The organism is Desertivirga xinjiangensis, from assembly GCF_024436435.1.
Lineage (GTDB): Bacteria > Bacteroidota > Bacteroidia > Sphingobacteriales > Sphingobacteriaceae > Desertivirga > Desertivirga xinjiangensis.
Genome location: NZ_JAFMZP010000007.1, coordinates 57,326 through 114,996 on the forward strand (window position 1 = coordinate 57,326; position 57,671 = coordinate 114,996).

General features: G+C 43.1%; 35 protein-coding genes and 1 pseudogene (1 of these 36 cut by a window edge). 25 read left to right on the forward strand and 11 right to left on the reverse strand.

Annotation, left to right across the window (positions count from 1 at the left end):
• Positions 1–317, reverse strand: the 5' portion of a protein-coding gene (locus tag J3P37_RS16770; RefSeq protein WP_256012508.1) for an acyl-CoA thioesterase. 112 nt of this gene lie to the left of the window's left edge; only the first 317 of its 429 coding nucleotides appear in the window; it begins with the start codon at positions 315–317; the stop codon falls past the left edge of the window.
• A 149-nt stretch (positions 318–466) separates the two neighbouring features.
• On the opposite strand from J3P37_RS16770, the gene J3P37_RS16775 reads away from it, so the two are divergent.
• The 3 genes from J3P37_RS16775 to J3P37_RS16785 all read left to right on the forward strand — a co-directional run bounded on the left by J3P37_RS16775 (position 467) and on the right by J3P37_RS16785 (position 3,077).
• A complete protein-coding gene (locus tag J3P37_RS16775; protein ID WP_256012509.1) occupies positions 467–907 on the forward strand; it encodes an Hsp20/alpha crystallin family protein in 441 nt (146 codons plus the stop codon).
• Positions 908–1,005: 98 nt separating this feature from the next.
• Positions 1,006–2,322: a nicotinamide mononucleotide adenylyltransferase gene (locus tag J3P37_RS16780; protein ID WP_256012510.1), complete on the forward strand. Its 1,317-nt coding sequence runs from the start codon at positions 1,006–1,008 to the stop codon at positions 2,320–2,322.
• Positions 2,323–2,429: 107 nt separating this feature from the next.
• Positions 2,430–3,077 (forward strand): DsbA family protein, encoded by a 648-nt coding sequence (locus tag J3P37_RS16785; protein ID WP_256012511.1) that lies wholly within the window; start codon positions 2,430–2,432, stop codon positions 3,075–3,077.
• A 21-nt stretch (positions 3,078–3,098) separates the two neighbouring features.
• On the opposite strand, the gene J3P37_RS16790 is transcribed toward J3P37_RS16785, so the two are convergent.
• Complete coding sequence (locus J3P37_RS16790; protein WP_256012512.1) at positions 3,099–5,282, reverse strand: FUSC family protein; 2,184 nt, start codon at positions 5,280–5,282, stop codon at positions 3,099–3,101.
• A gap of 925 nt (positions 5,283–6,207) precedes the next feature.
• On the opposite strand from J3P37_RS16790, the gene J3P37_RS16795 reads away from it, so the two are divergent.
• A complete protein-coding gene (locus J3P37_RS16795; RefSeq protein WP_256012513.1) occupies positions 6,208–6,597 on the forward strand; it encodes a VOC family protein in 390 nt (129 codons plus the stop codon).
• Positions 6,598–6,651: 54 nt separating this feature from the next.
• Here J3P37_RS16795 and J3P37_RS16800 read toward each other — a convergent pair whose 3' ends face one another.
• The gene (locus tag J3P37_RS16800) at positions 6,652–7,614 is read right to left on the reverse strand and encodes a hypothetical protein (RefSeq protein WP_256012514.1); all 963 of its coding nucleotides are present in this window, start codon (positions 7,612–7,614) and stop codon (positions 6,652–6,654) included.
• Between the two features lie 610 nt (positions 7,615–8,224).
• Between J3P37_RS16800 and J3P37_RS16805 the strand changes: the two genes are divergently transcribed.
• The 5 genes from J3P37_RS16805 to J3P37_RS16825 all read left to right on the forward strand — a co-directional run bounded on the left by J3P37_RS16805 (position 8,225) and on the right by J3P37_RS16825 (position 11,837).
• On the forward strand, positions 8,225–8,989 hold the full coding sequence (locus J3P37_RS16805) for an RHS repeat-associated core domain-containing protein (protein ID WP_256012515.1): 765 nt from the start codon (positions 8,225–8,227) through the stop codon (positions 8,987–8,989).
• Positions 8,990–8,994: 5 nt separating this feature from the next.
• Complete coding sequence (locus J3P37_RS16810; RefSeq protein WP_256012516.1) at positions 8,995–9,438, forward strand: hypothetical protein; 444 nt, start codon at positions 8,995–8,997, stop codon at positions 9,436–9,438.
• Positions 9,439–9,446: 8 nt separating this feature from the next.
• The gene (locus J3P37_RS16815; RefSeq protein ID WP_256012517.1) at positions 9,447–9,782 is read left to right on the forward strand and encodes a hypothetical protein; all 336 of its coding nucleotides are present in this window, start codon (positions 9,447–9,449) and stop codon (positions 9,780–9,782) included.
• Positions 9,783–10,906: 1,124 nt separating this feature from the next.
• Positions 10,907–11,311, forward strand: coding sequence for a prepilin-type N-terminal cleavage/methylation domain-containing protein (locus tag J3P37_RS16820; protein ID WP_256012518.1), 405 nt, complete (start codon positions 10,907–10,909; stop codon positions 11,309–11,311).
• Positions 11,312–11,480: 169 nt separating this feature from the next.
• Positions 11,481–11,837 carry a hypothetical protein gene (locus tag J3P37_RS16825; RefSeq protein ID WP_256012519.1) on the forward strand — a complete coding sequence of 119 codons (357 nt, stop codon included), beginning with the start codon at positions 11,481–11,483 and terminating at the stop codon, positions 11,835–11,837.
• Between the two features lie 71 nt (positions 11,838–11,908).
• On the opposite strand, the gene J3P37_RS16830 is transcribed toward J3P37_RS16825, so the two are convergent.
• Positions 11,909–12,274, reverse strand: a complete 366-nt coding sequence (locus J3P37_RS16830) for a helix-turn-helix domain-containing protein (protein WP_256012520.1) — start codon at positions 12,272–12,274, stop codon at positions 11,909–11,911.
• Between the two features lie 150 nt (positions 12,275–12,424).
• On the opposite strand from J3P37_RS16830, the gene J3P37_RS16835 reads away from it, so the two are divergent.
• The 11 genes from J3P37_RS16835 to J3P37_RS16880 all read left to right on the forward strand — a co-directional run bounded on the left by J3P37_RS16835 (position 12,425) and on the right by J3P37_RS16880 (position 21,367).
• The gene (locus J3P37_RS16835; protein ID WP_256012521.1) at positions 12,425–14,917 is read left to right on the forward strand and encodes a CHC2 zinc finger domain-containing protein; all 2,493 of its coding nucleotides are present in this window, start codon (positions 12,425–12,427) and stop codon (positions 14,915–14,917) included.
• 93 nt (positions 14,918–15,010) lie between these two features.
• A complete protein-coding gene (locus J3P37_RS16840) occupies positions 15,011–15,151 on the forward strand; it encodes a hypothetical protein (protein ID WP_256012522.1) in 141 nt (46 codons plus the stop codon).
• A gap of 79 nt (positions 15,152–15,230) precedes the next feature.
• The gene (locus J3P37_RS16845; RefSeq protein ID WP_256012523.1) at positions 15,231–16,091 is read left to right on the forward strand and encodes a tyrosine-type recombinase/integrase; all 861 of its coding nucleotides are present in this window, start codon (positions 15,231–15,233) and stop codon (positions 16,089–16,091) included.
• A gap of 3 nt (positions 16,092–16,094) precedes the next feature.
• The gene (locus J3P37_RS16850) at positions 16,095–16,961 is read left to right on the forward strand and encodes a tyrosine-type recombinase/integrase (protein WP_256012524.1); all 867 of its coding nucleotides are present in this window, start codon (positions 16,095–16,097) and stop codon (positions 16,959–16,961) included.
• A 599-nt stretch (positions 16,962–17,560) separates the two neighbouring features.
• Positions 17,561–17,698 carry a hypothetical protein gene (locus J3P37_RS16855; RefSeq protein ID WP_256012525.1) on the forward strand — a complete coding sequence of 46 codons (138 nt, stop codon included), beginning with the start codon at positions 17,561–17,563 and terminating at the stop codon, positions 17,696–17,698.
• Positions 17,695–18,171 carry an RHS repeat-associated core domain-containing protein gene (locus J3P37_RS23210; protein WP_439648970.1) on the forward strand — a complete coding sequence of 159 codons (477 nt, stop codon included), beginning with the start codon at positions 17,695–17,697 and terminating at the stop codon, positions 18,169–18,171. Before J3P37_RS16855 ends, J3P37_RS23210 begins: the two co-directional genes overlap by 4 nt.
• A gap of 3 nt (positions 18,172–18,174) precedes the next feature.
• Positions 18,175–19,242, forward strand: coding sequence for a hypothetical protein (locus J3P37_RS16865; protein WP_256012526.1), 1,068 nt, complete (start codon positions 18,175–18,177; stop codon positions 19,240–19,242).
• Positions 19,243–19,590, forward strand: a complete 348-nt coding sequence (locus tag J3P37_RS16870; RefSeq protein WP_256012527.1) for an RHS repeat-associated core domain-containing protein — start codon at positions 19,243–19,245, stop codon at positions 19,588–19,590.
• A gap of 282 nt (positions 19,591–19,872) precedes the next feature.
• Positions 19,873–20,013: a hypothetical protein gene (locus J3P37_RS23215; protein WP_439648971.1), complete on the forward strand. Its 141-nt coding sequence runs from the start codon at positions 19,873–19,875 to the stop codon at positions 20,011–20,013.
• Positions 20,014–20,022: 9 nt separating this feature from the next.
• Complete coding sequence (locus J3P37_RS16875; protein WP_256012528.1) at positions 20,023–20,253, forward strand: hypothetical protein; 231 nt, start codon at positions 20,023–20,025, stop codon at positions 20,251–20,253.
• Positions 20,254–20,992: 739 nt separating this feature from the next.
• Entirely contained in the window at positions 20,993–21,367 is a 375-nt protein-coding gene (locus J3P37_RS16880; protein WP_256012529.1) for a hypothetical protein, read from the forward strand.
• Here J3P37_RS16880 and tnpC read toward each other — a convergent pair.
• The 3 genes and pseudogenes from tnpC to tnpA form a co-directional block, all read right to left on the reverse strand.
• A pseudogene (tnpC, locus tag J3P37_RS16885) lies at positions 21,344–22,874 on the reverse strand (IS66 family transposase). The gene J3P37_RS16880 and the pseudogene tnpC sit on opposite strands and share 24 nt — an antisense overlap.
• A gap of 52 nt (positions 22,875–22,926) precedes the next feature.
• Positions 22,927–23,256: an IS66 family insertion sequence element accessory protein TnpB gene (gene tnpB / locus J3P37_RS16890; RefSeq protein WP_256012530.1), complete on the reverse strand. Its 330-nt coding sequence runs from the start codon at positions 23,254–23,256 to the stop codon at positions 22,927–22,929.
• A complete protein-coding gene (gene tnpA, locus J3P37_RS16895; RefSeq protein WP_256012531.1) occupies positions 23,256–23,534 on the reverse strand; it encodes an IS66 family insertion sequence element accessory protein TnpA in 279 nt (92 codons plus the stop codon). The genes tnpB and tnpA overlap by 1 nt, the downstream gene beginning before the upstream one ends.
• Before the next feature lie 110 nt (positions 23,535–23,644).
• Here tnpA and J3P37_RS16900 point away from each other — a divergent pair, with 110 nt between their 5' ends.
• Complete coding sequence (locus J3P37_RS16900) at positions 23,645–27,070, forward strand: hypothetical protein (RefSeq protein WP_256012532.1); 3,426 nt, start codon at positions 23,645–23,647, stop codon at positions 27,068–27,070.
• A 1,440-nt stretch (positions 27,071–28,510) separates the two neighbouring features.
• Positions 28,511–29,872, forward strand: a complete 1,362-nt coding sequence (locus J3P37_RS16905; protein WP_256012533.1) for a PhoH family protein — start codon at positions 28,511–28,513, stop codon at positions 29,870–29,872.
• Between the two features lie 158 nt (positions 29,873–30,030).
• On the opposite strand, the gene J3P37_RS16910 is transcribed toward J3P37_RS16905, so the two are convergent.
• Positions 30,031–30,741: a 3-ketoacyl-ACP reductase gene (locus tag J3P37_RS16910; RefSeq protein ID WP_369414092.1), complete on the reverse strand. Its 711-nt coding sequence runs from the start codon at positions 30,739–30,741 to the stop codon at positions 30,031–30,033.
• 287 nt (positions 30,742–31,028) lie between these two features.
• On the opposite strand from J3P37_RS16910, the gene J3P37_RS16915 reads away from it, so the two are divergent.
• On the forward strand, positions 31,029–52,550 hold the full coding sequence (locus J3P37_RS16915; RefSeq protein ID WP_256012535.1) for a Calx-beta domain-containing protein: 21,522 nt from the start codon (positions 31,029–31,031) through the stop codon (positions 52,548–52,550).
• Between the two features lie 66 nt (positions 52,551–52,616).
• Here the strand turns inward: J3P37_RS16915 and J3P37_RS16920 are convergent, their stop codons facing one another.
• Positions 52,617–53,699: a sugar transferase gene (locus J3P37_RS16920; RefSeq protein WP_439648972.1), complete on the reverse strand. Its 1,083-nt coding sequence runs from the start codon at positions 53,697–53,699 to the stop codon at positions 52,617–52,619.
• Positions 53,683–54,075 (reverse strand): response regulator, encoded by a 393-nt coding sequence (locus J3P37_RS16925; RefSeq protein WP_256012537.1) that lies wholly within the window; start codon positions 54,073–54,075, stop codon positions 53,683–53,685. Before J3P37_RS16925 ends, J3P37_RS16920 begins: the two co-directional genes overlap by 17 nt.
• 450 nt (positions 54,076–54,525) lie before the next feature.
• Here J3P37_RS16925 and J3P37_RS16930 point away from each other — a divergent pair, with 450 nt between their 5' ends.
• Positions 54,526–55,053, forward strand: coding sequence for an outer membrane beta-barrel protein (locus tag J3P37_RS16930; protein ID WP_256012538.1), 528 nt, complete (start codon positions 54,526–54,528; stop codon positions 55,051–55,053).
• Between the two features lie 241 nt (positions 55,054–55,294).
• On the forward strand, positions 55,295–56,581 hold the full coding sequence (locus J3P37_RS16935; RefSeq protein WP_256012539.1) for a citrate synthase: 1,287 nt from the start codon (positions 55,295–55,297) through the stop codon (positions 56,579–56,581).
• A gap of 53 nt (positions 56,582–56,634) precedes the next feature.
• Here J3P37_RS16935 and J3P37_RS16940 read toward each other — a convergent pair whose 3' ends face one another.
• Positions 56,635–57,450 carry a glycosyltransferase family 2 protein gene (locus J3P37_RS16940; protein WP_256012540.1) on the reverse strand — a complete coding sequence of 272 codons (816 nt, stop codon included), beginning with the start codon at positions 57,448–57,450 and terminating at the stop codon, positions 56,635–56,637.
• Between the last annotated feature and the right edge of the window lie 221 nt (positions 57,451–57,671).

Here is a 57,671-nt window from a genome sequence, read left to right on the forward strand (position 1 = left end):
GTGCAAATAATTTCGCCTTCCGGCTTCTTCAGCGTTAAAATATATTCTACGTCGAAACTGCAATTTCCAACCCTGGCTGTCCGTACATAAGCATATACTTCGTCATTCAGATAAATAGGCTTCACATATTTTATCTCAGCCTTCCCAATCATAATTCCTTTAGTCTTACTGCTCCAGCTTGTTAACTGTTTCCAATACCCTGTATGTGCAATCTCAAAATAGGTGAGGTAAACATTGTTGTTCACTATTCCGAAAGCATTCAGGTCGGCGAATCTAACTGTAATATATGTCTTGTAGTTATAAGCTGATAAATTCATTTTAGGACAATTTGTCGTGTTGTGTTGGGTTTATAATGTCAAAGTGGCTGTTATTTGTAACGTTTAAGCCATGGGTAATGTTTGGTACAACAGTTGAAAATGTATGATCAAAAAGATAAATAAAAATTAAATTATAGGAGGAAATCAAAATGACACTTGTAAAATTTGGAAATGGAAACAGCGCAAAAACACTAAACCCTTGGTTAACTGATGTTTTTGATTCTTTTATCAATGATTCTTTTGTTTCTGACCGGATGACTACCCGCGTACCTGCGGTTAACATCGCTGAAACTGAAAATGCTTACCACATTGAACTTGCTGCTCCAGGGCTGAATAAAGAAGATTTTAAGATTAACCTGGAGAAAAATGCGTTAAGCATTTCGGTAGAGAAGAAACAAGAAACATCAGATGAGAATAAGCGCTTTAGCCGTAAGGAGTACAGCTATTCTTCATTCGTTCGCACCTTCACTCTTCCAGATACTGCCGACCAGGCAAATATCGAAGCTGAATACATTGACGGTATATTAAAGATTAATGTTGCTAAGAAAGAAGAAGCGAAACTTTTAACCAGAGAAATAGCTATAAAATAATCCTGCTGACCTTTCAGGATAAAAGCGCTGCTTAAAAAGCAGCGCTTTTTTTGTGCATTTGAACTATCCACTTTAAAAAAAAATCTAAATTTGGCAGTATGCACAGAGAGATACCTGAAACCAAACGAAAAGCATTAAGAATTAACCTTGATCCTGCAATTTATGGCACTTTCGCCGAAATAGGTGCAGGGCAGGAGGTGGCCCGGAACTTCTTCACTGCAGGGGCAGCTTCTGGTACCATTGCAAAAACGATGTCGGCCTATGATATGGTTTTCAGTAATTCAATTTATGGCGTTGAGAAGTCGGGAAGATATGTCAGCAAATCCAGGCTGCAAAAAATGCTTGAACATGAGTTCGGTCTTCTTTCAGAGCGGCTTATCGGCGAAAAATATGCAGGGCATAAATTTTTTGCATTTGCCGATACAGTGAGTATGCTCAATTTCAGTAAAACCAACGATCCTCATGGCTGGCTGGGTATACGGTTCCAGTCAACCCCGGGCGGCGAAGCCAGTGAGATCATTTTGCATGTTCGCCTGCTCGATAGCGATAGTAGTCTGCAGCAAAATGTATTAGGAGTTATTGGTGTTAACCTGGTTTATGCCGCCTATTATCATAGTGACGACATACAGGTAATGATAGAGTCCCTGGTTGACAACTTATCAGTAGGTTCTGTTGAGATAGACCTGATCAACCTTCGTGGACCAGTTTTCAAAGGTGCGAACGATCGTCTGGTGAACCTCTATCTGATTGCAAAAGGCTTTTCAGGCGCGGCTATCTTCGATAAAAATGCCAATGCCTGCCAGTCCAAAGACTTGTTGTACAAAAAAGATATCATGATCCTTCGTACCAAGTTCAAACAAAAGTCGACCCCGAATTTTGACCTATTTAACCGGGCTGTAGAGCAGTTCAAGCGATCGCAATCGATCAATGACGATAATCTCATAGTAATGATAGAGGTGCTGATGTCGAATGATATCGGGTTGGAAAAAGATCAGGAGCTAGGGGTAAATGAACTGGAAGACTTTGCCAAGAGAGCAGAAGAGCTCTGTGCTACCGGGAACAACGTCATTGTATCCAATTTTACACGTAATCATAAAGTAGCTCAATATCTTTCCAGGGTTAACCCCCACAGTGTTGGAATATCCACCAATATTGCCAACCTTAAGCGGATCTTTGACTCCTCTGGTTTTGGTGAGAACTATACCGATGAGCTTCTTGCATATGTAAGCGACCTGTTCAGCCGGAATGTAAAGCTTTATGCCTATCCTTATCTCGACAAGAAAAACAACGAAATCATCACTACTCACAATATGCCGGTATCCGCAGAAGCCAGGCCTTTATTTGAATTCCTTGTTCAGAATAAATACATCAGCAATATTGAGAGCTACGACGAGAAAGATGTAAAAACAGTTTAGCATGTTCAGGGTTAGCTAGTATTGATTAACTGAATTAATTTATTAATGAATCATCGCTTAAGAGGATGATCGATCATTTCTTGAACAAACTCTGAATAGATCAAGCTATGCGGCCAAAAATAATTTACGTTTACGATGCACTTTGTGGCTGGTGTTATGGCTTTAGTCCCGCGATGCTGGCTTTAAAGGACCTTTATTGCGATCAGTTCGATTTCGAAGTGATCAGCGGGGGAATGATGACAGGGCTGCAAACAGGTCCGGTTTCGGTGGTGGCACCCTATATCCAGACTGCTTACAAAACTGTAGAGGAAACTACAGGTATCAACTTTGGAGAAGGTTTTTTGAAACAAGTGGAAAAGGGCAGCATGATCCTCGACTCTGAGAAACCCGCTATCGCTCTTTCCGTATATAAATCTTACCATCCCGAAAATACCCTGCAATTCGCATACGACATACAGCAATGCATTAATTTCGATGGGAAAGAGCCAAATGACGATGATATGTACAGGTATCTGGCAGTCAATTTTGGTATCGATCCTGATGAGTTTGTACATAAGATGCGTGAAGAAGAATTCAAACAGGCTGCTTATTACGATTTCGCATTGACCAAGCAACTTCGGATAGACTCATTTCCTGCAGTTTTGATCCAGTCGGCCGACAACTATTTTTTCCTTATCGCCAGGGGATATGCCAGCCAGGAGACCATGGAGCTGCGCATAGAAAATGTTTTAAAAGATATGAGCAAAAGTGGTTGATCAATGAAGTAATCAGCAACATTAAACGTTTTCTATGACCGGAGCCGGGCCGGAAGGAACCTGTGCTTTCTCCTCATTCTTCATTTTCTGCACAATTTTCAGGAGATCCCCGGAAACGGTATGAATGAATTCCAGTTGCTCAGAAATGAGCTTCGTATCAACAGATTCTTCATTGCTCACAGTCAATTCAAGAAAGCGCAAATCAGCTTCCTTAAACTTTTCAGCTTCATCGGCTGACAGTCCAGATATACCTTCACAAAGCAGGTAGAGAGATTTTCGCAGGTTCTTAATATGCTGCAGGGTGATCAAGGTTTCCTGGTTCGTTTCCCCATGTTTAACAGAAGAGATCAGGGTTGCTATATAAGAAGAAAGCGTGTGATTTAATACAATAAATTTATTCACCTCTTTAACATCTTTTTGTTTGCTTTTTGGTTCAGAAAGCATCCTTTGAAGGGCAGAGGCCATGTTCGCTGAATGTACATAAACCTCCTTCCGGGCCAGTTTGTACTCAGTAAGATCAGGGCCTTTCCCGGCCAGCATTTTCGCCGCTTCCGCCAGGTAATTATAATTAGCTATGAGCAATTTTTTCATATGACTTTTAAGATTCCTGTATTCCCAGGCAGGAAAAATAAAATTACTGGCTAAGAGGGCGATAAAGGAACCGATGAAGGTGTCTATTATTCTTTCACGGACGATACTCAAACTGCCAAAACCAATAAAACTCAGCATAATTAAGATGAAAGGGGTCAGGAAAAGAACACTTACCACGTAGTTTAAACGCTGAAAGCTATAAGCCAGGATCATGAAGACAAGAAGAAATGCGAACCGCAGGTTATGATCATCCACAAAATGTATGATGAGCGCGCCTGCAAGCCCGCCAATAAATGTGCCGATCAAACGCTGGTAATTTCGCTCTTTCGTGAGGCTAAAAGCGGGCTTTAGAATCACAAGGATGGTTAGTAGGATCCAGTAACTGTGACTGCCCGTGGTAAATTGACCTACGAGATATCCTATTACACAAACAATAGCCACCCTAACCGAATGCCGGAAGACCGAAGAGTCGAAACCTAAGTTATCACGAAACAGCTTAAGGTCTATGGTTTGATGAGAAACGAACCTGCCGAGATCTTTTTCTGTACCTATAGTGCGGGGTTCAAGCTTCGTCTGGTTAAAATAGCTGTAAATATTATGAATACGATTAATAATATTCCTGACGTTTATCAGGATCTTTTTCAGCACCAGGTTATTATCTACCATGTCTATATGGTATTTTAACTGTTCAAGCTGCGGCTGAAAGTTATGCAAGGGCCTGGGGCGCTCATTAGCAGTCACATCCTGCCCGATATTTTCAAGTTCGTCGGCAATGTTCTGAATAATGACCTGAAATTCCCGTAAAACAGACAGGCCTTTAAATGAGCTATGTATCTCTTTGTAATCGTAATGGGTGGCCATACTCTGCTCGAACAGATCAACAATATCTGAAAACAGGAGAATTAGCAGGCGGGCAGTATTTGTAGGCTCCTTAGTGATCATGCGGGTTTTAAACAAAATTTCCCTAACCACATCCTGTTGCTGATGCACAATGATCTGCTGGTCGATCAACTTTTTATAGTTGGAATCAATGTTCACCTGGGGATCATAAAAGTTCGCCTTGAGTTTAAGATAAGAAGACACTTTCCCTATACATTCACCTAGCGACTGCTGTGCCATGCGATAGGGTTGAAACTGAGAAATAGCCACACTGAGCCCTACATACCATACTCCGCCTATAAGCAAGAGGCCGGCATATTGCAGCAGCTCCAGGATGCTGAAGTGGCGGTCAATGGTCAGGACCATGATGATGAGCACGCCCGTTCCGATGGATGAAGCCCTGTTCCCATAGATGCTGAACATCGAGAAAAAGAAACAAAGAAGAAATATTTCAAGTACCAGCAAGGTTGGGTGCTGGTTGATCAAACCGGTCAGCAACGCCGTGAAGATCATGAAAGCAATGCTGGCAAGCATGCCATTCCGCTTATGCGACACCGGCCCGGGATTATCCGGGATACTGGTAGTGATGGCACCCAAAGAAACAACGATCCCCGTTTCCAGGTGTCCGGCCTGAGCAAAGAGCAACGGAGGCAGTAGTACACCAAAGGTGATCCGGAGTCCATCAGTAAAATACTGGCTGAAAATGAAGTTCTTAATCTCTTTTGTTTGCTTCATGCTGTTGCCTTAACTACAGGCCAATTTATGAAATATGCATCAATTCCCCCTTTTTAAGGAAACAAATACTGGTATGAAAAGTTCGTGACGGCAGAGCGCTGGAAAAAAGGAAGCTCATCAAGGTGTTTTCAGGCAGGTTTTGAACCTCAAAGATCCCTCTCAGATCGCTTGAGATTTAAAAACCTCATTTCTAAACGAATAAGCCACTTTTTTAACAAGAAAAAAATACGATTTTTCTTGGTTCGTATTATTTTAGTTTGTAAATTAGATACTATCAAACAACGTTCATTGACAGCCTGGATTAACCTCTGATAGATGTTCGAGTTAAATGCTCAGAAGGATGTTTATTACGTTCATAAATGGTGCAGATAAATTGGATATGTCCATAAAGCTGTCCGCAGGTGAAATTTGTAGAAGTGATTATATTCTACGGAATTAATAATGCTAATCAAGATTGGGATCCTTCTTAAAGGAAAACCAAAAACGTCAATTTAGTAACGGGTTTGAAGGACTTTAATAGTTAAGGCTGTTAAAGTTTAAAACGGGAGTTTTGATTTGAAAGGATCGACTCCCGTTTTTTTATGTTCAATAATTCCTGACGCTCGCGGATCCTATACTGGCGCTCGCATGCCATATGCTCGCACTCTCTGTTCGCTAGAGTTCGCGTCAGCGGCTCTACGGATTCAGAAATGAAAAAGAGTCACCGACTCGCTAAGTCGATATTTTTAACTTCTAACAAATCTCTGCTCTATCTATTTTTCTTGCCATAGGAAAAGTCCTCCAACACAAACTTTGCATAACTTTGAGATCCAAATTAGAACATTTGCCCAATGGACAGTGTTTTTATCTAAACAGTCTGAAGATATCATCGATGCCTTGCCGCTGAAAGGTAACAGTCTGGCAATAAAACTTAAAGACTATCAAAATGAATACGTATAAACCCTTAGGCTATAATTCACTCTCTCCTTATCTCATTATTGATGATGCACAAAAGTTTGTAGACCTAATGAAAGCAATTTTCCAGGCAAAAGAATTGAGACGATATGACCATGATAACGGGAAGATCCTCCATTGCGAACTGCAGATCGATGACAGCGTGATTATGATCAGCAACAGTACCGATCAGTATCCGGCCAACAAAACAATGCTGCACCTCTACGTTCCGGATGTTTTCACGACCTTCGGCAAAGCGATAGAAAACGGTTGCGAGATCATCGAAGAACCTGTCAATAAAGGGGGCGATCCGGACACGAGAGGCTCCTTCTACGATTTCGCCGGAAACTATTGGTCTGTAAGCACACAGCTAACGCAATAGCGGCAATACCGCCAGTAAACACAAGTAAAACATCCAGGAAATTTTAGTATCCTGTCAATCCTTAGGAAACCCGATATCTCCTTTAGGCAGCTCAAATATTGAAACCGGCCAGGGCTCTGATCTAGGTTTCGGGTTTTCCGCTCTTGCCTTTTGCGGCACTTTCTTGGGTGCACCGGCTTTTTGACGAAGCCTCTTAATCTCATCCAGTATCCTATTGCCCCAATAAACGAGTTCAATTACCCTGTAGGCCGGAGCTTCCTCATCATTGGTTTCCGCTACTTCGCTTTCACCCGCTATCTGCCAGGCTCCTATCAGTTCCGAAGGACTCCAGGCCTTAGAATTGATCGTTTCTAAACCTCCGAAGCCATCATCTTTATAGCCATGGATGGACATGCTCAACATCACTAGCCTGCCTTTAATCGCTGCATCTTCCAGCCGGATCACTCCGCCCTCAAAATCCTGCATGTAAGCTATTTTTATTTCCTTCACGCTGTTATAGCAATAAACTTCCTTTTTAAAGTCGAAGGCAATTGCTACAAAGCGAAGGGCATATTGGGTATTACTATCGCCCGGGCCTTTGATGTCATAAATGCTGATGGGGGGAAGGTTAATACAGATCTTGTTTTCCGCATCCAGGTAAGTCTGGGGCCTGGCGCGCAACACCTTATCCATCGGTGAATTATTATTGAACTGGAAGCCTTGCAGGAAGCTGAGATCAGCATCGTGCACATCTCTTTCGCCGCAGGCTTTCCGGCTGGCCGATACGCCGTTTCGTACCGCAGAATTCATGCGGTTGATCATTTGCCCGTCATACCCGCTGTAGGTATGGATAAAAGCATGCCTGATGGCTTTGGCTGTAGTGCTGCACAAGCCAAATTCAAGGCCGCTTGCCTTACTGGCAAGAGTTTGCTTAAACTCTTTTGGTTTACCTTGTATCACTTGCCGATTACGGTACCCTTTGTAAACGTTATTTGCCATCGATCCGTGAAGGATCCCATTTCTATCTATGATTGCCATTGTTTATTTCCTCCTTTTTGGTGTAAATATTTTATACATTTGAGTGTAAAAATAAACGTTCTTTCATTGATGGTCAATGGCTTAAGCCGATTTTCAGGTGAATTAAAATGCAAAAATCAAATCCTCCCGGGGTGTAAAATGTGACCCTTTTCGGAAATAGCTGACAGAATTTGCCCTTGACCTGGGAAGAATTATTACTGAAGATGAAATACGGCAGCATGAATCCATCCGAAAATGCTCAAAAAGTCCGCGTATTTTTGGTAAAAGGCGGGCTAATTGCGGGACTAACGAAGACTACAGGCAGCAATTTACGAGCACTCGTCGGAAGACGATTCATTCGTTGAGGTTGAATGAAATGGTTGGATCATCCGTTTGTTCCTGAAACCCAAGCGAAATAACCGGCCAGTTGATAATCTTTCAAGCTAATACATCAGCAGTGAGAGATACTCTAGTTGTTCCTACTGAAAAAATCAGCTTTAAATTATAGTTTAAAATCCATTTTGTTGAGTTAAAAAGCGAGCGGGATAGATGAGAAATGCAATAAATAAAAAGTTAATATTGAAAATATTGCGTTTTAAGTTAAGTTTACTTAATTGGTGTGTTAAATAATATGGCTTCCAGGATCAACTTAGTTCACTCCGAAAATAATCTTACTGACATTCAGTATAATATACTTAATCTTCCTCGATCACTGAAAGCCGGAGGAACGACGTTGAATTACATTTATGATGCGACTGGGACCAAACTGAGGAAAGTGGCGGGTTCGGTAACAACAGACTATGTTAGAGGAATTCAATACACTGGCAATACTCTCGACTTTATACAGACAGAAGTTGGCAGGGCAGTCCCTAATGCAACCGGCTACAAATATGAATACAACCTGACGGATCATTTGGGAAACGTGCGCTTCAGTTTCGATATTTACGATGGATCTGTTCGAAAGCTCCAGGAAGATGATTACTATCCGTTTGGACTACAGGTAGCAAGACATTTAGGAACAACTCCGAATAAGTATCTTTATAATGGGAAGGAGATCCAAAAAAATGAGTTAAGGCAATATGATTACGGGGCAAGGTTCTATGATCCGGTGATAGGCAGGTGGAGTGTTATTGATCCGATGGCGGAAAAATATTTGGAGTTTTCTCCTTATAATTATGCATTAAACGATCCGGTCAATAAACTTGATCCCAATGGGATGTATGTGCAATCGTCTCTTGATAGAAAAATTACGGATCGAGATGAAATAGCTCGTTTCGTGGAAGAGGCGAAAAGAGCTAAAGAAAAAGAACAGGAAAAAAATAAGGAAAATAAAAAGAACGACACTGACAAAAAATCAACCGGCGGGCAAATAGTAGATGGTTCGTTTCTGGATTAAAAGATTTGGCGGAAGCGCTCACACCCATCAGACCAGCAAATGACAATGATCCACAATCTCTGAGTGAATGGTGGGAGGGCATTAAAAATGCACCAGGTGGTGTGGCGGATATTTATTCAAGCGGTTCTCTGGAGGATAAAGTACGGTTGACAACTTCTTTTCTTGCATTATTAAGAGGAAAAACGTCTTCCGTTGCTGGAGTTGCAATGGCTGGAATGAAAGGAGAAAGTAGACTTTTGTATTTTGGGAAAATTGCTGTTGATAGAGAAGTTTTTCACCGAAAGATTAAGCCAAAGATATTAAACGACGCAGGAGCATTCTCAAGTATAGTAGGAAAGAATCCCGACGTGAAAGTTGTAGGGACATATATTCATCTAACAGGCACTGGTCCCTTTAAAGGAAAAACTTTTCCAACAGAACTTAAAGCTTCGGAATATTTAACTCAATAAGATAAAATATGAGCAGTTTTTATAAACTATTTATCGAATGTGACGAACAAAGAAAGAAAATGATTGATCGATTGCTAGGAGTATCAAATGGAGATCCAGATATAGGATGGAGCCTAATAGTGGAGGAAGACTCTCCCGATTTTCCACATGCACTTGATGCTTTTATTAGTTTAATATCCAAGAATCTTGCTGAATTGAGAGAAATTAATGTATCTGTAGATGAGATAAGTTTTTGGTACATGTATGAGTACGAGCAACAATGTAATATGGAGTTCGCTCCTCATATTACTAAGGGGATAGGAGACTTAGGTATTGTGTTTTGTGTTTCGTGCTGGGAGAAATAACAGCAAAAAGTGCACAATACTTAACTTTAATCCTAAGAAATGGGAGTGTTTGGGAAAATTGTGTCACCATTGAAATTAATACTTCTCACGTTCTGTAAAAATCAAAACGCTTGGTTCTCTTATTGAGCCAAGCGTTTCTTTACCTGGAAAGGGTTTGAATGAGTCGTTTTTTAAAAAGATGATCAACAAAAGTTTTTCAATGAATATATCCGCATTCCTTTTTAGCATAAGGTAAATTGTTATGATAATGAAGGCTAGTTATTAAGACTTACAACCAACATTATGGAGGAGGGACTGTTCATTCAGAGAATTATGATGAAACTGAAAATACCTGGAGTTTTTCAAGAGAACTCAAAAGTACAAATCATTTACCAAACCGCCTAAAAGATAGTTTTTCGAACGCTGCCTCATAATAAGGAGGCAGCGTTTTCGATAGAAGAAGAGAAGACTTTTGTATGTAAGTAGCAGAAATTTTTTGCCGAAATTCTTGCCCGATCCCGAGATTTGGGATGAAAAGGTCTCAACTTTAACTTGTATATCAGTTCATAGACTCAAACTGCGAGTAGTCCTAGGTGTTTTACCGAACTTTCTTCTAAACTCCCCGGCCGAAATATTTCCTGTTTTCATAGCCCCCATTTAGGATATTTCAGAAATCGTGTGTCTTTTTCTTTAAGTAAGTCAGCGGCTTTCTTTAGCCGAATGGATTTTACAAAGTCATTAGCCGTTAAACGGGATCGATAACCTGTTGGTAACAACACAGGGTTTCAAAAAAGACAAAAACTTCTCCGTTGCCGAAAAATTTAGGACCAGCTTTGGTCGCGGTTTTTCCTCGGATCTTCCTGTTGAAGATATTCTGTTAGCGTTCGATGCAAGTGATGGTAACGATCTTAAATCTGTTCCGCTGCACTCATAGCAAAGAATTGTTACTGACAATGAAACAGAATTGGTTATAAGTTTACAACTAAGAATTACGGATGATTTTATGATGGTAACTCTTTCACTCAGTAAATCGTTGAAGGTCCTGTATAAGTCTGAAGTGTTTGATTGATTTTGTAAATTAATGTGTAAACTATTTGCACATTAATTTCACTTTATTAACTTTATACCTCAAACCTATCACAGTAATGAGTTCTGTTTTAAAACACAAGCTAAAGGCCTATACTCTCACCGAAATCCTCATCGTGCTGGTAATTATCGGCATTTTGGTATTACTAGCCTTACCAAACTTACTTCCCTTAATCACTAAAGCCAAAAGCACTGAAGCGAAAGTTCAGCTGGAACATTTGCACACTCTTGAGAAAAATTACTTCTTCGAAAAATCTAAATATTCCACCGATCTTAATGAATTGGGTTTCATCCAGGAGAAACTAAGTACGGACAGCAAAGATGGCAGAGCCAATTACCGGATCGAGGTAAGTCAGTCGAGTCCCACTACGTCACTCAGCATATGTTCTTTGTTGTTGATAGTCATAATGGACACAATCCAAGTGGTAAACCCAAAATACACTCGGTTGAAAAGCCAAATTTAAAATCTGCCAAAGACGCGGCAAGAAATAACCCTAAGTCAAACACAGCACCAGCAAAACATTCAAGTGATAAAGGTCAAAAGACACATTATCATTCAACCAAGGATGGTAAAAAACTTGAAGGAAAGGATAATATTCATTATGTTGATAGATCATCAAAGAAAAACAAGGAATGAGAAAAGAGAAGTATTCAACGATATGGCTTAGCTTTGTTCATATCAAGGCCAAAGATGGAATTGAATTTAACAGCCTTATTGATATAGAAGAGTCTCCAGACCAATATATTGGTGCCTGGGCTAATATATTGGTGAAAAGCGAGACAATACGTGAGGCTATAGATATAATAGCGGAAGGGTTGAACGAGTTGGGGTTTGAACTCGCATTTATCGATAAAATTGAAAACTTTATGTCTCTTGTTGAAGCTGAAGAGGTAAATAAAAGCGTAGTAAAAGAAGCTGACTGGCTGCTTAAATCAGACTTCGTTTTCAAGATAAGTGATAGAATATTTCCTTATTTAGCGCAAGAATGAAGCGTAGATAGAGAGTAAGTAAGTTAAAAAAGTTATAGCCTGGTTCTTAAAATGAGCCAGGCTTTTTTGTTTTATTGCGCTAGCGTCAGCGCATTAGAAAGCGAATCTTTCAACTTCTTTTTAGAAACCAGCGCATCCAGTATCGAGAAGAAAGCTGTTTTCTCCTTTTCTTCCAGCTGTTCTACCAGGGCCAGCTTTTCAATCACAGACTTATCGTAAGAGTTTACCTCTTTAAAAACATCATCAGCGTTAACCAGCTCAGAAAGCTGTACGCCTAAAGCCTGGGCAATCTTTTCGATAGTAGAGAATGCAGGATCAGTTTTTCCGCTTTCAATCCGGGAGAATTGCGCCTGATCCATTTCAAGGGCCAGTGCTACTTCCTTTTGAGACAGGTTCTTAGCCGTTCTTATCTTCTTTATTTGTTCTCCAATATTCATAATGATGTTTAATAGTACAACAAATAACGATAATGATGATGTATTATTCAAATGAAGAAAGTTAATCTAAATCTATATTTGTTTTATAAATCAAATATACTAGTTTTTGTACTTGATAAATAAGTCAAATCTTTTTTCAAGTCCGCAAGTATGGAGATCTCCGAAATCAAACAGCAGCTCACCGTGGCCCAGGTACTCAGTTATTACAACCTGAAACCCGATAAGAACCTACGCCTGCATTGTCCATTCCATGAAGATAAAACCCCGAGTATGCAGGTGTACTACAAAACGCAGACCTGCTACTGCTTTTCATCGGGCTGCAAAACCCACGGCAAAAGCTTAGATGTGATCGACTTTATTATGCACAAAGAAAACCTGAGCAAACACGAAGCCATCAAACAGGCCGAAGGGATGATCAAAGGCGGCAGCCAGCCAGCAAATACCACGGCCATGACCAAGGAAGCTTTCCTTCAGAAGATGTTCAGCTACTTTAGAAATGCGGTGCACAACTCCAAGCCAGCCCAGGAATATATATCGAGCCGGAAACTGGACTTTACAAAACTGGAGATTGGCTATAATGCCGCCCAGTTCCACCACGGCACACGCAAAGATGAAACCTTAATTGAGCAGTGCCTGAAATATGGCTTGTTGATCGATGCCGGCCAGACCGCCAGAACCGGGGAAAAAGCTTATAGAGTATTTGGAAAAAGCTGCATTGTGTTTGCCCTCAAAAATAAAGCTGGCCAGATCTCCGGCTTGTACTTTCGTTCCACCCTGAATACAGAAAATGCCAAACACTTTTACTTAAAAGACCGTAGCGGACTTTATCCTGGTTATCCCAAAGCGGAAACCAGAAAGCTGATTATTACAGAAAGTATAATTGATGCCGCAACCCTTTTACAAATCAAAACTATAACAGAAAATTACAGCGTACTAGCTGCTTACGGTACCAACGGCCTGAACGAAGAAATGGTAAACGCCATTAAAGAACTCAAGGAACTGGAAGAAATAACCTTTGCCTTTGATACCGATGAAGCCGGAAAAGCGGCGCTGATCAAATATGCCGGAGAGCTGCACCAGCTCTTGCCTCACCTTAGCTTATCCGCTTTAAATCTTCCATTGAAAGACGTAAACGAAACGGCCCTGGCTCATGATGATCTCGCCATCTTCGGCCAACTGCTGGAAGAGCGAAACCCCCTGCCCCCTGAAGGGGGATTCGCTCTTTTTCTTTCTCCGGAAAATATCAGTTCAATTGAAAAGAAAAACCCAGCACCAGACAAGGCCGGACAAAAAGAACTACCAGCACTAAACACTAAAAATCCCTGGAAGATCACTTACGCCAGTCCGACCGCCCGTTACGCTATCCTGGGCGGGATCAGCAAGCAGGCCGACAGCATGAAAGTCACTTTGGTGATTGAATCCGGCACGACCAAGAGCCGCACAAAACTGGACCTCTACGAAGATAAACAGGTGGAGAAAGTAAGCCGGGAGGTCGCAGAAAAGATAGACCTGAGAGCAGACCAACTGGAAGCAGACCTGTATAAACTGACCGACTTACTCGAAACCTACCGGGAAGAAGAATTGCTGAAAATTGAAGAAGCAAACCCCAGCGAAGAAATAATAGTTCCCTTAACCGCCCAGGAACGGGAGCAGGCAGAAGCCCTTGCCAGAGACAAAAACCTGATCACTTCTTTAAATGAAACTTTAGGCAAAGCCGGAATCGTTGGCGAAGAAAAGAACCGTTTGTTCCTTTTTATTATCGCCCTGAGCTATAAAATGCCCGACACGCTGCACGCTTTAATCCAGGGCAGCAGCGGAAGCGGAAAGACCAGGCTGCTCAAACAGATCGCTGATTGCATGCCGCCCGAAAAAGTAACCAAACTGACCAGGGTAAGCGATAAAGCCTTATACAACTACCCTGAACGCTTCTTTATAAACCGCCTGCTTTGCCTGGAAGATATTGACGGATTGCCCGAAGAAGCCGGCTTTGCCTTTAGAGAACTGCAATCAAACGGAGAACTGACGAGCGCCACCAGCATCAAACTGGAAAACGGACAAATCACCAGCGGACAGAAAACGGTAAAAGGGCCGATTGCCTCAATGGCCTGCACCACCCGTGGCGAGATCTACGAGGATAATATGGGCAGGGTGTTCTTAATTGCAGTCGATGAAAGCTCTGAGCAAACCAAAAGAATCATCCATTACCAGAACGAAAAAGCAGCCGGCCAACTGGACGGAAGAAAGGAACAGGAAACCCGGCGCAGTCTGCAAAACTTTGTGCGCATCCTTAAATCTTATGAAGTGCTGAACCCTTTTGCTAACCAGATCCATTTACCCCAGGAAGCCCACAAGATCAGAAGGCTGAACGACCTGTTTCAAAGCTTTGTTAAAATGGTAACGATCCTCAGCCAGTACCAGCGCAAGAAAGACGGACAAGGCAGACTGATTGCCGAGCTGGCCGATATTGAAACCGCAGTAAATATCCTGTTTGAAAGTATTGTGCTGAAAGTAGATGAACTAGATGGCTCTTTACGGCAGTTCTTTGAGCAGCTGAAAAACTATCTGGAAAAGAAGGATAACGGTTCCCATCAGAAAGCCGAGTTCAGTTTGCTGGAAGTAAGGCAGGCGCTGGCCGTAAGCTAAACACAGCTGTTCAGGTTTGTAAATGAGTTAACAAACTTAGAATATATCCATCAGTCAGGCGGCCATGCCAATCGTGGCTTTAAATACAAGATCATGTACTGGGATAACTACCAGGCCATCCGGGAAAAGATCAGGCAGCACCTTGAAAAACAACTGGAAGCCCTGAAAGCTGGAACACCCCGGAACGCCAGCGGAACACCAGAACTAAACAAAAACATTGAACAGAAGCTCTAAAGCCTCTTTTTAGCGCTGGCGTTCCAAGTTCCAGGATTGTGTGCAAGCACCTTTTTTTACCCCTACGAACCCTACAGCTATGATGCCCTTAATCACCGACTTTAAAGCTTATTTATCCCAGGCAGGTTACGGCCAGAGCAGCCAGAGCATGCTTCCGGCCATGCTAGCAGACTTTTTAAGCTATCACAACTTATCAGAAATAAATCAAACCACCCCACACCATATCAGTCAGTATCACCAGCATCTACAAGAGCGGCCCAACAAACACCAGGAAGGCGGCTTAAGTGAAAGTTATATCCATCATCACGTGTTTGCCTTGAAAGTGTTCTTTAACTGGCTGGAAGAAAGTGGACAGCTGGCGCATAACCCGATCAGTGCGCTGAAGTTTACCCAGCCCGGAAAGAAGAGCCGGGAGCCGCTCAGCCCGGAGGCCGTGCAGCAGCTGTTCGCAGCAGCAAAAAATCTGAAGGAACGGGCCGTTCTGCACCTGTTTTATAGTTGTGGTTTGAGAAGAAGCGAAGGTCATGCCCTGAATACAAAAGACATTCACTTTAAACAACAACTGCTTTATGTTCGCTCAGGGAAAGGCGCAAAACGAAGAGCTGTACCGATGCCGGCACAGGTAGCAGCAGACCTTGAAAACTATTACCGTCAGCAGCGAATCTATCAGGTAGCCCGAAATGATGAAAGTGCCTTTATGCTCAATAAGTTGGGAAATCGAATGCATGGACAGGGTTATCAGAAGATCCTGAAAGAACTTATTGTAAGAGCAGGCTTGCCGGAAGCGATTACGTTGCACCATTTGCGCCACAGCATTACCACTCATTTATTGGAAAACGGAATGACGGTAGAGCTGCTCCGGCAGTTCTTAGGACACAGCTTTTTGGAGACTACGCAGATCTATGCAAAAGTGAGCAAGCAGCAGATCCTTAAACTGTAGAGCATGGAAGAACTGAAAGAATACCTGGAGAAACGCTACGCAAAAGAGACAGCCAAAGCCTACCAGCGTGAAATAGGAATCTACCTGAGCAATTGCCCCGGAGCAGAGAAGGCGAGTTATAAAGAAGTGTTTGGTTATATTGGCCAGTTAAGAAACCGCTACCGGAACCCTAAAACTATCCGCAGAATCTTATCTGTCTTAAAAGCTTATTACGATTATCTGAACGTTACCGGCCAGCGAACAGACAACCCGACAGCAGCCATCCGGCTAAGAGACCAGATCAATAATGACATACAATTACAGGACTTTTTCACGCCTGGAGAACTGGAACAGCTGCTGCATAAAGAAGAGCGTTACGCCTTGTTAGCAGAACGAAATAAGGTATTAATGAGTTTGCTAATCCACCAGGGATTGCAGCCAAGAGAACTTGCCGAACTGAAAATAAACGACATCAACTTAGCAGACGGAACCATCTATATCAAATCCCAGGCGAACACCAACAGCCGAACCTTATCTTTAAAGTCAAACCAGATCCTGCTCTTTCATCACTACCAGGATGAAGTCCGGAAACAACTGTTAAACGGCAGAGGAAATGACCGGCTCTTAATCGGCCTGAGAGGAGGAACATTGTTAAGCCATGACATTATAAAGCATGTAATCAGCCATTACAAAGGACTTTTTCATCCCAGGAAAGTAAGTTGTAAAAGCATCCGTGGAAGTGTGATTACTAATCTTCTAAAAGCAGGAAATGAGTTAAGAATTGTTCAGATGTTTGCCGGCCATAAGAAAATCAGCAGCACCGAAAAGTATAAACAAAGTGAGGTCGAGATCCTGCACAGTATGATCCATGCGCAACACCCGATGAAGTAAAAGCGCACAAACCCACCACACCCAACCGCACGAACCTAAGCTAAATAACATAACCGCATCTTATAGTACAACCACTCTATCCAAAGCACAAACCAAAGCCGTCCTATAAGGCAATTATGTTAAATAGCCGCTTCTCCTGACCAGCCCAGCGCTCCTAAAAGCGGCCAGCGAAGCTGAAGTAAGTGTGCCACTCACTCCGTTTAAACAAAAGCACAAAGCCACAGGCGTATGGCGCTTCGCATTTGTTTGATTGAGGGCGCCTTCCGCCCCTCAAACTCCCAGGGAACCTCACCGGGATAGAAAGAGCCGCACAAGGCTCCCCGCAAACCAAAGCCCTTTCCATCCCTGCGAGGTCGCCTTTCTTTCGCCCGGATGTTGTCAGAGGTTTGGGGTGATCATCTGTTAAGCCCCCAAAAAGCGGGAGAAGGGTAAGCTGTCAGGGGGACCGTGGAATAAAGCGGAATGCAGCGCAGCGGAATGAGCATTTATGCCGCGAAAGCCCCTTTACTGCTTATCCTTCGGAGGCTAACTTTGCTGTAACAGATGATCATCCTTACCGGTACTGCCCCTGATCGGAGCACCCACTAACCCGCTTGCAAATGAAAAACAAACTGCTAACTTTACTGCTACAATCGTTCTTTTTACAGGCTGAAAATGAGTGGCCGGAAAGTCTGGGAAACAGTGAAAAAGTTGTGGTAAGCAATACGATTATGGGGCAAGGTTCTATGATCCGGTGATTGGAAGGTGGAATAGTGTCGATCCGCTTGCAGAAATGGGTAGAAGGTGGACGCCTTATAATTATGCTTTAAACAACCCTATTCGGTATATTGATCCTGATGGAATGTGGAGTTATGACGCTAATGGTAATGCATCTACAAGTGATCCGGATGAAATTGCAAGTTTTCTAAGTCAAATACGCCATGGTGCTAATTATTATAAAGACCGAGAAGAAGATTTCGAAAAACGACATCCAGGCAAAGAGGCCCCTAGTTATTATTCAAATTATGGTCACAAGTACTTAAATAGGTTTAGGAATCAAACTCGTAAAACATTAACAAAAGAAGGACAACGCTGGCTTGATAATGCTCTTCTCAACTTACAAGAAGAGATGGATAAGGGTATTAAAGCAAATCCAAATATTGAGTTAAACGACGAAGCCTTTACAAAAGTAAGTCAAGCAATTTATTCAACACTGCCTCAGAAAAATTAAGCCATGAAAGTCTTTAGATCATCATATATAGTAATTATTATCTTTTTATGTTTGTTTATGGGATGTACGAACGAAAGTGAGGATTTAAATATCATTGAAGGTCGCGGTTTACCTCTAGAAGGTGAAAGTTATTTCAAAATGATTTTCGTGAATGAAAAAGAAGGGTATTTATTCCGTGAAAGACATGGAGAAGCGGTTTGGAAGGAAAATGGAGAAGCTTTTAGGGTAGATACCTCTATGGTCTACCGTACGGCTGATGGGGGGATGACATGGGAAGGGCAGGAGCTAGGAGAAGGCATAATAATTAATGCGCATATGTCTGGCAATGACGTATACACAATTAGGTGTCAAAATATGAATGGAAGGGATAATTCAATTGTTCACCGACTAAATAGAGCAGCAAATAAGTGGGAATTATTTACCGTTATAGATTCATATGTAAGGGACGCAGACTTTTCAGATAGCAAAACTTGGGTTATAACCAAGAAGGAAAGTAATGGTCAATTTAGATTATATACCTCTAAAGATAGAGGTATGACCTGGAAGGTCGTTGTTGACAGGTTTGTATTCCAGCCGGTTATTGACAAAACATCATTTGGCTTTTTAGAATCAGAAAATATCGATAGTGGTATCTATGATGCTTTGATAACGTTCGACAGAATAACTGAGAAAGTTAATAAAGAGGCACTTCCCTTAGCTTTTCAAGCATCACTGCTAAGAAAAGATGGCAAGTCGCTGTTTGTAGCGGGAGTAGAAAATGATAGTTTAAGTATCTACAAACGTGTGAAAAGTAATAAGTATAGTTTAATTTATAAAATTAACTTTGGAGCTAGAACTTTTCCTCAGGAATTGATAATTCACGATAACCAGTTAATCCTATTGGTAGGTGAAAGGAGAGGAATGTATATTGAGAATCATATAATGAAAAGTGTAGACGGTGGAAAAAATTGGGTGGAGGAGAAGTTATACAAACCTACTTATGCTTCACCTATCGCTTTTTATGGGAATAATGAGAATGGTGTAAAAACGTGGATCTACTCAGGAGCAGGAACAATTCAGGTTGTGGAATAGTTGCATCAATATGATTACGGAGCACGGTTCTATAATCCGGTAGTCGCAAGATGGAATGTGATTGGTCCTTGGGCTGAAAATCATTTTGATGTCAATCCATACAACTACATATTAAATAATCCTGCCAATTATATCGATCCATTAGGGTTGGACACGTTTGCTGTAAATAATATTACCACTGGTAATGACTCAAATGCAAGGCAGTTTGATCCAGATAAAGATGTAATTGCTTTGAATGCCGTTACGATATCTGGTTCTAAGGGTTCATCAACAGCTTCTACTGTTGCCAATATCGCTATTGATTTTATTCCGATTGTTGGTTCTGGTAGGGATTTCACCGGGGGGTAGAGATGGCAATCTTTTACAAGCAGGTCTTGGTGCTGGTGGTTTAATATTCGATGTTGCTACCCTAGGGGCGGGCTCATTCGTAAGTGGTGGAATACGAACTGGCATACGGGAACTAGGAGGGCAATTGCTTCTTGGGTCAGGGCCATTGCATAATCACCACCTGCTTTCTCAACAATTTAGAAATTGGTTTAAACAAAAGGGGATCGCAAACATAGATAGCTGTGCAGTACAAATTAGTAGACAGACGCATCTCAAGGGGGGCATGGGAATGGCTTAGGTAATTTGCCTGGGAAGTGGAATAAAATGTGGGAGAAATTTATCAGAGCTAATCCTAATGCAATTTCTTCAGAACTCTTTCATCAAGCAGAAGGGATGTTAAGAACATTTGGTTTAGAACACTTGCCTTATGTACCATATAAATAAACGAATATTATGAAAAATTTGTCTTTAAATAACGAATCATTACAGCTTAATAACGGCGAATCATATCTGATCATCGATGCACTTTATTTAGACGAATTGAAAGACAAAAAAGTACCGTTGTCTTTCAATGATACTATTAGTTGGATTCGAGAAAGTTTTCCATATAATGATACACCATTTGCAATTTATAAGGCCAAAAGTGATCTCTTTTCTAATGAGCAAATAAGAAAAGTAAACTAGTTAAATCTGAGATTGAAGATATTAATTCTCAATATTGGGAAACCCTCGTTTCTAAATGTAATGAAGGGACTTTGGGTTTAATAACGATTTCAGGAAGTGGGATATATCAAATAGTAACCCTGTAAGCTGGTTTGAGCCTGCGGCTCGGATCAATTATAAAGTCAAAACGGCTGGTTCTTTTTGAGCCAGGCGTTTTTGTATTGTTGGTCGCTTACTTTAAATAGCTTTGCTGGTTTTATGTTAGTTAAAAAGCCGAATCTATTTTGGTTGACAAAATACCAGTAGAAAAGGAAAAGGCGGAACTTAAGAGATAAATAAACTGATCATATCTGGGGTGTCAATAGTATTGAAAATGCATTGTTTTAAATTTAATTAAAGTATGAGGACTATGACAATAGCTTGGCTTTTAAGTTCAAAGGAAATGACACGCTCATTCTAAACGGGATGTATAGAGAGCAAGTTTTTAGTCGAAGAAAGAAATTTATACTGGTGGTAGGGCCTCCTTACAACTAGCATTGAAGTAAAATGCCTGGACGCCTAGGACAGATTCGAGGTTAATAGTTGAAGAGAAAGTAGTGGCACTACTCCTAGTTATAAGATCAATCAATGTAGAAAAGTTTTTTTCTTTTTAATATGGCTTTAATATCTGACGTTTAATTTTAATTGCTAAAGATAAGGGGCAATTTCACTATTATCTATCGGTTAATGCTTGTTTTTCAAAGAAGTTACAGGTAATGTTATGAACGTAAAATATTTTAAAAATCTTATTGGAATAACTTTTTTTTTATTATCAACTCTAATACTTAACGGACAAACTAAAAGTATTTTGCCAGTGTCTCCTGAAGCTGCAGCTTTAGCTAAGATGGTGGAATATCCAGTCGATTTAAACACTGGAATTCCAAACATTCAGGTTCCTATTTACGACATAAATATAGGAGGGATGTCTTTGCCTGTTAAGCTTACCTATCACAGTGGAGGATTTAAAATTAACGAGCAAGCTACACGAGCTGGACTGGGTTGGTCGCTTTCATCTGATTTACAGATCAGTCGAACTATTAATGGCATTGATGATTTGTATCCGCCCGATCAACTACATGTTTTCTTTCTGAATTAAGTTTTTATAGTTCTGAGGGAACAGCTGCCGGATGTCCTTATGGTTAATGGTCATGATATTCTGCAACGCATACTTTAACCATTGGAAAGGATTAACATCATGTTTTTTGCAAATGGCAAAAGAAGGAGAAGATCATCCCAGCGCGGGCGGCAGCATCATGAGTTCCGGCAAACAGGTAATTTTTCCGTCCCAGAGCAATTGGGCGAATAGCATTTTCAATGGCATTATTATCAATATGTAGGTGTCCATCTTGTAAGTAGGCGCTTAGTTTATCCCAGCGCTCCATAGCATACCGCATTGCTTTGCCGATCTGGCTTTTGGGCAAAGTTTTTTTAACTTCAGCAAAGATCCATTTTCCCAGTTCGTTGATAACCGACAGTGATTCATTCAGCCGTAATTCCTTAATCTGAGTTGGGTTCAACAGCTCCTCTTTTGCCTTCCGTTCTACGGCATAGAGTTGTTGTATCAAGGCTAATACTCTGCCGGCCCTTAGCTTATCGTTATCCAAAGCCCGTTCAAATTCTCTTCGGGCATGTGCCCAACAGGCAACAGGGGTTACTTCCGGCCGCTGACCAATTTTGGCATATACGGCATAACCGTCGCTTTGAAGATAACCTCGAAAACCGGTCAGCATTTCTTTGGTGGCTACAGCACCGCGTGTAGGCTGATAGTCCATCAATACCAGTCCATCTAAAGGGCTGTGATAAACCCAATAGAAACCCATGTGACAAGCACCTTTCTTATCACTTTCCAGGACTTTTATACTGGTTTCATCAACCTGTAAATAGCCTTTGGCTTTAATATCAAACCTGAGTTGCTGAAACAAGGGGTCCAGCCGCTGGAGGCCCTGTTTGACCCAGCCTTCCAGAGTGGAGGAGGCAATGGGTATGTTTTCTCTGGCGAATCGCTGCTTTTGCCGGTACAGCGGCAGGTGATCCATGTACTTATCGGTCAGGATCATTGCCAGTAATCCAGCTCCCGGGATTCCTTTGTCGATCACCCGTTCCGGCAGTTCCCCGGTTTTTACACCCTCTCCGTTTTTGGCTGCGTACTTATAGCGGATATAACGGCGAATAAAGAAACGGATAGGCTCACAATCCAATTCTTCAGTTATATCCTTTCCAATGCATACCATGTCCGATAAATCTCCTTCCGGATGGATCTTGATTTCTACTACCGGAAGATGAGCTGGAAGAGCCATACGGCCTCTATGGGCTGATTGTTTTTTACGGGTATAGGTAATCTGTTCCTTTACTTCCTCTTCCTGTCTGGCCACTTCTTCTGCCGGAACTTCAAAAGGAAGCACTCCCTGATCGGGGTTGCCTTCGAAGCGTTCCCGCTTCTGACCGAACTGCATCCGCTTAAGAAGTTCTACCTGGTATTTCAGATGTCTGTTTTCGTCCTGAAGGGTAGAATTGATTTTTTGATGAGTTTCTATGGCGGCATCTTTCTTCCTCAAAAGAGCGATTAAGTCCTCTTTTGAGAGGTGTTCCAGTGCCATATCCATGGCCTGAAATTACTCAAAAAACTGCGTTCAGGCAAGAAAAAAGGCATCTTTTTTATGTCTGATAGCGGCGAAGCTGCCGACTTTTCTGTACTTGTATCCCTTCGATCATAAGTACCAGATCTGCCCAGGTCAATTGCCCTTTTGAAGAGACCGGAAAGGTACCTTGCTCCAGGCGCTTGTAGTAAAGAACAAACCCTCCGTGCTCCCAATGAAGCAGTTTGATATGGGTCCGCTGCCGGTTCAAAAAGACAAATACTTCGCCGCTGGTGGCATCCCGCTTAAGCTCCGAGGCTACCAGGCCACATAATCCCTCAAAGCTTTTTCTCATGTCGCAATGCCCCTGGTAGAGGAAGTACTGATGAGAAGAGTTTAGGCTGAACATCAGCAGAGGTTGATCAATTGGGAAATCGTTTTTAGGTCTGTTGAAGCTACTTTCAGCCGAACGCCATTGGGGTAGATAATTTCAATGGATGAGCTACTCTCTGGTTTGACCGTTGGACTTAAAGACACAAAACCTTTCCGGTTGCTTTGATTTATCCGGGTGATCCAATAGCTGAAGGTGCTCAGGCTGAAATCCTGTTGCTCACAGAACTCTTTCTTCTTTAATCCGCTTTCCCGCCAACGTTTGACAGCGGCTTCCATTTCTTCTCTTTGTTTCATTGCTTTATTTTCAACAAAGAAAGCTGGATGGTTTATTTAGAACAATATGGGTTTGGTCGGCCGCTTACGATGATTTTAATGTATCAAAGAGCGGTTATATAAGTAATAACATGATCACTGACTTTGTTCCTGGGCAATGGTGGGATTCTTATCCAACCACTGGCAAGCATGCTTATTATTTGAGTAATGGAATGGCTGACGGGCAACCGGATAAATTCACATATAAGTTGTTGAATAAGTCAGGCACGTTTTACTTCATGAAAAACTCCAACGGAATAGGGTATAAAATTGTTCCGGTGCCATATGATAATATAGCTATTACTTTCGACGGAGGTTCGTTTGAAATTACTGATTCTGACGGCACCAAATATCAATTCGGAGGACCTATGGGTGGACACTTCGAGCAGTTAAGAGCTAATGGAATGGAAACCTCCGGTTCGATAGATGCCATGGGAACTTGTGTTAACTGCCAGGTCACGACTTGGAAATGCAAAAAAATAATCAATTCTACAGGGACAGACGAAATAATTTTTAGCTATTCGCCTAAGACGGTGACGACTTATCGGCTTTACCAGGATCAAGTGGAATATTATTCTAACAATAGCCCTTGTGGTTTGAATAATTATGTTCGATCAGATCAAGACCCGGCTAAGCTGGCAGGCAGCTATCAAAACTTAATCAGCTTAGTCCCCTTCCACGAAATCTCTAGTCCCAAATACATGGTACTCATGGGTAACAAAATACCATACTTTCACGTACCTTATGTTGACGGAGGCACTGTGGTAGATAAGATATACCCAATGACAGGGGTAAATAATAGCACGCAGCTAAACGTCGCCGGACTTTCATTGTCTGAAATTACTTTTCGGGGAGGTAAGGTGCAATTTTCGGGGGCCGATGAGCTTAGCGCAGTTCAAGTTTTTGATTATGAAGGCAGAGAGGTTAAAAAAGTTAGTTTTTACTACTCTTTCGCAAATGCGCTCTACGCAACTGAATCTAAACATTACAATGGTACAGATTTTCAGGGGACGCGCTACTTAGATTCGATTCATATCGGAAACGGGGATGATACTTATGATCGTTACGCAATGTTCTATACAAATAAATTTTGCTTTGGTAATCATCTGAAGGGACACGACGCCTGGGGGTATTCAAATCCAAGTACAATCGAAATTGCCCAAGCAAATGCTTTTAATGGTAGTGTACTCTCCTTACCTACAGGTACTATCATTGAACCCAGGTACTATTTTGATTTAAGTTGGGGATGCAGCAACTATATAGAGAATGTGCCTATAACAATCGGCGGTGATAATTGGGCGGAAACGTCTAGTGAAGATCATATGAGACGAGGTCTTTTGAAGCGATTGATCTTTCCGACAGGAGGATATAGCGATTTTGACTTCGAAGCAAATAAATACGAAGAGATTTTCAGTGATGGGGTCATCCAGCAGAGACTTCCCCAAGTAAGCGGCGGACTTCGAATCAGGAGTATAACCACTTATGACACAAATGGCGGTGTACCTGTGAGCCAGAAATATTATCGTTATGGCGAGTTGGAACAAGGAACGGGAGTTCTAGTTAACAAACCTCAGTTGTCGCCGTTTAGTACCACTCCGGGTGGTGGAAACTATTATTTTGGTGCAGTAAGTTATGAACAGGAATTGAATTATTTAGCGGGTGATGCTGCTTGTACCAACCCGAGCTGCCTGAACACCCTTGCTGTCGAGAAGAAAACAACCTATCAATCAGCATCAGCGCTTGATTATACGTACAGCAACGGTTCTCCGATCTATTATAATAAGATAAGTGAATACAAGCAGGATTTGGGAGAATCCTCTGGTAAAATTGTTTATGAATATTATCCTCCAAACACCTTCCATGATTTTACTAGTGCTCCCTTGTTCCCGGAGAACAGGATACCTGAAACGAATATTCCGTTCCTGAAAACGAGTGGTCTTCTAGGTGCTCAGAAGTCAATAACTTTTTATAAACCACTTCCTGGATCGAAATTCACTCCTACCCACAAAAAGGAGTTTGAATATTTGCGGCATTTAAATCCTGAACAGATATATGTTGCAGCTGCGTTTCAGAAAGTCATTTACAACGTTGTAGAAGGCTCTTATTCTGGGGAGTACATGGATTTTTACTCGGGGCATCCAAGTAACAACTTTACTACTTATGTTTATGGGATTGCTTCAGGAAAGCTCTTGTTAGAGAAGGAAACAGAGACTCGTTTCGAAAGTTCTGGAAATCTTATCAATATTACAACTTACGAATACAACAGACTTCCCTATTTGCAGGTTTCGGCAATAAATAAAAAGAATAGCAAAGGGCAGGTAATTAGACACGCATTTAAGTATCCCTATGACTATCCTGGATCAATCGTTTACGATGATATGGTTACTTGGAACCGAATCAACTTGCCAATAGAAGAAATTCAAACTAATGAAACGCTTGGTAAAGAAATATCACGAAAAAAAACCAACTATGACCAGCAGTCAGCTGGTTTCGGATTTCAGGCTCCAGCTTCTGTACAGAGTTCAATTGCTGGTAATTTGTTAAAAACGGATATTACTTTTAACAAGTATGATCAATATGGAAATGTATTGCAACTGATAACTGCTGATAATATTTCTGTTTCATACATATGGGGCTACAAAAGCCTTTACCCTGTTGCTGAGCTTAAAGGAGTAGACTATAATTCTATACCGGTTTCCTATCTCTCCAATGCGCAGATCAATAATCCCGTCAGTGATAATTCTCTGCGGGAATTGCTTGAAGAACTTAGAGATAGTTTTATAGGAGGCCAGTTAATAAGTACGTGCACGTATAAACCGTTGATAGGAATCACGAGTCAAACAGCGCCAAATGGCCTTAAAATTTTTTATGAGTACGATCCTGTTGGTAAATTAGTAAGAAAACTAGACCATAATCAGAATATAATTAAAAGCTTTGAGTATAAAACGCTGGGGCCATCTGTGAAAAGTATTAATAAGGGATTTTATACAAACGTGCCTACGATGAGAACCCGTAGCTTTCAGTGCTCTCCAGGAGTGCATCAAGTTTACAACTATGTGGTTAGGGGTGGCAAATATTCAGCTGACAATGTTGCTTTTGCTAGTTCCCAGGCCGAACACGAAGCCGAAAGTAATAATACTATTCCCGTGCTTCCCGCCTGTCCCTCCACTTCGGGAAATGCTCTGATTAAATTAGCTGGAATCTATACCCACGAAATTAGCGAGCCTAGGAAGGTGGAAATAGACTTTTTGCAGGAGGGATCTGTGGTTGCTACCCAAAAGGTGCAATATAATTATGTTTATGAAGGCCCGCTTGATTACTCGAGTATTTATCTCCCGGCGGGAACTTACCAAATTAGTATCAGGCCTAATCCAGATATCAATTATACAAACGGCTTTTTAAGATATTTGTTCCGCTCGTTGAATGACCAGACTGACTTTAATTTCGAGTCGGGACAGACTATCATAATAGAGCCTGATAAACAATACGAAATTGAAGTAAATAATTTGATGTTATAAGCTACATTGTTAGCATGAGTTAGCGGTGGAAAACGCCGTGCGATAGCCTTTCATTTAATACCATAAGTGATAGCGACAAAAATAGCTGTGTTGTGAAATAACGACTATTATCACAAATCTCAAAAGGAAAAATATGAGTATTCTTTTTATCCTATACCTGACCTTGTCGGTCACCACAGCGACTTATGCCCAGTAAAGTCAGGACAGTATCCGGCGGGCGATGCCCAGGCTAAGCGAGAAAGAGCAGGAGCTTCGTCAGCAGCACTATTACCGTCGGACGCTGAAGGTCGATTCGGTGAAAGCGGTACAGATAGGCAAGATTCAACAGGCTTAGAAGACAGCGATCCGTGCGGTGAAGACAGTTCAAAGTCTGAACCTTGAGGCTAAGCAAAGAGTGACTTAAGGCTTGATTCCTGGGGTAATTACTACAACGGAGATGGCGATAACTACAGTAACAATTACAATCAGGCTAGAGATCTTAATAGCGGTAGCCCCTCGAAGAGAACCAATTTTCACAATGCTATCAATGTTGGTACTTCCAGCAGTTCAGGAACGTATGGTCACAGTCTTTACACGGGCGATCCTTGCCTTGGGATGGCTACGTGGGAGGCAGGTCTGGCAATGATATCTATTACCAGTTACGCTGATATCTGCAGCTACCGTTCAGATGTCTCATTCGGCAGTGGTTTTAATACGAATTTACGGCTATTGGATGCTGGGGGTAATACATCACGGATAACGATGATAGCTATACCAGCAGTTCACCCTGTCCATGTAGCCAGTCGTTTTTAGAGCAAAACCGTCAGCCACTTTATATTGTCTCGGAGTATCATGACGTTCCTGGAACAATCGTTACTAGCTTTACGGTCAACATGACTTCGGATATAAGTTGAAAGGAGACACTTTAGTTCTTTCAGGTATTGGAGCTGAAATATTTACTACCGAGTAAAGTAGTAGTAGTCAAGCCTTAATAACGAAGCTGTCTCATAAGGTCAGCCTCTTTTTTTTTGTATATTTTTTTTCGTAAAAGGCACAGGGACGAAGAAATCACTGCTGTTGCTTCAATGAATATACCCTAATCAGAGTTTGCTTATACCTCCCACCCGGGGAAGAACTGAATCCTGAAAACCATCCTTTTCGTATCATAGCTGAAGTCATTGAGAATCTGGATATAGGCCAATTAATCGTAAGTACAAAGGCGAGGGCACCTTTAGTTATCATCGACGCCTGTTATTAGAACTGCTAGTAGATGGCTATTTAAGCAAATGTTTATTCAAAAGTAAGCCTTTTTTTTGTTCCCTGAGCAGAGCGTCGAGCGTCCAAACATGTTTTTCTGTTTAGCGCCTAGGCTATATTGATGGAGGGAGTATACAGCCGCTTGCCTTGTGCTAAGATCCTTTAACCCTTGCTTGAACCACTGCTATTTTTTACATTGCAAACATGGTACAAAATGGCAATGAAATCCAGTCGCGTAAGATCTTTGTGCTCGACACATCTGTAATAATCCATGATCATCTGGCCTTTAAAAATTTTCAGGAGCACGATGTTGCTGTGCCTGTACAGGTATTGGAAGAACTCGATAATTTTAAGAATGGAAATGATATCAGGAACTTTGAAGCCCGCAGTTTCATCAGGCTGATAGATGATATCTCCAAAGATCATTTAATTAGTGAGTGGTTGCCATTGAGCGGAAAGAAAAATTTAAAAAATCGCGGTAAATTTAAAATCATCCTCGACGATAAGCCAGCGGAGCTAGATGCGGAAGAGCTATTTGGTAAAGGGAAGGTTGATCATCAGATTTTAAATGCTGCGCTGCATCTTCAACAGGAAAACCGTGATAAGAAGGTGATCCTTGTGTCTAAAGATATTTGCCTGAGGCTTAAGGCAAAATCACTGAACATTCATGCGGAAGATTACGAAACGGGAAAAGTAAAGAACCTGGAGAATCTTTATTCCGGGAGCAGTAAGCTTGCCGGGTTCACCGAAAAAACTTTGACGGAGCTAAGAAAGGGATTGTTGACTCCGGAAGCATTGGGAGTTTCGGGATCTGTGGATGCGAACCACTTTTTTAGTATTACAGGGAAAAAAGGAACGAATGCCCTCGCTTTTTATTCCAAGAACAATCATTCGCTGGAACACATTCCCTCACAGCAGGCTTTCCGGATCTTTTCAAAGAACCCGGAGCAGGATTACGCGATTCATGCTTTGCTGAATCCGGACATCAAACTGGTCACCATACAGGGAAATGCCGGTACCGGGAAGACTTTGCTGGCGCTAGCCAGCGCACTGGAACAACGCAAGTATTACCGTCAGATCTATATTACGCGGCCCATTGTGCCTTTGAGTAATAAGGATATTGGGTTTCTTCCTGGAGATATTAAGTCGAAGGTAGACCCGTATATGGCACCGATATGGGATAATCTTAAGTTTATCCGCGATCAGTTCAATGATGATCCTAAAACTCAGTTGAAACTGGATGAACTGGTAACGACAGACAAAATTGCTGTATCGCCATTGGCATTTATCCGGGGGCGGACACTTACTAAGATATTCTTTATCGTAGATGAAGCGCAGAACCTTACTCCGCACGAAGTCAAAACGATTATTTCAAGAGCTGGGGAGGGGACGAAGGTTGTTTTTACGGGTGATATTTACCAGATCGACACTCCTTACCTGGACTCTGAAAGTAATGGTTTGTCGTACCTGATCGATAGGGCTAAATCGCATCCTTTGTATGCGCATATTAGTCTTCAGAAAGGGGAGAGAAGTGAACTTGCTAATTTGGCGACGGAGTTGTTATAGGGAAAAAAAGTCTTTGACTTGTTAGGCGTTAAATATGGCGCTTAGCGAGTCAGAGACTCTTTTTTATATCTGAATCCTGAGAGACCCTTCGGGACTCTCAGGACAGGGGAAAACTCTGTGTTCTCTGTGGTTAACACAGAATTTCTCTTAGCTAACCACTATGGATTTGTTGACCACAAACCTGCCTCCTTCACAAATACTCTCCTGTTCAGCTTAAGCTGAGCGATAATCAATTCTGCGAAGTCTTCTGGCTGCATCACTCTTTCAGGATTTCCGTCTGTGAGTTTCAGTTCAATGGCCAGGTCGGTGGCTACCGTACTAGGGGTAAGGGTGGTTACCCGGATATTGTGCTTTCTAACTTCCTGCATTAAGGATTCACTCAATCCGATCACACCAAATTTTGATGCGCTATAGGCACTGGTAAGCGCCGCACCCCGTTGACCGGCGGTTGATGAAATGTTGATAATATCACCTGCTTTTCGCTCGATCATGGATGGCAAAACGGCTCTGGTTGTGTAATATACTCCCAAAAGATTTACCTTGATGATCCTTTCCCATTCAGCAGGTTCCAGGTCCATGAAATTTCCAAAGGATGCGGTTCCTGCATTGTTAACCAGGATATCCAGGTCGCCTAAAGTTGATGTAGCATCGCTAACCGCTTTATTAACTGAATTAATGTCTGATACATCCGCAGTAATGATGGTAGCTTTCACCCCTTCATTTTCTACTTCATCGGCAACTGCCTGAAGGTCTGAAGCGCTGCGTGCCAACAGGGCTACATGTACACCTTCTTTAGCTAAAGCAATAGCAATAGCGCGGCCTATCCCTTTGCCGGCTCCGGTGACCAGAGCATTTTTTCCAGATAACATTTCCATGGTCGTTTTTTTCTTTTTACAAAGCTAGAAATGGTTGACCTAAATACTGTCAAAATACGGTCGGATAATGATCTCTTTAGTGTAATTAAGAGTGTTTTTAGAGATGGATTTTACTCCTGGGAATTTATTTTCCCATACTGTGAATTTTATTGTGCGTCTTTACAACTTTTTTACTCGCTTCCCGTACAAAGCCCTGTCTATAATAACATATTTTTTATAGGGAAGCTGAGGCTGACTTGCAAAATCGAGAAATGTATTTTACTTATAAAACCCTAAACAATTTGATATCAAGACTTTTACCTAAATATTTGCTATTCTTTCTGTTTTTCCTGGGATATTCTTCTTCAGTTCTGGCCGAAGGTGGAAAGGAGTTGCATGCTAATGGTGGAACCGACGTTAGGTTAGCTTCTAGTTCATTCACCGGTGTATTTGATACCGAAGGTTTGATCAGGGTCTACGTTAAGAGCGGTGAAACCATATATCTAGGTTCCAGCGGAGTTAACAACAACGCCTCTAATCATGAGATCTATTTGATTTCACCTTCAGGTATTTCCTATGGAAACGGAGATAAGGGATTTATTGCTAATAAAGGTCAGGAAACCAATGGTCCTGTCGGAACAACTGATAGCGGATTTGATCCGTTTACCACTCCGGCCAATGAAACAGGGATTTGGTCGGTATTCTTTACCGGCTCCCCGAGGTATTTTGACGTATCTGTGTCTGCCAAAAATGCCTCTGACAATCCTGCATTAGCAGATTTTATTAAGGGAAGAGCCTATATGAACGTTTTTGGCGGTGATTTGGGCGATTATGAAGACACCTTCAATGGCATCTTTTACGTGTTAACGAATGATGGCTATACATATAAGGTAGATGCAAATGGATTGGCTGGCTACCAGTTTGTGTTTTTCTCGAATAACAAAGGATATAAAACTGCAGGCAATGATGCCAGTTACAGGAGTCAGAATAATACATCTACTACGAATCTGCACGACCCTCGCAAAGCGGACGTTTTTAATGCCAATGGTACTGCAGAGGATGTTACGCATAAATTGTTTTTTAACAGTCCCGCTGCTGATCTGCCCAGTAAAGCGGATATATATACCAGGGCTGCTGGTTATGCAGATCATAATGACAACGGTGCAAAATCGGAGACCTGGTTAAAGGTTACGCCTACGCTGCCTGTCATCAATAACTTTACTTTTACTGGTCGCGAGGGGTCTGCTGATAAGGCTGGAACATCTCCCCTAGGAGGCTATATCGGCTTTGAGTCGAACCAGGCAGGTACCTATTCCATAACCATAGAACTTGGTGCTTTTGATGTGACCTTAACTGGCGAAGCTGTGCAGGGTGTCAATAAGGTGTTTTGGGATGGATTGAATTCTGCGGGTGTTGCTGTAAAAGGAACTCTGGCCTCTTCAGCAATAACTGTTGGGTTAAAAGCGGGTGAGGTGCATTTTCCCTATATTGACGTTGAAAACAACCCTAGTGGAATAAAGATCACACGTCAGGGAGGCGGTCTGGCAACAACAACCGTATATTGGAATGATAGTAATATTAATGGAGGCACAAGTAATCTTACCGGAGCCGACAGTGGAAACGGAGCTCATAGATGGGGCTCAACCCAATATGATGACAACGCTTTTGGCGATAACAGGGGTCTCGACACCTGGGCTTATTTATTAAGTAACATTATTACGCCTTCCGCAAACATTCAGTTACGTGAAGCAGACCTTCAGGTTGTAAGCCTTGCAGCCAATAAAACGAATTATTGTGTCGGCGAAACTGTAACCTATACCGGAACTATCAAGAACAACGGCCCGGATGCGGTAACAGGTGCTAAAATAGCCTTTAATTATCCGGCCGAGCTGACCATAACCGGTGTTGGTTATGTCAATTCTACGGGAGTCTCAATTGTGGCAGATCCACCTACAGGATCACAGATCACCGGCATTGCCGATATTACTAACCAGGGCACTATCACAGCCACCATCACCGGTATAATAAACGCTAAACCGGCCGGCACGCTGGATGTAAGTGCAACTATCCTGCGGCCGGCAGATGTGACCGATCCTGACGCTACAAATATTGATATTAATCCTCCCACGGATCCACAGGTTGAATGCGACGCGGGAACAGCAGGTTGTAATAATATCAGACTGAGCTCTATTAATGTTATTCAGAGAGATATAAATATCACGGGTACCGCATCAGTAAATGAGGGCAGTACAGCGGCTGCGACCACCGACATGACTTTTACGGTGACTTTATCTGCGGCGAATGCAGGATGTGATGTCTCGGTTAAATATGATATTATCAACGGAACCACATCCGACAGTGATTTTGCTGCGGGGCTTGTTAAAAGCGGTACTCTTGTATTTACCCCCGGACAGATCAGCAAGACAATTACGGTTCCTGTTAAGCACGATAAAATGGTGGAAGCCAACGAAACCTTCAGCATAAAACTATCTAATGCAACATCGGGCGGAATAATAGTCAACTCGACGGCTACGGGAACAATCACTAACGATGATGCCACGCCGGGAATGACTGTTACGGCTACCGATGGTAAAGAAGGCGTCAATGATGGCAGGTTTACGTTCACTTTTTCGGGCGGTGCAAGTTTTGATGTGGATACTGATATCAGCTTTACGCTGGGTGGCACAGGCAGCACTGCTTTAGCGAACGGGACAGATTACACTTCGTCTGTGACCTCAAATACTATAACTATTCCGGCAGGACAGAACAGTGTTACTATCGACCTCGCTGTTGCCAATGATCTTCTTGCTGAAGGTGACGAAGTAGTTACGCTGGCCGTTAACCCGGTATCTAATACCTACGGTAATATCTCTATCACCAATCTTATTCCTGTATTAAAGATCACGGATAACGACTATGCAACCTTAACGATAAATAATCCTACTATTACTGAAGGCGATACCGGAACACAGGACCTTGTATTTTCCGTAACTCTAAATAATCCGACCGGAACTGGCTTCAACATCAGTTATGCTACCCAGGATGGTACCGCTACAGCTGCAGATGATTTTATCTCTGCAGGATCCGCAAGCCTTACGTTTGGTGGTGCTGCCGGTACCCAGGCCATAACCATTCCTGTTAAAGGTGACCGGAAAATCGAGGCCAATGAAACTTTCTCGGTACTGTTGAGTGGTTTGACGAATTCTTTCGGAGGTCATTTAACCTTTAACATTACCGGAACAGGAACCATCCTGGATAATGATAATACGCCTGCGAATAAAAAGATCAGTATTACCGCTGCTGATGGTAAAGAGCTTGGACCAGTGTCTGGGGTTTTTACTTTCAGTTTTGATAACGGGGCCAGCACGGATGAAGACACTAAAATTAATTTTGCCTTAGATGCTGCCGGAACAGCGATTGCCGGGCTTGATTTCTTTGATTCTGCTGTTACTTCAGTAACGATACCTGCAGGACAAAACAGCACTACATTGAGCTTCGATGTTCTTGGAGATAATATACTCGAAGACGCTGAAACCATCATATTAAATACGGGTGTAGTTTCTAACAGTAAGTATAATGGGATAACTGTTGAGAATACGAAGAGCCTGAATATTATTGACGATGATTTTGCAAACATTATTGTCTCGAACGTATCAAAGTCTGAAGGCGACAATGGGACAACGAACCTCGAATTTAATGTGCAGCTTGACAGACCTACAGGCAGTGATTTTACCATCGGGTATACTCTGACAGACGGAACGGCAAAAGCAGGGGAAGATTACCAGATGCCTGCAACGAATACCCTTACTTTTACAGGAGCAGCAGAAACTCAGAAGATCGTCGTTAAAGTGAACGGCGACATGAAGATTGAAGGTGATGAAACTCTTACCCTTACCTTGGGTGCACCGTCGAAAACTTTCGGAGGGCATATCACCGTTAACGGATCCCCGGCAACGGGAACCATCCTGGATGATGACCGGAATGATCCTGCAAAGAAGGTTATAACTGTAGCTGCTGCTCCTGGTTATGAAGGGGTAGCAAATTCAAAGGCATCGTTTAGTTTCAGCTTACCGGCTGGAGTAACGGTAGACTCTGACACAGAAATCGCTTATACCTTGCCGCCAAGTGGTTCAGCCACAGGTAATGGTGTAGATTATTCTGGTGCTGTTTCTGGTACAATAACTATCACCCGGGGCGATAACAGCGCAAACCTGGATCTTCCGGTAGTGGATGATCTTCTACTCGAGGGCGATGAAACAGTCGATTTAACGGTTACTAGCTTAAACAATCCGGCCTACACGGGTTTTGCTATTGCTCCCGCATCCCAGTTGCAAACCTCAATTGTGGAGAACGATAATACGGTTTTGATCAGTAGTCCTTCCCAGGTTCTCGAGGGAGACAATGGTACAAAATATATCAGGTTTAATGTGTCGGTGGATCTGGCAACAAGCGGGCCTTTTAATGTTACTTATGCAACCAGTAACGGAACTGCAGTAGCGGGAGAAGATTACGAGGCAAAATCGGGCAGTCTGGCCTTTACTGGCGGATTAGCTGGTGAAAATCATGAGATAGATGTTATCATTAACGGGGATCTCAAAATAGAGCAGGATGAAACCTTTGTCATCAGCCTTACGGGGCTTAGCAACGATTTCGGGGGAACTTTAAAGCTTAGTGCCCCGGTAACGATGACCATTAAGGACGACGATAATACCCCGGAAAACAAGCTGATCAGGATCTCAAAAACAAATGGCAGCGAAGATGGCACCGATGGTGTTTTTACGGTGAGTTTCCCGGCAGGGGTGACTGCTGATAAGGCTACCACTGTTTTCTATTCGCTTACAGGGCTTGCACAGGGTACTGGCACGGATTATACAAATACTGCTCCAACACCTGGTCAGATAGTTATTCTTCCCAACGAAAACAGTCGTTCCTTTAACCTCGATATCAACGACGATATTATTATTGAAGGAACAGAAGAGGTTTTAATGACCATTACTTCTGTTCAGAATCCTGTGTATTCAGCAATGGCGGGAGATTCGCCGGTATCGCTGGATATCCTGGATAATGATAATACGGAAGTAAACAATACAATCACTTTAAGCAAAGTAAGGGATGGGGCTGAAGGAGGAACTAATCCCCAGTTTTTAGTTAGTTTCCCTGCTGGTTTAACTGCTTCAGTACCTACTGAAGTCACTTATTCTGTTGTAGGTACAGCCCTAAATGGTGTTGATTACACCACGCTCACTGGCAAAGTAACTATTTTAGCTAACCAGAATTCGGCGCTTATCGATGTATCCCTGATCAATGATCAGATCATTGAATCCATAGAAAATGTGCAGCTGAGTCTGACAGGTGCCACCAATACTATATCTACGCTGAAAGTTATCAGTACTCCGGTTAGTGTTACTATTACCGACGATGATAACGTTGCAATTAATAAGATCCTTACTTTAAGTAAAATTAAAGATGCCGCTGAACCCGGCACTGATGCAGAGTTCAGGGTGAGCTTTCCCGGCGGTATTACCAGCTCCGCAGATACCCGGGTGTTTTACTCCGTTAACGGAGGTACCGCACAGCCGGGGACTGACTACCAGGCTCCGGCCGGGGAGATCTTTATTCCTGCAGGACAAAACTCCGCGACATTCAATGTCGATGTGTTCGACGACAAGATCATTGAGAATGTTGAGTCTGTTCAGCTTAAGCTAACTTCCGCCAGCAGTACTATCCTTGCATTAACGGTAGGAACTGCCGTAGAAAGTGCAAGCATCCAGGATGACGACAACATACCAGGCAACAATAAAATAACATTGAGCTGGGTTAAAGATGCTTCGGAACCTGCTGCCAATGGCCAGCTTCTGGTTAGTTATCCTGCCGGTATCACCAGTTCTGAGGATACTAAAGTTGACTACAATATTGGCGGCTCAGCTACTAATAGCGTGGATTTTACCAGCCTCACCGGAAGCCTTATCCTGCCCGCAAATACAAATTCCTTACCGCTTAATATCACAGTTGCTGATGATAAGATCATTGAACCTGCTGAAAAGGTTGAAATTACGCTGACTGCTGCGGATAATTTAAGCTTCAATACCAGCGTTGACGGAACTCCCAAAGCGGTGAATATCCTGGATGATGATAATAACGTAGCAAACAACAGGATCATTCTCAAATGGCTGGCGGACGGAACGGAGCCAGGAACGCCTGCACAATTCTCTGTAGGCTTCCCGGTGGGTTATACCAGTTCAAAACCAACAAAGGTTAAATACACCGTTGCAGGAACTGCTACTTCAGGTATAGACTTTACTGCGCTAAGCGGCGAGGTGACGATCCCTGCAACTACTTCTACTGCCCCGGTAATTGTAAATGTACTTAATGACAGTCTTATTGAGGGTACGGAAACGATAACCTTGACCCTAACCGGTGCTGAAAATACAGATATTCCAACATTAACCATCCTTCCGCTTACCGCTGTAAGTGCCAATATAGAGGATGAAGATGATGATGTTGCTTCTAATAACATTTTGAGCTTAAGCGGATCAGATGGCTCGGAACCGGGAAATAACGGAAGCTTTACGCTGAGCTACCCGGCCGGTTACAGCAGTTCAAGTCCGACTGTAGTGAGCTATACCATTGCCGGAACGGCATTAAGGGATATCGACTATACCGCTTTGAGCGGAACGGTTACTATTCCTGCGAACACCCCGTCTGCAAACATACAGGTTCCTGTGCTGGATGATAAGATCATTGAACAGCCTGAAACTGTTGAGATCAGAATTACATCGGCCAGTAATGGTGTTTCTTCCCTTACATGGTCGCCGGCTACTGAGACGATCGAAATCGATGACGACGATAATAACCTGGCGAACAATACCATAGTGATCAGCAAAGTGGCTGATGCATCAGAACCAGCAACAAATGCACAGTTTAAGGTGAGTTTCCCTGATGGGTACATCAGCTCGGAGGCTACCGTTGTTACTTATAAAGCAGCGGGTACCGCACAGCATGGAACCGATTACTCTATACCTGGAATCAACAACGCTACTCTGACGGGAACAGTTACTATTCCTGCAAATACAGGCTCTGCATTAATTGACGCAGAAGTTATTGATGATAAGGTTATTGAACCGACCGAAAAGATAGAGCTATCCTTAACAGGGGCAAGTAATCCGATTGCGACAATGGCGATCATTCCGAATGGCTCACCGGCTATTGCGGATATCAGTGACGACGACAATGCCGAAGAAAACAAGTACATAGCACTGACCCTGGTAAGGGATGGCGCTGAAGGAAGCCTGAATCCACAATTCCAGGTAAGTTTCCCTGGCGGCTTCAGCAGTTCTGAGCCAACTACTGTTAATTATCAGCTAGTCCCGGGTTCTGCAAGTGCCACTCCGGGTATGGATTATACCCAGCCTTCAGGATCGGTAGTTATCGCGCCGTATGCTAATTCGGCACTGATCGATATCTCCCTCATCAACGATATGATCCTGGAGCCAAGGGAGACTGTAGAATTGGCATTGCTTAATGCAAATAACAGTATCGCCCCTGGCTTAGTTACCCAGACGGACGCGGTTATCGCAGGGATTAATGATGACGATAATATTGCGGATAACAATAAGATAAGTCTTAGCCCCGTGTCTTCGGGGTCAGAGCCCGGAACTCCTGCTCAGCTTAAAGTAAGCTTTCCGGCAGGATACATGGCTTCTGTGCCAACTACTGTGAACTATGCAGTTTCCGGTGGAACTGCAATCAATGGAACTGATTATACGGTAACTGGTCAGGTGGTCATTCCGGCTAATTCGGGCTCAGCCAATTTCCCGGTAACTGTAATAGACGACCAGATCGTCGAAAATACTGAGACTGTTCAGTTAAAGTTGTCGAATGCCGAGAACAGTATATTCCCAACGATAGGTGTATCAGCGGCTGCGGAAAGTGTCGATATCAACGACAACGACAATACTCCCGCAAACAGACAGATCACAATCTCGAAAGCTGATGGATCTGAAGATGGTGACATCGCCAGCTTTAAATTCAGCCTTTCGCCGGGTGTCACCTTTAACGAAGACATTGTTATTCCTTTTGGGTTAGCAGGAGCAGCTGTTAATGGTGCAGACTTTAACGCTTCAGTTAGTACTTCGATTAAGATCCTGGCTGGCGAAAGCAGCGCCAGTCTGTCCTTAGATGTGATTGACGATAATTCTATTGAAGATACGGAAACGATCATCCTTGCTCCTGGTGTGATCAACAGTACCTACGGAACCTTTACGGTTGATCCGGCTTCTGTTCTGGTTGCAAATATTCTGGATAACGATAAGGCCATCCTTACTTTAAGCGCACCGGTAACGATAGCGGAAGGCGACAATGGAACAACTAGTGTGACCTATACACTAACGCTGAATAATGCTACCCAGGGTGGTTTTGACGTAAACTATAAAACATTAGATGGTTCTGCCGTTGCAGGTGAGGACTATATAGCTGCAAGCAGCTCCATACATTTTGCCGGTAATGCGAATGAATCGCATCAGTTTACTATACTGATCAATGGGGATAAACTGATTGAAGGGGACGAAAATTTTACACTGGAGCTGGACAGTCCAAACCCGGATTTTAATGATCGTTTAATTGTTAGCAATCCTGCTTCTCTGATCACCATAAAGAATGACGATCAGGCTAATATCAGGATTTTTCCGGCCAAGGGTTCAGAAGAAAACTCAGTAGCAGGCAGTTTCAGGTTCGAGTTTGAAAATGGAGTAAGCTCTGATAAACCTACCACCATTCATTTTGGACTTAGAGGCTCGGCCTCCGGAGCGGATTATACGGGAGGAGTTGCTTCTGTAACGATCCCTGCCGGTGAAAAAAGCTATACGCTGGAATTGCCTGTGATCGACGACAATATAGCGGAAGGTACAGAAACGGTTATTCTCACCACAGGAGCGATCAACAGCCCTTATGGAGTTACTATGGTTAACTCACCTCAAAGCCTGGAAATAACTGATAATGATGAGGCTACTTTAAGCATCTCTGATGCTACTGTTACCGAAGGCCAGAGCGGTACTACCACCATTAGCTTCAATGTGACTTTGGACAGAGCTACCGGTAAACCCTTTACGGTGAACTATTCTACCGCCGACGATTCCGCCAGGGTCGCAGATAATGATTTTATCGCCTTGTCGGATACACTGAATTTTAGCGGAACTCAGCCGGAGACAAAAACTATTAAAATAACAGTTAGAGGCGACCGGAAAGTGGAAGGGGATGAAAGCTTTAACTTGAGTTTGAATGGGCATACCTTTAATAATACCTTGAGTATTCCTGTCGGAGGAGCAAGTGCCACCGGTGTAATTCAGAATGATGATTCTGCGGTGATCCGTATTACAAGTGTTGATGGTTCAGAGACAGGCCCCTCGGCTGCGAGTTTCCTGTTCAGCTTCCCTCAGGGAGTGACTGTAAATGAGGATACTAAAATTGAATATTCTTTATCGGGCGTAGCTCAAAACGGCCAGGATTATACGGGTTCTTTAACCGGCACCATCATCATTCCTGCAAACACCGATAGCGTAAGGCTGACTCTTCCGGTAGTTGCCGACCAGGTAGCCGAAGATACTGAAAGCCTGATCATCACGACAGGGGCGGTTACCAGTAACTATGGTGTAAGCGTGGATAATCCAACAGTCAGTCTGAACATTTACGACAAGGATCAGGCAATGCTGACTTTAAGCGGTCCGGAAAGCGTTACAGAAAGCAATGGTCTTCAGGAAGTGCAGTTTATAGTGACCCTGGATAAAGCTACTGCGGGCAGCTTCAAAGTAAACTACCGCACCGTCGATGGTACAGCCAAAACAGGAGATAACGACTATGTTTCGAATGCAGGTCAGCTGGAGTTTGCCGGAACAGCAGGCGAGAGGGATACGATCACCGTTAGGATCAATGGAGACTATAAGATTGAGAAAGATGAGAACTTCAAACTGGAACTAACCGGCCTGACACAGAACTTCAATAACCGGCTGGTGATCAGTGTGCCTTCGTTGATCGTAAAGATCCAAAATGACGATCAGGCCAACATTACAATTCTACCGGAACAGGATGGGGCAGAAGAAGGCTCTTCGCCCGGAAGATTCAGGTTTAAATTTGATGGCGATGTAGTCTCGGATACAGTAACCACTGTTCATTTTGGACTTACTGGCCAGGCTATTGCAGGGACGGATTATACCGGAAATCCTGGCACAATAGCAATTCCCGCAGGACAGAACAGTTATCCGCTGGAGCTTCCGGTAACAGATGATGATATCGCTGAAGGAACCGAAACGGTAATATTGACTACAGGAGCGGTTGACAGTCCTTACGGAATAACAGTAAGTAATTCGCCGCAAAGCCTGAACATCACCGATAATGACAAGGCAACTTTGAGGATCTCTGATGCCTCAGTTACAGAGGGTGACAGCGGGACCAGCACGATCAGTTTTGATGTAAGTCTCGACAAAGCTATCGGGGCGCCTCTTACAGTGAACTATTCTATCACTGATATTTTAACCACAGCGGGTGAAGATTATATTGCCCCAACAGGTACTCTGGTATTTGATGGCTTAAATCCGCAAACAAAGACGATAGACATCACCGTTAAAGGCGATTATAAAGTTGAGAGAGACGAAACCTTTACGGTAAACCTTACTGGTCATAATTATAATAATACCTTAAGCATCCCTGCAGGAGGAGACAGCGCAACCGGCACCATCCTGAACGATGATTCGGCGCTTATTGAAATTACGAAAACTGATGCTAAGGAAGCGGGTGAAGAAGCTGGCAGCTTTATCTTCAGTTACACTGGTAATGCATTTGCAGATAAAGATGTCATTATAAACTATGACCTGACGGGAACAGCTAAAAGTGGTGACGATTACACCGGATCCATAAGTGGCAGTATCACTATTCCTGCCGGGGAAAAGAGCAGAACTCTGAATATCCCTGTAAATGATGATGCACAGGTAGAAGATACTGAAACGGTGATCCTGACCAGCATGGGTGTAACACCTGTCTATGGCATAACGATAGCTAACAGTCCTGTAAGCCTGGATATTATCGATAACGACAAGGCCACATTAAGCTTCAGCGGTCCGGCTTCCCTTACTGAAGGAGATGATAGCAGCAAAGTGGTTAGCTTTACAGTGACCCTGGACAAGGCAGTAGCTGGTGGCTTCAATTTGGATTTCACAACTGATGACGGTTCAGCCAAGGTTGGAGATAACGATTATGTTTCCAATACAGGGCAGCTACACTTTACCGGTGATGCCGGAGAAAGTAAAACCATCGAGGTGCTGATCAATGGCGACCGGAAGATAGAGAAGGACGAGAACTTTATAGTGAAACTCGGCAGTATTCCGGCAGCCCTGACAGGGCGCCTGAGTATTCAGGGGGCAGGATCGCTTTCTGCTTTGATAAGCAACGACGATAAGGGAACGATCGAGATCATTCCGGCTGACGGATCTGAAGATGGTCCCCTAGCGGGCAGTTATACCTTCAGGTTCCCTAATGGAATTAGCTCGGATGCCAATACGGTGATCGACTTCAAACTTGAAGGAAGTGCTAAAAACTCAGATTATACCGGTGGTGGCATTACTTCTGTTACGATTCCAGCAGGAGACAATAGCTTTAAACTGGAGCTGCCAGTAATAGACGATAACCTGGCCGAAGGAACAGAAGATGTGATATTGACTGCAACAGGAGTGGGCAGCCCTTATGCTGTGGCGGTAAATAATTCTCCTAAAACCTTGAACATCACCGATAACGATAAGGCAAGTTTGAGGATATCCAATGCGACGGTAACAGAAGGTCCGAACGGCAATACGACCATGACCTTTAACGTGACCCTGGACACAGCTACCGGCGACCGGTTTACCGTAAACTACGCCACTGCCGATGACTCAGCTATAGCTGGAGATAACGACTACACTGCAAAAACAGGGCTGCTGGAATTTGACGGTTCAGCTACTACCAAAACGATCACAATAGACATTATTGGAGACCATAAAGTTGAAGAAGATGAAAGCTTTACTATAAGTTTAAGCAATTTGAGCCGGAACTTTGGCAACAATCTGAGTATTCCTGCCGGCGGTGCGAGCGCCAGAGGTACCATCCTGAATGACGATTTTGCAGAGCTCGAAATTACCGCAGCTGATGGGCAAGAAGCCGGCGCCCGGGCGGGCAGCTTCATCATTGGTTTCCGTGGCGATGTTTTTGTAGATAAAGATGTAGTGGTCAGCTACTCGCTCAGCGGTACAGCAATAAGTGGAAAAGACTATACGGTATCAACTACTGGTACTGTAACCCTTTTTGCAGGGGAAAAGAGCAGAACGTTAAATATCCCTGTCCTGGATGACCAGGAAGTTGAAGATACCGAAACGGTGATCCTGACGACTAATGGTGTAAGCAGCGGGGGGTATGGAATTGCGGTGAACAACAGCCCTCAAAGCCTGAATATTATTGATAACGATAAAGCGACGCTAAGCCTTGCCGGTCCGGCTACGGTTACCGAAGGGAAAGATGGCGAAAGTCAGACGCTTAATTTTGTGGTCACTCTAGACAAGGCAGTAGCGGGAGGCTTTGATTTAGATTTTACTACTCAAGATGGTTCCGCCCACAGCTTAGACAATGATTATGTTTCCAACAGCGGGCAGCTGCACTTTGCAGGTCAGGCGGGAGAAACTGATACTATTAAAGTGGTTGTTATTGGAGATGGCAGGATAGAAGATCCTGAGAACTTCCTGGTAAAATTAGGCAGTGTTCCGGCCGCCCTGGCAGGGCGCCTGAGCATTCAGGGGCAGAGTTCACTTTCTGTTACGATCAGCAACGATGATTTCGGTATCATTAAAATCACTCCGGGCAGTGGTTCAGAAGATGGTCCGGAAGCCGGCAGCTTCAGGTTCGACTTTGAAAATGGAGTAAGCTCGGATAAAGAAACGATCGTTCGCTTCAAGCTGGATGGAAGTGCCACGAGTGCTGACTATACCGGTGCAGGTATCACCTCAGTAACGATCCCTCCCGGCGCTAAAACTCATCTACTGGAGCTTCCGGTGATCGATGATGACATAGCTGAAGATACGGAAGATGTTCGCTTGACAGTAACTGCAGTAGACAGCCATTACATTAACCATATCTCGGTAGCTAATTCTCCCCAAAGCTTTAGCATCACCGATAACGACAAGGCGACTTTAAGGATCGCTGATGCAACAGTAACTGAAGGTCAGAGTGGAATCACGACGATCAGCTTTAATGTGACCCTGGATAAAGCTACCGGCAAACCTTTTACAGTAAACTACGCTACCGCCGATAGCTCAGCCATGGCTGGAGATGATGACTATATCGCTGCAACTGGTACGCTGAGTTTTGATGGAACCAAACCTGAGACCAAAGCCATTGAAATCATAGTTAAGGGCGATCGTAAAATAGAAGCGGATGAATACTTTACAATAGATCTTACCGGACATAATTATAACAATACCCTGAGTATTCCTCTTGATGGGGCAAGCGCCCGGGGTACTATTGTGAATGATGATTCAGCGGTGATCCATATCACTACCCGGGATGGCTCGGAAACGGGGCCATCGGATGCTGTCTTTACCTTCCGTTTGCCTAAAGGCATGAGTGTAAATGAGCCTACGAGCATCAAATATAGTTTATCAGGCGTAGCCCAGAGCGGCCTGGATTATACCGGCTCTCAGTCCGGAACTATCATCCTTCCTGCAAATACTGACAGCGTTGAGTTAAGGCTTCCTGTAATTGCCGACCAGGTAGCGGAATATACTGAGAGCGTGATCATCACAGCCGATGTCGTTTCCAGCAAGACGGGGCTGAAGATAGATAACCCGACTACCGGTCTGAATATTTACGATAAGGACCAGGCAATGCTAAGTTTAAGTGGTCCTGCGAGTGTTATGGAAGGTACTGGTGGTATCCGGGAAGTGAACTTTATCGTCACCCTGGACAGAGCAACAGCCGGGCCTTTCAAAGTAAACTACGAAACCTTTGATGGTTCTGCAAGTTCAGCAAATTCAGCCGATAACGATTATGTTTCGAACATAGGCGAGTTGTATTTTGCAGGAAAGGCCGGAGAAAAGGATACAATAACCGTTAAGATCAATACCGACTATAAGATTGAAAGCCCGGAGACCTTTGGAATCAGACTTACCGGGCTGACAGAGAATTTTGATGATCGTTTGATGATTGCTGCACCAGCTTCCCATGTTGTTGAGATCCTTAATGACGATCTTGGTGTAATATCAATTACTCCGGGGAACGGATCAGAAAATGGGCCTTCTCCTGCCAGCTTCAGGTTCGACTTTTTAAATGACGTATACTCAGAAGCAAGTACAGTCATTAACTTCAGACTTGATGGTAGTGCTAAGGGGCAAGATTATACCGGGGCTGGCATCACTTCAGTGACGATCCCAGCCGGGATGAAAACCTATATTCTGGAACTTCCGGTCATAGATGATAACATAGCTGAAGGCACAGAAACAATTGTATTAACCGCAGGAACTGTTGGCAGTCCTTTCAGCCCGCACGCGCTTACGGTAGATAATTCACCGCATAGCCTGGACATTACAGATAATGACAAGGCGACTTTAAGAATTGCTGACGCCAAAGTTACTGAAGGTGAGGGAACCACTACGATCAGTTTTGACGTGACCCTGGATAAGGCTACCGGGAATCCCATTGTAGTAAATTACTCCGTTACCGATGTTTCGACCACGGCGAGCGAGGATTATATAGTTCCGGGCGGAAGTCTTCAGTTTGATGGACAAAATCCGGAGACCAAGCAGATCAGCATTACGGTTAAAGGGGATCATATGATGGAGGGTGACGAAACCTTTACGGTAAGCCTTACCGGACATAATTATAACAACACCTTAAGTATTCCTGTTGGCGGCGCAAGCGCTACAGGCACCATCCTGGACGACGATTTGGCGGAGATTACAATTACTCCAGCCGACGCTAAGGAAGGTGAGCTAGCGGGCAGCTTCGTCATTGGTTTCCGGGGTGATGTAGTTGTGAAAGAAGATGTGGTAGTGAATTATTCGCTTGGCGGCACAGCTGTAAGTGGAAAAGACTATACAGGAACCACAAGCGGTAGTGTCATTATCCGTGCTGGCGAAAAGAGTGAAGTCGTAAATCTTCCTGTAGTAGATGACCAGGAAGTAGAGGATACCGAAACGATAATTCTGACCAGCACAGGTGTGACCAGCAACAGCAGATATAACATCCCGGTAACCAATAGTCCCGCAAGCCTGAATATTATTGACAATGACAAAGCTACTCTAAGCCTTGCCGGTCCGGCTACTGTTACAGAAGGGAAAGATGGCAGCAGCCAGACGCTTAATTTTGTTGTGACCCTGGACAAGGCAGTGTCCGGAGGTTTTAATATCGATTACAGTACGGAAGATGGTTCGGCTCAAAGCGGAGATAATGACTATATATCTAATAGCGGTAAGCTTCACTTTGCTGGCGATGCAGGGGAGACAGACACAATTAAAGTGACGATCACGGGTGATGGGAAAATTGAGCTGGATGAGAACTTTTTAGTGAAACTGGGAAGTCTTCCCGCAGTCCTTGGAAATCGTCTTGTTTTTCAGGGGCCGGACGAACTTTCAATTCTGATCACTAATGATGATCAGGGAGCTATTGAGATCATACCAGGTAACGGCTCAGAGGATGGTCCGCTGGCTGGCAGCTTTACTTTCAAATTTCCTGATGGGGTGAAATCTGATAAGGAAACAACCATCAGCTTTAACCTTGGAGGAACTGCTAGAAACGAAGATTACACAGGTGCTGGCATTACTTCAATAAAGATCCCGGCCGGAGATAACCAAAGTGTTTTGACGCTTCCGGTATTAGACGACAATATCGCAGAAGGTACGGAAAATGTGATATTGACTGCAACAGGAGTGTCCAGCCCTTACACTATCGCGGTAGATAAATCACCTAAGATCCTGAATATTACCGATAATGACGAAGCAACTATACGCATCTCTAATGCCTCGGTTAGCGAAGGACATAGCGGAAATACGACGATCAGTTTTAACGTTAGTCTGGATAAAGCTACGGGAACGCCTTTTACAGTAAACTATTCTACTGCTGATGGTTCAGCGAAGGTAGCCGACAACGATTACACTGCTTTGTCGGATACCCTGTACTTTGATGGGAAACAGCCTTTGACACAAACGATCAATATATCAGTTAGGGGTGACCGTAAAGTAGAGGAGAATGAAACCTTCACCGTAAGTCTGACCGGACACAGCTTTAACAATACCTTAAGTATTCCTGTAGGAGGAGCCAGTGCAAGCGGTACCATCCTGAACGATGATCTGGCAGAGATCAGGATCAGTAGCCTTGATGGTTCAGAAACAGGTCCGTCGGCTGCCAGCTTCCTCTTCCGTTTCCCTCAGGGAGTAACTGTGTCTAAGGAAACAAATATCACTTATACCTTATCGGGTGCAGCCCGGGGTGGTCTGGACTACATAGGTGCTCAGACGGGTACGGTCATTATTCCAGCTAATACGGATAGCGTAAGGCTGATCCTTCCGGTCATAGCCGACCAGGTAGCGGAGTACACCGAGAGTGTGGTCATTACAGCGAGTTTGCCGCCTGGCACGAATGACGTAAGCATAGTTAACCCAACGGCTAGTTTAAATATTTATGACCAGGACCAGGCAATGCTTAGTTTAAGTGGTCCGGCAAGTATTATCGAGGGTGATGATGGTATCGAAAAAGTACAATTTATCGTCACTCTGGACAAAGCAACCTCAGGTGGTTTCAAGGTAAACTACAGGACTGTTGACAGATCAGCAAAAACAGCGGATAATGACTACGTGGCCAATATTGGTCAGCTGGAATTTGCCGGTACTGCCGGTGAAACCGATACTATCACAGTGGTGATCAATGGAGATCGTAAGATAGAAGATACTGAGGAGTTTGGTCTGGAACTTACCAGCCTGACAGAGGACTTTGATGATCGTCTGGTCATCAGGGGTGGGGCTTTATTGGTAGAGATCAGGAATGACGATTTGGGAATGGTTAGGATTACTCCGGCCAGCGGTTCAGAAAACGGTCCGGCTTCGGCCAGCTTCCTGTTTGAATTTGAAAATGGTGTAAGTTCGGATGAAGATACCAAAGTCGAGTTCCAACTTTCCGGAACTGCCAGGGACGCAGATTATACCCGGCCAGTTCTTAGTTCGGTGTTAATTCCGGCCGGAGCTACGAGCTATCCGGTAAATCTTCCTGTGATCGATGATAACGTCGCGGAGGGTACTGAAACAGTTATACTGACGACAGGAACGGTTGAAAGTCGTCATGGGGTGACAGTAACCAATTCGCCTCAGAGCCTGGAAATTACGGATAACGACCAGGCTACCTTAAGCATCTCTGATGCTGCAGTAACCGAAGGGCATAGTGGTACCACTACGATCAGTTTCAACGTGACGCTGGATAAAGCTACCGGAGATGGGTTTACAGTCAGCTATTCCATGGCTGACAGTACAGCCACCATAGCCGACAATGATTATGAAATTCAGACCGCTCCGCTTTATTTTGACGGAACAAAGCCTGAAACAAAAACGATCAGCATCACCGTTAAGGGAGATCATAAGATCGAGAAAGATGAAAGATTTACGGTAAGCCTGGATGGACATACTTATAATAATACCTTAAGTATTCCTGTTGGAAGTGCAACAGCTAAGGGTGCCATCCTGAACGATGATCTTGCAGATATCGTAATCACTGCAGCCGATGGCAAGGAAGATGGAGCGGTTGCAGGCAGCTTTGTTTTTAGTTTTTCCGGCGATGCCTTTGCGGATAAAGATGTAGTGGTTGATTACTCGCTGACGGGTACGGCCGTAAGTGGAAAAGATTATACCGGATCCACAACTGGCAGTGTAACCATACTGGCAGGGAATAAGAGTGTAACTCTAAACGTACCTGTAATAGACGACCAGGAAGTGGAAGATACTGAAACGGTAATTCTAAAGAGCACGGGCATAAGCACTGAATACGGAATCGTGGTGAAGGATAGCTCTGCAATCCTTAATATTATTGATAATGACAATGCAATGCTAAGCTTCGCCGGTCCGGCTACTATTACCGAAGGTGCAGATGGCAACAGCCAGACCCTTAATTTTATTGTCACACTAGACAAGGCAGTTCCCGGAGGTTTTAGTATCGATTACAATACTGACGATGGATCAGCCACAAGTGCAGATAATGATTATGTTTCCAACAGTGGCCAGCTGCACTTTGCAGGTCAGGCGGGAGAAACCGATACCATCAAAGTGCTTGTTAACGGTGATCGGAAGATCGAAAAGAATGAGAACTTTTTAGTAAAACTGGGCGGTGTACCGGCAGCTTTGGCGGATCGTCTTAGCATTCAGGGCTCGGGCTCTCTTTCTGTTGTGATCACAAACGATGATCAAGGTGACATTGAGATCACGCCAGCGAACGGTTCAGAAAATGGCCCTGCGGCAGCCAGCTTTACCTTCAAATTCCCTGATGGAGTAAGTTCGGATGAAGAAACGGTGATCGACTTTAAACTCGAGGGAAGTGCTCAGGGCACGGATTACACCGGCGGAGGCATCACTTCTATTGCGATACCAGCGGGAGAGAATAGCCGTGAACTGAAGCTTCCGGTTATTGATGATGCCATTGCTGAAGGTACTGAAACAGTGATCCTGACGGCAACGTCGATTCGTAGTCCTTATGCTATCACAGTAAATAATGCGCCTAAGAGTCTCAATATTGAGGATAACGATCAGGCTACCTTAAGTATCTCAGATACTACAGTTACCGAAGGTAACAGCGGCAATACAGAAATCAGGTTTAACCTGACGCTTGATAAGGCCACCGGTAAACAATTCAGCGTAGATTATTCAAGTACCGATGGTACAGCAACAGTGGCTGATAATGATTACGAAGCGATAACGGGTAACATCAGCTTTGACGGGCTTAAGGCAGAAACTAAAACTATCCTGGTCAAGGTGAAGGGAGATCAGAAGATTGAAACAGACGAAAAGTTTGTGCTAACCATAAAAAATCTGGTCAAGCCTGCAGAGACACCATTATCTATTGGCCAGTTTCAGGCTACCGGTACTATACTGGATGACGACAATATGCTTGCTAACAATACCATTACGCTAAGCAAGTTATCGGATGGTGCAGAGCCTGGAACTAATGCCACTTTCAGGGTGAGCTTCCCGGCTGGAGTGACCAGCATCAGACCAACGACTGTTGAATATGGTATTGGAGGAACAGCCAGCAATAATGCGGATTATATTGAGCTGAGTGGCTTAGCAAGCATTCCTGCAGGAGAGAATTATGCTGATATTATTGTGGAAGTCACCGATGATCAGTTACTTGAACCTGTTGAAACAATAGCGCTGACTCTGACAAAGGCAAGTAATAACGGCTTCTCTGTGTTTGCTTTAAATCCTGCAATGCCAGTCACCGCTACTATCTCAGATGACGATAATGCCATCCTGAGGATCAGCAGGCCATCCATAAAAGAAGGCGACAACGGTACTGTAACTGCTGATTTTAATGTGATATTAAGTTCGGCAACTAATGCGAAGTTTTCTGTAGACTACGCTACAAAGGATGGTACCGCTACTGTGGCCGATAAAGATTATGAGGCTAGAAATGGTTTCATAGAGTTTACTGGTACACAGGTTGGCGAAACTCATACCATCAGCGTTACGGTGAACGGTGACAAAAAGATCGAGCGCGATGAAACTTTCACCCTGGAGTTAAGTAACCTGACAGAAAGCTTTGGCGGTCGCCTGGTGCTGAGCGGATCTCCTTCTACCGCAACTATTCTTGATGACGACAATATTCCGGCAAATAAGAAGATCACGGTTACCAGGGACGACGCTGCTGAAGGAGAGTATGATGGCAAATTTACATTCAGTTTCCCTGCAGGCGTTAGTTCCGATGTACAAACGACGATTCCTTTTAAATTAAATGGGACAGCTAAGGGCGCTGGTCTCGACTACCAGGCTATGCCGTCTGCAACAGTGATAACTATTCCTGCCGGTGAAACTTCGGCTAGTATAACTATTCCTGTAATGGATGATGCAGTGATTGAGGAAACAGAAACGGTAATTCTTGTGCCGGAAACAATTACCAATAATCGCTACAACGGTATTACAGTAAATACACCGGTTCCTGTACTCCGGATCTTTGATAATGACAAAGGCGAGCTGAAAGTAAGCAATCCAGTCATCGTGGAAGGGAATAGCGGAGGAACTCGCGTGATATTTGAGGTCACCTCTACTTTGGAGACGCGGGCAGCATTTACTGTAGATTACACTACCAGCGATGGAACAGCCACTTTAAGCGATAAGGATTATAACTTTAAAAAGGGAACACTTGCTTTTAACGGAGAGACAGCTGGAGAGACTAAAACTATTGAGGTCTTCATTAACGGAGACATCAACATCGAAGGGGATGAGACCTTCAATTTAGAGTTAAGCAACGTTTCGAATACTTACGGCAATACACTGGCTGTAAACGTTTATCCAGGGGTATGTACTATTCTAAATGATGACAATCCACCGATAGCAGCAGAGGACATTATCAGCACAGATGAAGACGTTCCGGTTACTCACAATATTGTCAATAACGACAGCGATACAGACGGAACTATCGATCCTGGAAGTCTGGAGGTTGTTACGGGAGCTCAGTATGGTACGGTGATTAAACATCCCGATGGTACGGTTACTTATACACCTAAGAAAGACTTCAATGGGGTTGATAACTTTACCTATACTGTAAAGGACAATACCGGACTGGTATCTGATTTTACAAGCGTGATCATTGTAGTGAATGCTGTGAATGATGCGCCGGTGGCGAATGATGATGAGCTGGAAACCGAACAGGATCTTGCTTTCTCCGGTAATGTGGGATTGAATGATGCCGATGTCGACGCTGATCACCTGAGCTTTACTAAGCTTTCAGAGCCGGCTAATGGTTCTCTGGTTTTTGCATCGACCGGGGAATTTACTTATACTCCTGTCAGAGGTTTTACAGGTGTAGATATGTTTACGTATAAGGTGTGTGATCCTTATGGAGAATGTGATGAGGCGACCGTAATGATTGCAGTAGATGCTACTACGATAGTTCATCTTACTCCGGAGCTGAGTACCATAGCGGAAGGTAAGAAAACCACAATTACCGCTATGCTCGAACGGCCATTTAAAGACGATGTAGTGATCACATTTAATTATATTGGTACGGCAAAAGGCGAAACAGATTACAGATTATCTGAGGACTTGCATACTATGGTGATCCCTCAGGGCTCTCTTACAACAAGCCAGAAAATAACCGTAGCAGCAATCACTGACTATGTTGATGAAGGTGAAGAAGATATCAATATCTCGGTTAAGTCGGTATCCAGCCCATTGGTTAAACTAGGAAAAACTGCCAGGGTAGTTATCAGAGATGGCGTAGCAAACCTTACGGAGCCTGAAAACAATGACATCACTATTGATCCCCTTGTGTCACCTAATGGCGATGGACAAGGTAATGAGTTCTTCCACATCGGGAACATTAGCTCTTTCCCGGATAATGAAGTTACCATTTATAATCGCTGGGGTAATGAAGTGTTTAGAATGAAAGGTTATAACGACTCTGACAGAGTATTCAGGGGTTATTCAAACAACAAGGTTTTAACCAATAGCGGTACTTCGCTGGTGGATGGCGTTTATTACTACGTGATCCATACCAATGTGGAAGCTAGAGGAATCAAAGTAAGAAAAGTCAATAAAGGATATCTGATATTGAAACGCTAGTTTCCTAAATATAAGAAGGGCCCCGGATTTTCCGGGGCCCTTCTTATATTTACTCTAAACTCTATCTTAAACTTTTTCTTTCTGCAATAATGCAGGGAAAGTACCGGCAATAATTTTTAGATCAAGCCAGAAAGAATAGTTGTTGGCATAATAGTTATCCAGTTTCTTCCGTTCTCTTTCAGACATATCTTCTTTTCCCCTCTTGCTTATCTGCCATAATCCTGTAAGTCCTGCAGGGCCCAGGAAACGGGTGGTCCATTCGTTAGAGGTAAGCATTTCTGCTTCATAAAGCGGTAGAGGCCGGTTGCCAACCAAAGACATATCGCCCTTAAGGACATTGAACAGCTGAGGCAATTCGTCGATGCTGGTCTTACGGATGAAGTTGCCAATCTTTGTAATACGCGGATCGTTTTTGATCTTTACAAAAGCAGGCTTCGCACTTTCAGTGTCCGTATATTGATTCAAGGACGACATTAAAGCAATTTCGGCATCGGCACCTGTGCGCATTGAACGAAACTTGTAAAAGTCGAAGATCTTATACCCGGTTCCAACTCGTTTGCTTTTGTAGATCACAGCGCCTTTCGACTCAAGCCGTATTGCCGCTGCCACAACCAGAAAAAGAGGTGACAAACAAAGCAAGGCTGTGCCTGAAACAGCTATGTCGAAGATCCTCTTATAAGCTGGCATGTTATATCTTACATCCACTTTTTGTGATAGTTCAGCCAGTTTGGGTTTAATAAGTTTGAACTTAACCAGGAAAGAAAGGCGCTCGCACAGATCATCCAGAGGCACCGGATAAGTATAAAAATCATGAACCTTCAACGACATAGCCTTGGCTTTCCATGTTTTATTAGTAAAACTGGAAATTACCACAATAATAACGCCTTGTATAAGAGGATTTTTCTTTATACCGGCTATTACACTAACCCACTTTTCTTTCTGATCAGCTTCAATCAGCAAAATCTCAGGCAATGTTAGTAAGGACTGATCATTTAAATACTGTTCCAGGTTTTCAAGCGACACGTCATGTGGATCGACTTCAAAGAGAGACGATAACTCAGGCAGTACAAAATCCTTCAATTCTGCTCCAGCATATGTTACCTTAGCACGAACCCCAGTCTGTTGGGTAAATTTAATTGGAGAGCTCAAAATCATTCTTACGGGTTAAAAGATCAGTTATTACTGCTTTCAATTTGGTGGGATTAAAAGGTTTTTGCATAAAACTTTCCACCTTGAAATTCATTTTGCTTACTCTGTCCTCAAGGTCATCAGCCCCGGATAAAAGTATAACCGGCGTATCCCGGTAGTATCCGCTTATCTTTAGATTTCTAATAAATGAACTACCATCAAAATAGGGCATATGAAGATCTGAAATAATTAATTCAGGATCATTGCCTTGTTCAAGCCAGCTCAGCGCTTCAACTCCACTATTCTTAATTATCAAATCGTATTCTTTAGACAATACAAAATTGAGAAGTTTCAGAATACTTAGTTCATCATCAACAATAAGTAATTGTTTTTTCATATGCATTCAGCTCAAACGTTTTTCGGATGTCTCCTGTCTTACGATAAGAGATTTCTAAAGTTACATCATTGATAAACTATGACTAAAATAGGGCCATAAAGCAATGAAGTTTCAATATTTTGATTTCAATTCAATGCAAATTACAACAAATCGCAAACTTTGTTATAAAATTATCAATAAATATCGCCCTGGGTTTTAATGATTGTATTTTGTGAGGCTTTAATTGCTCCTTCTGTAGAATCATTTCCCTGGAATTCCCAATGTGGGATTCCGTCTCCGGATCTCTTCAAAAAATCACCAGCTCAGCTACTTATCGTGATAAAAGTTAGTGGATCTATAAGTTCTTTTTTGATGCGGGTTTCATTTAAAGAATATAATTTAATGAAATAGCATTGCAGTGCAACATTTTCGGGAAATCATTGTTGTCAAAGAAATCAAAAAATAAAATTTATGAAATTTGTGTATAAAATTACAACTAAGTATGTGGCCTCTGTAGTAGCTGCGGTAGCCCTGTTTTTTGCGACAAACGCCAGTGCTCAGACTGAGCCGGCAGGAGATTCGCAGGATACACGCTTAGGGGTTGGATTGAGCCTCGGTATACCCACTCATGATGCGTTTAATTTTGCGATTGGCGGGGATTTGCGTCTCCAGAAAGATTTCTCCAGCAATATCTCAGGGATAGCATCTTTAGGATATACTAATTTCTCTGCAAAGGGCGAAGATGCTGGTAGTATCGGCTTTATTCCTTTAAAGGCCGGAATTAAGGTGTTTCCAATGGAACGCGTCTATATCTCCGGTGAAATTGGTGCCGGATTTGGAACTGACGACGGACAAAAAACCTCATTTGTTTGGTCTCCGGGGATCGGTATTGGTTTTAATAATGGCCTTGATCTTGGCTTACGGTATGAAAGTTTTTCGAAATATGACCTGGGACAGGTAGCTTTGAGAATAGCCTATGGCTTTAATCTAAGTAAATAGAACTTTTAATCAAAAAAAATGAAAGCCCGGCATCATTCCGGGCTTTTGTGTTTTTTTTAACTTAAAGTGTATTTCGAACACTAACTTTATATGTATAATCATATTTTAGAGACCTCATTCCAATTAGAATGTAAAATTTTGTGATTAAAAAATAACGTAGATCATAAAAAGCCTAAGGATTTTAAAATAAAGTTTCAAAAAAGGCATATTTGATTATTTTTGCGTTGCAACATCCAAATATATGTCAGAAACAGCTTCTTTAAACCTCGGTGATAAAACCTACGAATTGCCCGTAACAACCGGCTCAGAAAATGAAAAGGCAATTGATATTTCAAAGCTTCGTGATCAAACTGGTTATATAACGCTGGATAGCGGTTTCAAAAATACTGGTTGTACTAAAAGCGCCATCACATTTTTAGATGGCGAACAGGGTATTTTGAAGTACCGGGGATATCCGATTGAACAACTTGCAGAGAAGGCTTCATTTCTGGAAGTTGCATATTTACTAATTTATGGAGAGCTGCCCACACAGTCTGAGCTGGATAACTTTCAGGCACAACTTAGTCAGCATGCACTTTTACATGAAGACTATAAGAAGTTCTACGATGGCTTTCCTCCGAAAGCACATCCTATGGGGCAGCTGGTGTCATTAGTGAGTTCACTTTCTGCGTTCTCTCCTGAGAGCCTTAATCCAAATCCATCGAAGGATGATATCAATCTTACCATCATAAAGTTGCTGGCAAAAATGCCAACAATAGTTTCATGGATTTATAAAGGATCTTTAGGTGAACCATTTATCTATCCGCAAAACAAATTGGATTATGTATCCAATTTTATGAATATGACTTTCGGCCAGGTAACTCATGAGATTGAGATAGATCCTGTGGTTGTGGATGCCATGAATAAATTGCTTATTCTGCATGCAGACCATGAGCAGAATTGTTCAACATCAACAGTGCGTATCGTTGGCTCTTCTGAAGCGAACTTATATGCGTCTATTTCTGCAGGTGTTTCGGCTCTTTGGGGGCCTCTGCATGGTGGTGCGAATCAGGCGGTGATCGAAATGCTTGAAAGGATCAAAGAAGATGGCGGCGATACCGATAAGTGGATTGCTAAAGCTAAAGATAAGAACGACAGTTTCCGTTTAATGGGCTTCGGGCATCGTGTTTACAAGAACTTTGATCCAAGAGCTAAGATCATTAAGAAAGCTTGTGATGATATTCTTGCAAAGTTAGGCATAAACGATCCGGTGCTTGAAATTGCTAAGAAGCTGGAAGCGGCTGCTTTAAGCGATCCATATTTCGTAGAGCGTAAACTATATCCAAACGTTGATTTTTATTCAGGTATTATTTACCGTGCACTTGGTTTCCCGACAGATCTGTTTACGGTTCTGTTTGCTTTGGGGCGACTTCCGGGATGGATTGCACAATGGAAAGAACTTCGTGAAAACAAAGAGCCTATCGGACGCCCGCGCCAGATATATGTTGGCGAAACAGAGAGGGATGTTGTGGAAATAGCTAAACGGTAGGTAACGTTTAAAACATAAATTTAAAGTATAAGCCTGGTTTGGTACCGGGCTTTTTACTTTCTTAAAATAACGCGTTTCAATCGTTTAATCGTTCCTTTCCAGAGGCCTCCATCAATCTGTATACGGCGGTCGGTAGTCCATACCAATGCTTTAATATTATTGACGTAATGTAATCTGCCGTAGCCGCGGGTCCTTAGTTTATAAGCCAGGTAGCCGTCTTCACCAGTGCCGGGAGGATGGTTAAAGCTGTCTACACTTAAAGCCTGCTCTCTTCTGCATCCGGAATTGAAGCCGTAAACATTCACAGCCTCATCTTTAATATACCTGTTGAGTTTGCGGGAATAGTCGGCGAAGTACTCGTAAAAAAAATAGGTTAGACGTCCGGTACTTCCCACGGGAATAAAGGAAAATCTTCCATATGTACTGGCTACGCCGGTATCCTCAGCCAAAGGCTTAACCATTTCTTCTATCCAATCCTCAGGGTAGATAGTGTCTGCATCTGCGTTTAAAATATATTTTCCTCTTGCGTGTGCTAAACCTAAGTTCCGGGCAGGTGTAATTCCCTGAATTGTTTGGAGGATACAGGTCACTCCGCAGGCTTTAACCAGTTCTTCTGTACGGTCTGAAGAGTTATTGTTCACGACGACGATCTCAACAGACCGATGCGTGACGTTATTGCATAATGAGGCCAGGGTTTGTACAATATTCTCTTCCTCGTTATAGGCGGGCATCACCACAGAAACTTCAGGCTCAGACTCCTGCTTCAGCAGTCTGCCGTATGCCTCCCGGGTCTGTGCGAAAAGTGCTTCTGAATGTTTGTCAGCATTCCAGAATTTGTTTATATAAGCGGGAATAGAAATGGGCCTCATTAAATCTTGAATTAATTTATATCAAAAAACTGGGTTAACGTCCGTAAATATTTATCAGCTTATAAAAATATTTAGCCGAATTTATGTCAACGGATATTGAGTGAATATTTTACAGCTAATATAGAAGAATTTGTTTCTTCCGGAAGAATTCCGATGCAGGTTGAGCATTCACAATAAATTACTAAATTTCTTTCCCTTACCGATAAAATTGAATTATTCCA

Bases quoted from the DNA above. Each gene is read 5' to 3' on its own strand.
- J3P37_RS16910 (WP_369414092.1), bottom strand. From the start codon at position 30,741: ATGTTATCTGGAAAAAATGCTCTGGTCACCGGAGCCGGCAAAGGGATA.
- J3P37_RS16925 (WP_256012537.1), bottom strand. From the start codon at position 54,075: ATGAAAAAACAATTACTTATTGTTGATGATGAACTAAGTATTCTGAAA.
- J3P37_RS16940 (WP_256012540.1), bottom strand. From the start codon at position 57,450: ATGAGGCCCATTTCTATTCCCGCTTATATAAACAAATTCTGGAATGCT.
- J3P37_RS16865 (WP_256012526.1), top strand. From the start codon at position 18,175: ATGAAAGTCTTTAGATCATCATATATAGTAATTATTATCTTTTTATGT.
- J3P37_RS16795 (WP_256012513.1), top strand. From the start codon at position 6,208: ATGAATACGTATAAACCCTTAGGCTATAATTCACTCTCTCCTTATCTC.
- J3P37_RS16780 (WP_256012510.1), top strand. From the start codon at position 1,006: ATGCACAGAGAGATACCTGAAACCAAACGAAAAGCATTAAGAATTAAC.
- J3P37_RS16825 (WP_256012519.1), top strand. From the start codon at position 11,481: ATGAGAAAAGAGAAGTATTCAACGATATGGCTTAGCTTTGTTCATATC.
- J3P37_RS16790 (WP_256012512.1), bottom strand. From the start codon at position 5,282: ATGAAGCAAACAAAAGAGATTAAGAACTTCATTTTCAGCCAGTATTTT.
- J3P37_RS16855 (WP_256012525.1), top strand. From the start codon at position 17,561: ATGAAAAACAAACTGCTAACTTTACTGCTACAATCGTTCTTTTTACAG.
- tnpB (WP_256012530.1), bottom strand. From the start codon at position 23,256: ATGTTCAGCCTAAACTCTTCTCATCAGTACTTCCTCTACCAGGGGCAT.
- tnpA (WP_256012531.1), bottom strand. From the start codon at position 23,534: ATGAAACAAAGAGAAGAAATGGAAGCCGCTGTCAAACGTTGGCGGGAA.
- J3P37_RS16775 (WP_256012509.1), top strand. From the start codon at position 467: ATGACACTTGTAAAATTTGGAAATGGAAACAGCGCAAAAACACTAAAC.
- J3P37_RS16815 (WP_256012517.1), top strand. From the start codon at position 9,447: ATGAGCAGTTTTTATAAACTATTTATCGAATGTGACGAACAAAGAAAG.
- J3P37_RS16800 (WP_256012514.1), bottom strand. From the start codon at position 7,614: ATGGCAATCATAGATAGAAATGGGATCCTTCACGGATCGATGGCAAAT.
- J3P37_RS16835 (WP_256012521.1), top strand. From the start codon at position 12,425: ATGGAGATCTCCGAAATCAAACAGCAGCTCACCGTGGCCCAGGTACTC.
- J3P37_RS16830 (WP_256012520.1), bottom strand. From the start codon at position 12,274: ATGAATATTGGAGAACAAATAAAGAAGATAAGAACGGCTAAGAACCTG.
- J3P37_RS16805 (WP_256012515.1), top strand. From the start codon at position 8,225: ATGGCTTCCAGGATCAACTTAGTTCACTCCGAAAATAATCTTACTGAC.
- J3P37_RS16850 (WP_256012524.1), top strand. From the start codon at position 16,095: ATGGAAGAACTGAAAGAATACCTGGAGAAACGCTACGCAAAAGAGACA.
- J3P37_RS16930 (WP_256012538.1), top strand. From the start codon at position 54,526: ATGAAATTTGTGTATAAAATTACAACTAAGTATGTGGCCTCTGTAGTA.
- J3P37_RS16935 (WP_256012539.1), top strand. From the start codon at position 55,295: ATGTCAGAAACAGCTTCTTTAAACCTCGGTGATAAAACCTACGAATTG.
- J3P37_RS16785 (WP_256012511.1), top strand. From the start codon at position 2,430: ATGCGGCCAAAAATAATTTACGTTTACGATGCACTTTGTGGCTGGTGT.
- J3P37_RS16905 (WP_256012533.1), top strand. From the start codon at position 28,511: ATGGTACAAAATGGCAATGAAATCCAGTCGCGTAAGATCTTTGTGCTC.
- J3P37_RS16880 (WP_256012529.1), top strand. From the start codon at position 20,993: ATGAACGTAAAATATTTTAAAAATCTTATTGGAATAACTTTTTTTTTA.
- J3P37_RS16900 (WP_256012532.1), top strand. From the start codon at position 23,645: ATGATCACTGACTTTGTTCCTGGGCAATGGTGGGATTCTTATCCAACC.
- J3P37_RS16840 (WP_256012522.1), top strand. From the start codon at position 15,011: ATGTACTGGGATAACTACCAGGCCATCCGGGAAAAGATCAGGCAGCAC.
- J3P37_RS16845 (WP_256012523.1), top strand. From the start codon at position 15,231: ATGATGCCCTTAATCACCGACTTTAAAGCTTATTTATCCCAGGCAGGT.
- J3P37_RS16820 (WP_256012518.1), top strand. From the start codon at position 10,907: ATGAGTTCTGTTTTAAAACACAAGCTAAAGGCCTATACTCTCACCGAA.
- J3P37_RS16875 (WP_256012528.1), top strand. From the start codon at position 20,023: ATGAAAAATTTGTCTTTAAATAACGAATCATTACAGCTTAATAACGGC.